Raw genomic sequence first — 47,469 nt, 5'->3', positions numbered from 1 at the left:
CCCGGCTTCCTGCATCCCCCCCGGTTTGGGGGAAAGGATGTGCGTGAGCACGCCCCCTCTCCCCCCCCCCCCCCCCCGCCCCACCCCCCCCCCCCCCCCCGCCTCGGGGGCCCGTCAGTTCTGGCGGCGGCTGCGGGCGCAGCGCGCCGCCCTGGTCGCCGCGGCCGTCGTCGCGCTGCTCGTCCTGGTCGCGCTCGCCGCGCCCCTGCTCACCGCCCTGGAGGGCCAGGACCCCACCACCTACCACCCCTCCCTGATCGACTCCGCGCGCGGAGGCGTGCCCATCGGCTCGTTCGGCGGCATCGGCGGCGACCACTGGCTGGGCGTCGAGCCGCAGACCGGACGCGACCTGTTCGCGCGCCTGGTGTACGGAGCGCGGGTCTCGCTGGGGGTCGCGCTGGGAGCGACCGCGATCCAGGTGACCCTCGGCGTGGTGGTCGGCGCCGCCTCGGCGCTCGGCAGCCGATGGGTTGATCAACTGTTGAGCAGGATCACGGACATCATCATCGCCCTGCCTTTGATGATCATGGCATTGGCGCTCCTCGCGATCGTGCCGTCGAGCTTCCCGCGCCCCGTTCTGGTCACGTTCGTGATCGGCCTGATCGCGTGGGGCAACATCGCCAAGATCACGCGCGCGCAGACACTCACCCTCAAGGGGCTCGACTACGTGTCCGCCGCACGGCTCAGCGGCTGGGGCACCTGGCGGATCGCCCGCCGCGAGCTGCTGCCCGGCCTCGCCGCACCCGTCATCACGTACGGAGCGCTGCTCGTGCCCATCAACATCTCGATCGAGGCAGCCCTGTCCTTCCTCGGCATCGGTGTGAAGCCGCCGACACCGTCCTGGGGACAGATGCTCACCGCCGCCGACGTCTGGTACCAGGCGGCGCCGCAGTACCTGCTCCTGCCCGCCGGAGCCCTCTTCGGCACCGTCGTCGCGCTGACCGTCCTCGGCGACGGTGTCCGCACCGCCCTCGACCCGCGCGCGGCCTCCCGACTGCGCGTCGGCACGGGCGGCAGGGGCGAGGGCAGGGCGGACAAGGAGGGCGCCGCATGAGCGGGTTCGGCGGCTTCGTGCTGCGCCGCGTCGCCGGCGCCCTGATCACCCTCCTCGCCATCTCGGTGATCATCTACGTCGTCTTCTACGTCACCCCCGGCAACGTCGCCCAGATCTCCTGCGGCCCGCGCTGCTCGCCGGAACAGGTGCACCAGGTCGCCCAGCAGCTGAAGCTGGACGACCCCCTGTACCTGCGCTACTGGCACTTCCTGCAGGGCATCGTCGCCGGCCAGGACTACTCGACGGGCACCTCGGTCGAGCACTGCCCGGCGCCCTGCCTCGGGCTCTCCTACCAGAGCGACCGGCAGGTGACGGACATCATCCTGACCAAGCTCCCGGTCAGCCTCTCGCTGGTGGTCGGCGCCATGGTGATCTGGCTCGTCCTCGGGGTCGGCACCGGCGTGCTCTCCGCCTGGCGGCGCGGCCGGTTCACCGAGCGCGCACTGACCGCGATCACCCTCGCGGGCACGGCCACGCCCGTCTTCGTCATCGGCCTGGTCCTCATGATCGTCGTCTGCGGCGAGCTGCGACTGCTGCCCTTCCCGCTGTACGTGAGGTTCACCGACGATCCCGAGCAGTGGGCGTGGAACCTGCTGCTGCCGTGGCTCTCCCTCGCCCTCGTCGAGGCGGCGGCCTTCGCCCGCCTGACCAGGGCGGCCATGCTGGAGACCCTCGCCGAGGACCACATACGCACCTTCCGCGCCTACGGCGTCGCCGAGCGCTCGGTCGTCGGGCGGCACGCCCTGCGCGGCGCGCTCGCGCCGGTCATCGCGCTGAACGCCAACAACTTCGGCGGCGCGGTGGGCGGCGCCGTCCTCACCGAGACCCTCTTCGGACTGCCCGGCATCGGCCAGGAACTGGTGCACGCGGTGAAGGTCGTCGACCTGCCGGTGGTCGTCGGCATGGTCCTGGTCATCGGATTCTTCGTGGTCGTGGCCAACGCCGTCGCGGACGTGCTCTACGCGGTGGCCGACCGACGGGTGGTACTCGCATGAGCCTGGTGGAAGTCACGGACCTGACAGTCGAGTTCGGCACCCTGCGGGCTGTGGACGGGCTCTCCTTCCGGCTGGCGGAGGGCGCCGCCCTCGCGCTCGTCGGCGAGTCCGGCTCCGGCAAGTCCACGGTCGCCGGCGCCCTGCTGGGCCTGCACCGGGGCACCGGAGCGCGGGTCGGCGGCGCGGTCCACGTCGCCGGCACCGACGTGCGGCGGGCCTCGGACGAGGAACTGCGGCGGCTGCGCGGCGCGAAGGCCGCCATGGTCTTCCAGGACCCGCTGTCCTCGCTCGACCCGTACTACGCCATCGGCGACCAGATCGCCGAGGTCCACCGCGTGCACGCACGCGTGTCACGCCGCGCCGCACGCGCGCGTGCCGTCGAGGTGCTGGACCGGGTGGGAATTCCGGACGCACGGCGCCGGTCCCGTTCCCGCCCGCACGAGTTCAGCGGCGGCATGCGGCAGCGCGCCCTCATCGCCATGGCGCTCGCCTGCTCGCCCGAGCTGCTGATCGCCGACGAGCCCACGACGGCCCTCGACGTCACCGTCCAGGCCCAGATCCTCGACCTGCTGCACAGGCTGCGCGAGGAGACCGGCATGGGCCTGCTGCTCGTCACCCACGACGTGGGCGTCGCCGCCGAGAGCGTGGACGAGGTACTGGTCATGCGGCGCGGCAGGGCCGTCGAACAGGGCCCGGTCGGCACGGTTCTGGGTGTGCCCGCGCAGGCGTACACCCGCGAACTCCTCGACGCCGTACCGCGCGTGGACGCCCGGCGCGCCGCCTCCGGAGCGTCCGACGAGGTCGTCCTGCAGGCCACCGGCCTGCGGCGCGAGTTCGGGCGCGGCAAGCGGGCGTTCGCGGCCGTGGACGACGTCTCGCTGACCGTCCGCCGGGGCGAGACCCTGGGCGTCGTGGGGGAGAGCGGCAGCGGCAAGACGACCCTGGGCCGCATGCTGGTCGGGCTGCTGGAGCCGACCGCCGGGGAGATCCGCCACGACGGTCGCCCGCACACCGGCGTGAACCCGGCCCTCCAGATGGTCTTCCAGGACCCCATCTCCTCCCTCAACCCCCGCCGCAGCGTGGGCGAGTCCATCGCCGACCCGCTCCGCGCGCGCGGGGAGCAGGACGAACGGCGCATCCGCGGGCGCGTGACCGAACTGCTGGAGCGCGTGGGGCTCGAAGCGGCGCACTACGACCGCTACCCGCACGAGTTCAGCGGCGGACAGCGCCAGCGCGTGGGTATCGCGCGGGCGCTCGCCGCCGACCCGCGCGTCATCGTCTGCGACGAGCCCGTCTCCGCGCTCGACGTCACGACGCAGGCCCAGGTGGTCGCACTGCTCGGCGAGCTGCAGCGGGAACTCGGCCTCGCGCTCGTGTTCATCGCGCACGACCTCGCCGTGGTCCGCCCGGTCAGCGACCGGGTCGCGGTGATGCGCGGCGGCCGGGTGGTGGAGTGCGGACCCGTCGACGAGGTGTACGACGCCCCGCGCGAGCCGTACACCAGGCAGCTGCTGGCCGCCGTACCCGCGCTCGACCCCGAGCTGGCGTCCCGGCGGCGCGCGGCCCGGCGGGAGCCGGCCGCGACGTGACGTTTCGCGTTCGAGTGATCACCGTCTGATCTCCTAGCGCGCCGGAACGCGACCCGCACGCGAAAGTTACGACCGTTCACCCCTTTTGGTGGCGCGATGGACAACCGTCCGTCGCGCCACCCCCTTGTCCGCATACGTTCGTCCCGCTGCGAGCCGCCACGACCAAGGCGGCTCCCACTCGGCGGGAGATCGGGGGTGCACACGTGCGCGTCGGACTACTTACGGAGGGTGGCTATCCGTATGTGAGCGGTGACGCCGGACTCTGGTGCGACCGGCTCGTGCGCGGGCTCGCACAGTACGAGTTCGACATCTACGCGCTCAGCCGCAGCCGCCGGCAGGAGGACGAGGGCTGGATCCCGCTTCCCGAGCAGGTCAGCCGGGTCCGTACGGCACCGCTGTGGACGGCCGAGGACGACGGTGTCGCCCACGGGAGGCGCGCGCGCCGGCGCTTCACCGAGTGCTACGGCGAACTGGTCGCGGTGGTCTGCACGGGGCCCGGCGCCGTGTCCGAGGCCGACTCCGCTCAGCTGGCGGACCGTTTCGGCAGCGCCCTGTATGGACTCGCCGAACTCGCCCGCGACGAGGGCGGACTGGTCGGTGCCCTGCGCTCCGACACCGCCGTACGCACCCTGGAGCGCGCCTGCCGCGCCCCCGGAGCGCCGCGCACGGCGCGCGAGGCGCGCGTACCCGACCTGCTCACCGTCACCGCCCACCTCGAACGCGCCCTGCGCCCGCTCTCCCTCGACTGGTACGACGACGACGGCCTAGGCGCGGCCGACCTCTGCCACGCCACCGCGGGCGGTCCGGCCGCCCTGCCCGGACTGCTCGCCCGGCACTTCTGCGAGGTACCGCTGCTGGTCACCGAGTACGGCGTGCGACTGCGCTCGCACTACCTGGCCCTCGGCCCGGACACCGCAGCCCCCGCCGTACGCGCCCTGCTCGCCGCCTTCCACGGCAGGCTGGCCACCGAGGTCTACGCGCACGCCGCGATCCTCACCCCCGGCAACGCGCACACCCGCCGCTGGCAGGAACGGTGCGGCGCCGACCGATCCCGGATCCGCACCGTCCACCCCGGCATGGAGGCCTCCCGCTTCGCCGAGGTCGGCGAGGCCCCCGACCGTGCCGACGCGGACACCCTCGTCTGGGTCGGGCGCGTCGAACCCGCCAAGGACCTGGTGTCCCTGCTGCACGCCTTCACCGAGGTGCGCAAGGAGGAGCCGAAGGCCCGCCTGCGGATCATCGGCCCGCCCGCGAGCCCCGAGGGCGAGGCCTACCTGGGCCACTGCCAGGTCCTGGCCGCCCAGCTCTTCCCCGACGAGGCGGAGGGCGTGCACGCGGTCGGCGACAACCCGGTCTCCTTCGAGGAGATCGGCGGCCCCGAGGCCCCGACGCTGCCCGACGCGTACGCCGCCGGCGCCGTCGTCGTCCTCTCCAGCGTCGTCGAGGGCTTTCCGATCAGCCTGGTCGAAGCCATGTTCTGCGGCCGCGCCACCGTCTCCACCGATGTCGGCGCGGTGGTGGAGGCCATCGGCGGCACGGGCCTCGTCGTACCCCCGCGCAATCCGCGGGCTCTCGCCGAGGCGTGCCTGGCGCTGCTGCGCGACCCCGAGCGCCGTGAGCGCCTTGGCGCCGCCGCACGCGCCCGCGCGCTCGAACTGTTCACCGTCGAGCAGAACATCGCGGCATTTCACAGCATTTACCTGGAGGTCGTCTCGCGCTGCCCGGTGCGCCGGGTCGTCCTCGACGAGGCGGGCGCACCGCTGCCCTTCGCCGCACCGGCCGAGTCCCACGTCCCCGTCGGCTGGACCGGACCCACGGCCCGCGTCGTGGCCCGGGGCCTGCCCGGCTGGGCGGCAGGCGGCCCGGTCCGCGCGAACCCCCAGACGGCTCCGGAGGGAGCACTGTGAGCGGCTCGGGTGGGCTGGAGAGAGGCCAGGGCGACAGGGACGTCCTGAGCGACCTGAGTGACCCGGACGGCCCGGGTGCACTGGGCCGTCCCGAGGTGCCGAGCGGCCCCGACGTGTGGGACCAGCGGTCGGGCGAGTGGCTGGTGGAAGGCTCCGTGGGGTTTGGAACGCCCGTGGCTTCCGCCGGGCCCGCAGGCTCGGGTGGGCAGTACGGGGCTGGGGTGGCCTCCGCCGGAACCTTCGGGCCGGGGGCGCAGTCCGGGGCAGATGTGGCCTCCAGCGGGCCCGGCGCCGAGGCGCCCTCCCTCGCGGACGGTTCCGCCGTCGCCGCTCGCCGGGCGGCGCCCGCAGCGCCCGCGCGCACCCGAGCCGATTCCGAGCCGGGCAGGAGCCGTAGAAGCCCGCCCCGGCGCGGTGCCGCCGACCCCGTGAAAGCCCTGTTGCACCGTCACCGTGACCTGTGCGAACGGGCCGTGGATCCGCTGGAGATCGCCGCCGGGCTGGAGGCACACGGAGTCACCGACCGTACCGCCGCCCGCTTCCGGCACCGCGACGTCTTCTCTCTCGCCGAGGAGCTGTACGCGCGCGTGCCCCGCGACGGCGCACCGCACCCGCAGTCCGAGCCGGTGCGGGTACCGCGGGTCCGGGCCGGCTGGGCCCTGCTGACCCTCCTGCCCGGCGCGCTCACCGCGGCCGCCGTGGCCGGACTGCGCCTCACCCACGGCCAGACCCGCCTGCTGGTGGCCCTCGGCGGGCTCCTCGCCGTCGCCCTCACCGTCCGTACGGCCCTGCGCCGGGGCCCCCTCGCCACCGAGCGCGGCACACCCTCCTGGCGGTCGGCATCCGGCACGCGCGCGTGGACCCTCTGGCTGCTCGGGTACGCCCTTCTCGGCGACGGGCTCCTGCGCGCCGTCGTATCAGGCGGCCCCGACACCCTGCCCACCGGCGCCCCGGACGGCCCCTGGCCGGTGACCACCGCCCCAGCCCTGGCGCTCACCCTGGCCTGCGCCCCGGCCGCCTGGTGCGCCCACCTCCTCACGGCCGGCGCCCGCCGCAGGCTCGCCGGCAGCCGGGGCCTGGAGGACTTCACGACCGCCGCCCGCCCGCTGCTGCTCGGCACGTTCGTCCTGTTCCTGGGCGTCCTGACCGCCCTGCTGGCCCTGTGCGGTGCCGTCCTGCACGAGGACGCCGGCTACCCGCAGGCGCTCACCCTGGGCGCCCTCCTCCTGCTCGCCCGCCTCCTCACCGTGCACCAGCACCGGCACGCCCCCGCCGTCGCCCTCGGCGCGGCGGCGGCCGTCGAGGCGGCGGCCCCCGCCCTGACCCTGGCCGGCCGGCTGCCCGGCTTGGCCTTCCTGGCGACCCCCGTCCAGACCCTGGTCGACACCTGGGGCCCGGCCGCCGTCCCGGCGCTCGCCTGCGGGGCCACGGCCCTGACGCTGCTGGCCCACGCCCTGCGCACCCTCACCCAGGCCTCGGCCCACGCGCCCACGGGAGCACCCGAGTGAATCTTCCGCCACCGGCCCGAACCCAGCCCGTAGCCACCCGCCCCGAACGCGTGGCGGCACCTGGCCGCGGGCGCCCGGCCCACCGCCGGAGGCGACCGCATCACCCCTTCGAAGGAGAAGACCAGATGACCACCTCCCGACACGGAGCGCCCACGGCGCCCGCAGAGCCTGGGGCGCCCGGAGCCTTGGGAGCCTTGGGAGCGGCCGGAGCGCACACCCCGGGAGCCGCCCGATGAGGGTCCTGCTGATCGGAGCCAACGGATACATCGGCCGCTTCGTCGCCGACCGCCTGCTCGCCGACCCCGCCGTCCAGCTCACCGCGCTCGGCCGTGGCGATGACGCCGACGTCCGCTTCGACCTCGCCACCGGCAGCCCCGGAGCGCTCACCCGCTTCCTGGACGCGGTCCACCCCGGAGTCGTCGTCAACTGCGCCGGCGCCACCCGCGGCGGCGCCCGCGAACTCACCCGGCACAACACCGTCGCCGTCGCCACCGTCTGCGAGGCCCTGCGCCGCAGCGGCTGCGGCGCCCGCCTGGTGCAGATCGGATGCGGCTCGGAGTACGGCCCCAGCCAGCCCGGCTCCTCCACGGCGGAGGACGCCGTGCCGCGCCCCGGCGGGCCCTACGGCGTCAGCAAGCTCGCCGCCACCGAACTGGTCCTCGGCTCCGGCCTCGACGCCGTCGTCCTCCGTGTCTTCTCACCCGCCGGACCCGCCACCCCGGCCGGCTCCCCGCTCGGCCGGCTCGCCGAGGCGATGCGCCGCGCCATGCAGTCCGGTGACGGCGAACTCAAGCTCGGCGGCCTCGGCGTCCAGCGCGACTTCGTCGACGTCCGCGACGTCGCCCGTGCCGTGCACGCCGCCTCCCTCTCCGCCGCCCAGGGTGTCATCAACATCGGCTCCGGCCGCGCCGTCCGGCTCCGCGACGCCGCCGCCGTCCTCGCCCGGGTCGCCGGGTACGGCGGCGCCCTGCACGAACTCGACGCCCCTCCCGGGCCGCTGCGCAGCGCCATCGGTCACCCCCGCACCGACCCCGACCACGTGGCCCCGGTCGCCTACCCGTACCCGGACGGCTGCGGAAGCTGGCAGCAGGCCGACGTCCGCACCGCCCGGGACCGGCTCGGCTGGCGGCCCCGGATCAACCTCGAAGAATCCCTCGCCGACATCTGGATGGAGGCGGCATGCCGCATCTGACCAGCACCACGACAGCGGGCACCACCGGCACCGGCGTCCGTACCGCCCTCGGCGTCCCCGGCTACGCGCACCCGCTCGTCGCCCCGGCCCAGTGGGCCGAGCTCGCCCGTCCCGGCACCCCCCTGGACTGGGTCGTGCTCAACGTCGCCGCCGGGCCCGGCACCCGGCCCGACCCGCACTGCCTGGAAGCCGCGGGCCGGCTGCGCAACGCGGGCGTCCGCGTGCTGGGCCACCTGGACCTCACCCACGGCGCCCGTGCCCTCGGCGACCTGCTCTCGGACGCGCAGCGCCACCTCGACTGGTACCGCGTCGACGGCTTCCTGCTGGAGCGCTGTCCCAGCGACCGCATCGCGCTGCCCGAGGTCCGCCGCGCGATCACACGGCTCCGGGCGCTCAGTGACACCGCGCACATCGTCCTCGGCCACGGCACCCACCCGCACCCCGGGTACGCGGAGAACGCCGACCAGCTGGTGACCTTCCGCGGCTCCTGGTCCTACTACCGCTTCTCGCAGGTCGCCGAGTGGACCGCCGACTACCCGCCCGAGCGCTTCTGCCACCTGGTGCACGGCGTGCCCCGCGGGCATCTGGAGGAGGCACTGCGCATCGCGCGCTGGCAGGGAGCGGGGACGATCTACTTCACGGACCGCACCGACCGCCGCGGCCGCGTCGACCCCTGGGAGACGATGCCCGGCTACTGGGACGAGATCGTCTCGCGTGTCGGGACGGGTGTCTCGGAATGAAAAAGGCCGTGGCAGTGTTACGGGAAGAACAACCGTACTGTTTGACCGACCAACGGAGTCCCCGTGTCGCTGCCACCCCTGGTCGAGCCAGCTTCTGAGCTCACCGTAGACGAGGTCCGCCGGTACTCCCGCCACCTGATCATCCCCGATGTCGGGATGGACGGGCAGAAGCGGCTGAAGAACGCCAAGGTGCTCTGTGTGGGCGCCGGCGGCCTGGGCTCGCCGGCGCTGATGTACCTGGCCGCCGCGGGCGTGGGCACGCTCGGCATCGTGGAGTTCGACGAGGTCGACGAGTCGAACCTGCAGCGCCAGATCATCCACAGCCAGTCCGACATCGGCCGTTCCAAGGCCGAGTCCGCGCGCGACAGCGTCAAGGGCATCAACCCGTACGTGAACGTGGTCCTTCACGAGGAGCGGCTGGAAGCCGACAACGTGATGGACATCTTCAGCCAGTACGACCTGATCGTCGACGGCACGGACAACTTCGCGACCCGCTATCTGGTCAACGACGCGTGCGTGCTGCTGAACAAGCCGTACGTGTGGGGTTCGATCTACCGCTTCGACGGCCAGGCCTCGGTCTTCTGGTCCGAGCACGGCCCCTGCTACCGCTGCCTCTACCCGGAGCCCCCGCCCCCCGGCATGGTCCCCTCCTGCGCCGAGGGCGGCGTCCTGGGCGTGCTGTGCGCGTCCATCGGCTCCATCCAGGTCAACGAGGCGATCAAGCTCCTCGCGGGCATCGGCGAGCCGCTGGTCGGCCGCCTGATGATCTACGACGCCCTGGAGATGCAGTACCGCCAGGTCAAGGTCCGCAAGGACCCGAACTGCGCGGTCTGCGGCGAGAACCCGACCGTCACCGAGCTCATCGACTACGAGGCCTTCTGCGGCGTCGTCTCCGAGGAGGCCCAGGCGGCGGCCGCCGACTCCACCATCACTCCGAAGCAGCTGAAGGAGTGGATCGACGACGGCGAGAACATCGAGATCATCGACGTCCGCGAGCCGAACGAGTACGAGATCGTCTCCATCCCGGGCGCCAGGCTGGTCCCGAAGAACGAGTTCCTCATGGGCACCGCCCTGGAGGGCCTCCCTCAGGACAAGAAGATCGTCCTGCACTGCAAGACGGGCGTCCGCAGTGCGGAAGTCCTCGCGGTCCTGAAGTCCGCGGGCTTCGCGGACGCGGTCCACGTGGGCGGCGGCGTCATCGGCTGGGTCAACCAGATCGAACCGCACAAGCCGGTCTACTGATCAGCGGTCTCGCTGACCGGCGAGGCAGAAGAAGCCCACGGCTCTGACCGGATCGGATGCCGTGGGCTTCTGTCGTTGTCGGCCGGCGGCCGGCCTGGGCCGGCCTACAGGTCGATGCGCGACTCGCTGTCGTCGCGCCGGAGAACGACGTGTGCCGGTCTGAACGGGAGACTGCGCAGAGTCGGCTCCATGACCTTGAACAGGGCATCGGCATCTCGCCCGTAGGCGTAGAGCGCAGCTCGGCCCCCTCCGAACTCGTCGCCGTCGACCTCCCCGACACCGGCCTGCTCGACCGCCGCCGCCATCACCTGCTTGGCGTCGTAGACCTGCCTTCGCTGTTCGGCGTCGCCGAAACCTTCGGTCGCAAGCCGAAAGTGGGCGATGACGGCGTGCTCCTCATCCCCGCTTTCAGGGGCGATGGGTGTCTCCATGCCGGACACACTCTCATCGGGTTCTCACCACAACACGAACCAGGTTCACGCCCCAGGTGCGCGGAACGCGACCTTCCGGCGGGTTGCCTCGTCGATCTCGTCGAGGGTGAGGAGAGGGGTGGCCCGGGTGTGGAGGGCGCCGCTCGCCTTGACGGTGAGGCTGACGGCGGCCATGGAGATCGGGTCGGGGAAGTCGACGATGAGCACGATGTCGTCCTGGCCGAAGGCGAAGTACATCGCCTCGACCGTCCCGCCGAGGCCGGTGACGACCTGGTCGACCGCGGCGCGGCGGCCAGTCGCGCCTTCCGTGAGCAGACCCTTCGTGCCCTCGGGCGTGTAGGTGGCCTGGATGAGGAACTTCGGCATGGGGACTCCCTGCCCATCGTTTGTCCGGTACGCAGAACGGCCTTCCCGCCGCCACGTCGGCAGCCACTCGCCGAGCGGCGGGATTCACTCGTTGGCAGCCGACGTCTTTCCGCCGGTCTCTCTCCGCTGAATCACGACGGAACCCGTTCGGGTGCCCAGCGTGTGCTGCGAGCCGAGCGACGGTGATGAGCTGTGGGCATGCCCGGAGACATAGCGAGACGTCGGGGAAGCCTGGCGTGCTCCGCCACGCTTCTTCTGACGTCCGTACTGGTTCCCGGCGCCGCGACCGAGCCGCGTGTCGGCCTCCGAACAGCCCCCGGCGCTTCGGCATTGACGTGGCGACCGTGCGAGGAGCCGAGGGCGCGCGGGTCCGAATGTGCCACGTTCAAGGTGCCCCTCGACTACGACCGTCCGGCGGGGCGTGCCATCGACCTTGCCGTGATCCGGTACAGAGCCACCGACCCCGCCGAGAGGATCGGCACGCTCTTCTTCAACCCCGGAGGCCCCAGCAATCCCGGCACCAGGGATCTGCCGACCGCGTACGAAAGGTTCCCGAAGGGTCTGCGAGAGCGGTTCGACATCGTCAGCTGGGACCCGCGGGGAGTGGGCCGCAGCACCGCGGTGCGCTGTTTCCGCACCGCCGCGGAAGCCGTGGCGTGGACGGAGAGGCAACCCGCGGGATTCCCGGTGAGCGAGAGCGAACGGCAGTCCTGGATCGCGGCGCGGGCGGACCTGGCCCAGCGCTGCCGGCAGCGGGCTCCGACACTGTTGCGGTACGTGTCCACCGTCGACACCGCTCGGGATCTGGACCGGCTGCGCCAGGTGGTCGGGGACGCCACGCTGAACTACTGGGGCGTCTCGTACGGCACGCTCCTCGGTGCCACGTACGCCAACCTCTTTCCCGACAAGGTACGTGCCCTCCTCCTGGACGGTAACGCCAGTCCCACGGGCTATGCCGACGGTTCCATGAGTGCCGAACCCCGGCTGAGCACCCCTCTGCGACTGGGTTCGGATCTCGGGTCGGCAGCCACCCTGGAACAGTTCCTGAACCTGTGCGGCCAGGTGTCGGCAGCCCGCTGCGCGTTCTCCGCCGGCAGCGCTCGGGCCACGCGCACCAAGTTCGCCGACCTGATGCAGCAGCTCAAGCGCCATCCGGTGGGCGACTGGACCTACAGCATCGCCGTGAGCGCCCTGCTGACGGACCTCTATCTCGTCGACCCGGGCTGGACGCATGCGGGCACGCTCCTGCAGGAGCTGTGGCTCAAACGCACCCCCCGGATCTCCGGGTCCCCTCAACCGTCCGGCTATCCCGGCTTCGAGCAGGAAGCCGCGGTGGTCTGTTCCGAGAGCCCCAACCCCCGCGACCTCGGCCGCTACCCGGAACTGGACGCCTTCAGCACCGCACGCGCAGGGGATGTCGGGCACCGCTGGGTGTGGGACTACCAGTGGTGCGCGCAGTGGCCGGCAACCGCCGCCCACCGCTACACAGGCCCGTGGAACAGGCCCACCGCCCATCCCGTCCTCGTCGTCAACGCCACCTTCGACCCTGCCACCCCCTACGAGGGCGGCCAGGCGATGGCCCGCGAGCTGGCGAACGCGCGTCTGCTGACCGTCCACGGCTACGGGCACACCACTCTGTACAACCCTCCCAGCGCCTGCCTGGATCAGCACGCCGTGCGGTACTTCACCACGGGCGCGCTCCCGGCCGCCGGGGCCTCCTGCCGGCAGGACACGCCACCCTTCACACCGGCCGGACCCGTCGGCGGCGTCGATGCCGGCGGCGGTGGGCTCGCCTCCCGGCGCGGCGGACCGGTGCCGGTACCGGGACCGGTGCCGGGACCGGTGCCGGCCGCTCGGTGAGTTGTCGGCGGTCGAGCCGAGGAGGCTTCGCGCTCCGTCGTCATGAGCAGACGGTGCCGTCCTTCGGTGCCCTCCCGTCGAGCAGATAGGTGTTCACCGCCGAGTCGACGCAGTCGCTGCCGTTGCCGTACGCCCCGTGGCCCTCGCCCTTCCAGGTGAGTTCGATCCCGACGCCCTTGCCCAGTTCGTCGGCCATCCTGCGGGCGCCCTCGTACGGTGTCGCCGGGTCCCCGGTGTTGCCGACCAGCAGGATGGGCGCCGCACCCGGCGCACTGACTTCGGGGGTGTCGTACTGGCCGGGCACCGGCCAGTCGTGGCACCAGCCGGCCGTGTCCCAGCCGAGGAAGTCCCCGAAGACCGGTGAGATCCGCTCGAACTCGGGCAGCAGTTTCTTCGTCTGTGCGAGCGTGGGCCGCTGTCTGTCGTCCAGGCAGGATATGACCCGTTGGGAGTGGCTCGTGGTGCCGTAGTGCCCCGAGGAGTCCCGCTCGTCGTACTGGTCCGCGAGCGCCAGCAGCCCCGAACCGTCCCCCTTCTCCGCCGAGTTGAGCGCGCTGGTGAGCCGCGGCCAGCCGGCCTCGCTGTACAGCGGCACGACGATGCCGGTGACCGCGAGCGTCTGGGTCAGCTTGCGGGCCGAGGACCCCGAGGACCCCGAGGACCCCGAGGACGTGGACAGTGGCTTCGCGTCGATCCGGTCGAGCAGTTGCGCGATCTTCCTTGTGCCCTGCTGTGGGTCCTGGCCGGTGGACTTGAGGTAGTCGTCCAGGGCCCGCTGGAAGCCGCGGGTCTGGTTCTCGGCGTGGCCCACCGCGTCCGCTGTCGGGTCGACCACCGCGTCGAGGATCAGCCGGCCGACGTTCTCGGGGAACAGGTGGGCGTAGACGCCGCCGAGTTCGGTGCCGTAGGAGATGCCGAAGTAGTGCATCGTCCGGTCGCCGAGGACCTGGCGCATCAGGTCCATGTCGCGCGCGGTGTCGGTCGTGGAGACGTGCGCCAGCAGCGTACCGGCGGCCTTCTGGCATCCCTTGCCGAAGTCCGCGGCGTCCTGCAGGTAGGCCTTCTCCTCGGCCGGGGTGTCCGGGGTGGCGTCCACCCGCTCGGCTCTCTCGATGTCCCGGTCGGCGCGGCAGCGTACGCCCCCGCCGGCGCCGACCCCGCGGGGTTCCCAGCTCACCAGGTCGTAGCGCTCGCGCAGCTTGGAGGCGGTGGCCGCGTAGTACGGCATCATCGACACGCCCGAGCCGCCGGGGCCGCCGAAGTTGAACAGCAGCGAGCCGATCCGGTTGCTTCCGGTAGCCCGCGCGCGGATGAGGGCCAGGCCGATCGTCGTACCGTCCGGCTTCGACCAGTCCAGGGGCACCTTGAGCGTGGCGCACCGCCAGTCGTCGCCGGGCGCGGCGGAGTCCCCGGTGGCCTTGCAGCGGTGCCAGTCGAGCCGCTGTGAGGTGAGTGAGGAGGGCAGATCCACCGCGGACGGTGACGCCGATGCGGACGCGGGGCCGGTCTCCCTGGCCGTGCCCCTCCCCTTGCCCTCGTCATGGCCTCCGTCCGACGAGCCGCCGCATCCGGCCACCAGCAGCGCTGCGGCCGCGGCGGCCGTCCACCGCAGGAATCGCGCCATGTGCACCCCCCTCGCAGGCCCTCCGCGTCGTGCCGCGTCAGGCGTTCACGCCATGGTAGGCGGAGCCGGGCCACCCCGTGACAGCCTGTGGATAACGCTCTGACCTGCGATTTTCGAGGGGCTTGTGGTGATCTATGAGCAGACCGTGCCGGCCTTCGGGACCTTCCCGTCCAGCAGATAGTCGTTCACCGCGCTCTGCACGCACTTGTTCTTGCTGTCGTACGCCCCGTGCCCCTGGCCCTTGTACGTCACCTCGACGCCGACACCCTTGCCGAGCGCTTCCACCATCTTCTTCGCGCCCGCGTACGGGGTGGCGGGGTCGCCGGTGTTGCCGACGACGAGGATGGGCGCCGATCCCGCGGCGCTGACGTCGGGATGGTCGGCGGCGCCGGGCACGGCCCAGTCGGTGCAGCCGACCATGCCCCAGGCCAGGTAGTCACCGAACACCGGGGAGGCGGACCTGAACTCGGGCAGTTTCTGCTGGACGTCGTCCGCGGTGTACCGGGGTTTCTCGTCGGAGCAGTTGATGGCGACGTTGGCCGCCGTGATGTTGCTGTACTCGCCGTTCTCGCTGCGCCCGTTCATCGAGTCGGACAGCAGCATGAGGATCTTGCCGTCGCCCTCGTACGCCTGCTGCAGGCCCTCGGTCAGGTACTCCCAGAAGTCCTTGGAGTACAGGGACTGCGCGATGCCGTTGGTCGCCGCGGTCTGGGTCAGCTGGCGGGGGAAGACACCGGGGATCGGCTTCTTCTCCAGGTCCGCGAGCAGTTTGGCGATGCGGTCCTTGACGTCCTGCGGGGTGTCGCCGATCGGGCACTCGGTCTGCTTCGACGTGCAGTCCTCGGCGAAGTTGTCGAGTGCGAGCTGGAAGCCCTCGGCCTGTCCGAGCGCGCTCTGCTCGGGGTCCTGGGTGGGGTCGACGACGGCGTCGAAGACGGCCCGGCCGACGTGCTTGGGGAACAGGTGGGCGTAGACGCCGCCGAGTTCGGTGCCGTAGGAGATGCCGAAGTAGTGCAGCTTGTCGTCGCCGAGGACCTGGCGCATCAGGTCCATGTCACGGGCCGCGTCGGTGGTGCGCACATGCGGCAGGACCTTCTTGGAGTTCTTCTCGCAGGCGTCGTTGAACTGCTTGGTCCGGTTGAGCAGTTGGGTCTGTTCGGCCTTGTCGTCGGGTGTCGCGTCCTGCTGGAAGTACTCGTCGAGCTGGGCGTCGCTCTCACATTCCACCGGTGCGCTGCGGCCGACCCCGCGCGGGTCGAAGCTCACCAGGTCGTAGCGGGTGTTGAGGGCGGCGTAGTCCTCGCCGAACGCCGGCAGGGTGGTGACGCCGCTGCCGCCGGGGCCGCCGAAGTTGAAGACGAGTGAGCCGATCCGCCGGCCCGGATCCCCGGTGGCCTTGGCGCGGATCAGGGCGATGTCGATGGTGCCGTCCTTGGGCTTGCTCCAGTCCAGGGGCGCCTTCATGGTGGCGCACTGCCACTTGGCGCCGTTGGGCAGCGGGGAGGGGGAGCTGCCGCCGCCCTGCGCCTCGGAGGGGGCCGGGCAGTCCTTCCAGTCCAGCTTCTGTGCCTTCAGGTCCCCCTCCTTGGCGCCTTCGCTGCTGCTGCATCCGGCCAGCAGAGCGGCCAGCAGCACGGCGCTGGTGGTGAGGGCGGCGGCGCACAGCCGGAACGGGTTGGCCATGCGTCCATCCTCACGCGGCCCGCGCCGGGGCGCGCGGGACGCGGGCCGTCCGAGGTACGACCCGCGGAGGCCGCCGTGAGGGCCCGGTTACAGGGCGCCCTTGCGGGTGAGCTGGTTGAAGGCGAGCCAGCCCGGCAGCACCGGGAGCCACAGCGTGAGCAGCCGGAACAGCAGGACGGCCGGGGCGGCCACTTCCTTGGGGAGGCCGACGGCGATCAGACCGAGCGTGAGGCTCGCCTCGACCGCTCCGACGCCGCCGGGGGTGGGCGCCGCGGAGCCGAGCGCGTTTCCGGCGAGGAAGACCACGGCGACGCTGGCGATGCTCAACGAGGTCGAGTTGTCGCCGAACGCGCGGATGGAGGCGTCCAGGCACATCACGAAGCAGAACGTCAGCAGCAGCATGCCGCCGATGCCCGTGACGAGCTTCTGCGGCCGCTGGAGCACGTCGAGCATGCGCGGCACGACACCGGCGAACAGCGACCTCACGCGCGTGACGACGAACTTCCTCAGGAACGGCACCGAGGTCACCACGAGCACCAGCACCGCCACGGTCAGCAGACCCGCGATGACCGTCCGGGACGGCGACAGTGATGGCGTCTTCTCGGTGCCCGTCAGGTAGCCGAAGGACAGCAGCATCAGGATGTGGCAGCCGAGCCCGAACAGCTGCGACGCGCCGACGCTGGCCACCGCCAGCCCCGGCCGCACCCCCTGGCGCTGCAGGAAGCGCGTGTTCAGAGCCACACCGCCGACCGCCGCCGGCGCCACGATCTTCACGAAGGACCCGGCGACCTGGGCCGCCGCCGTCCGCAGGAACGGCACCCGCTCCGGCACGAACCCCAGCAGTGCCATCGCCGCGGCCACATAGCTGAGCGCCGAGAACAGCACCGCTGCGATCACCCAGCCCCACTGGGCGTGGGCGACCAGGGGGCCGAACTCGATGTGGGTGAGCTGGGTCAGCAGGAAGTAGGCACCGATCGCACCGGCGATGAAGCTGATGAGCGTGCGCGGCCGTACCCGCTCCAGGCGGGCCGGCTCGACGGGCGCCTGCGGTCTGATCCGCAGTACCTGGTGCCGGATCTGTGTGAGCAGATCCTCCTCGCGGGCCTCGTCGAGGGCTTCGTCCATGGCCCGTTTCTCGGCGCGCTGCTCGGCACGGAGCGTCTTCTTGTCGCGCTTTTCGAGTACGGGCCCCGCTGTCTCGGAGTCCTCCGCGAGGCGGGCCTGCTTGGCCTGCCGGGACGCCTCCAGCACCGCCTCGCGCTCGCGCTGGGCCCGCTCCCGGGCCAGCCGTCGCAGCGTCGCGCGCGTGGAGCGCGTCAACGCGATGGGCTGCAGCATCGGGAGGCAGTCGGCGACCGCGTCCGGGCCGAGCACGCCGACGGCCGAGGCCACCGCCCGCTCGGCGCCCACCCGCAGGCCGAGGGTGGTGACCAGCTGGGCGACGTCCATGCGCAGCAGCAGGTCGCCGGCCGCGATCTCGCCGCCGCGCAGCTCGGTGAGGATCACCCTGCCGGAACGATCCACCAGAATCGCGTCACCGGCCAGCCTGCGGTGCGCGATGCGCCGGGACTGCAGCGCCCGCACCTGGTGCCAGGTGTTGTGCAGCAGCTCGTCGGTGATCTCCTCGTCGGGCAGCGTGTCCAGCGTGCGGCCGCCGGTGTGCTCGTAGACGAGCATGACCGCGTCCGGGCCGAGCTCGGAGGTGGCGATCAGCTTGGGCGCGTTGGCGCCGGCCGCGATCGCCGCGTACGCGAGCAGCGCCTCCTGCTCCAGCGCCTGGCGCAGCGACTGGAGGCTGGAGCGGGTGGCGAAGCCGCGCAGGGTCAGATTGCGCCAGGCGCGGTAGAAGAAGCCCTGGGCCTGCTGCTCCCGGTCGACGACCGTGACGTCCAGCGGCGGGCCGTCCTCCAGGGTGACGAAGTAGCGCCGTCCGCGGTCGCCGTTCTCCGACTCCACGACCTCCTCGCGGGCCGCGGTGACGGGGTGGAAACCGACGTGCCTGAGGCCCGCCATCAGGGTTCGCCCGGTGGGCCGGACGTTGGGCGAGCCGACCGCGTAGAGGGTGCCGTAGGCGACGGTCCAGCCGATCAGCACCGTCAGGATGATCGAGAACGGGGTCGTGTAGCCGGTGACCAGCATCGAGAACGCGTCGAGCAGCAGCACGATCCACAGCACCGCCCGCCACCGGGGTCTGCGGGACATGCCGACGGCCGTCATGTAGGCGATGACGGGCGCGAGATAGCCGTGCACGGGGTCGGTCAGGGCGTGGATGTCGCCCGGTGAGGGCTGGGTGAGCGCCTCCTGGATGGAGCCCGGGGCGGCGCGGGCGACCCACAGGTCGGTGGCGAGGGTCACTCCGTGCGCGAGGACGGCGGCGAGGACGCCGTCGGCGATCCGCAGCCCGTCCCGTTTGATCAGCCGTTCGATCGCGAAGGCGACCGGCACCAGGAGGATCGCGATGCTGGACGCGAGTCCCGCGATCTTGATCAGGAGGTCGGGCGCCTGTCCGGTGCCCTTGTTGATGTCCTGTTCGAGGCCCGAGGTGGTGCCGTGCGCGAACGCGGCGATCGCGAGCAGCACGACGACGGCGAGTACGCCCACGAGCAGCCGCATGAGGTCGGAGGGCCGGTGCACGCGCGCGGGGAGCAGCGGTTCGTCGCCCTCGACCTCGTCCTGGTGAGCATCGTCGTCGCCGGCGCCCGGGCCCTCGCCGGGGCGCGGACGGCGGGGGACGTGTGCACCCTCGGCGGTGCCGACGCCGGGGGTGCCGATGTCGGGGGCGCCGGTGTCGTGGTCCCGCGCACGCGTGCCGGACTCCTGCACGCCGTCGCCCTCGGGCGCGGCATCCGTGTCGTCCCGGCCCGCCCCGCCGGCCTCGTTCTCGGCCGTCGCACGGGTGTCGTCCCGGCCGGAGCGGGCGGTGTCGGGACGCGCGGCAGCGTCAGGGGTGCCCTCCGCGCCTTCGGGGTGCACGCCCTGCTGCTTCATGGTCTCTTCTTGGTCTCGTATCACCAGTCACCGCCCGCACGATGGTGGCATGCCCCACCGACACACGCGGGCATCAGGGTGTGGATGCGCGGGCGGACAGTCTGCCGGAAGCGCCGCCCGAGGGCGAGAGGGCCTTGTCCGGACAACCGCGCCGCGTTGTCGGTGGGGTGCGGCAGGATGGGGCGAATGAACGAGCAGAGTCCTGCCGAGGACACCCGGGAGGGGCACCCGGACGCGCTGCCGGAGCACGCCGAGCGGGTCCTGGAGGTCGCCGAGCGGATCCCGCCCGGGCACGTCATGACGTACGGCGATGTCGCCGAGTGGCTCGAGGGCGAGAGCGCCGAGCGCGAAGCACGTGCCGGCGAGGCCGGTGGCGGGCGACGGGTGGGGCCGCGCCAGGTCGGCCGGGTGATGGCCCTCTACGGGGGCGCGGTCCCGTGGTGGCGCGTGGTGCGCGCCGACGGGGTGCTGCTGCCCGGGCACGAACTGCGCGCGCTCGCCCACTACCGCGAGGAGGGCACCCCGCTGAAGCAGGCGGGCAGGAGCGCCGAGGGCCATCTGCCGCGGCTCGACATGAGACGCGCGCGATGGGACGGCGACACGGGCGCTGAGGGTCACACCTGACAGCTTCCGCCATCGGATGCCGACAAGGGGAACCCGTGGCCCGTACGAGCGACACGGGGGACATCCGTGGCATGACGTACGTTCGTGAGGTGAGGGACTCACGTGACGCGGGGGCCACGAGGGCCGCGAGGGAAGAATCGGAAGCCCTGCTTCCGTCCGGTGCGGCGGCGTAGCGTCGACTGCACGTGCCCCCCTCACCCCGCGGCCACCGCCTCGCACGCGTGACCGCCTGCCCACCAGCACAACCACCAGGACCGGCGAACCACGTGAGCTCCTCTTTCTCCACCAGGCGCCTGCCGCACCCCCCGGTGCGGCAGGGGACCCGTGGCGCTTACCTGCTGGTCCGTACCCCGCCGCCCGAGGTGGATCCCCCTCGTCTGGACGCCGCGCAGCGCACCGTGGTTGACCACCGGGCCGGTCCGATGCTCGTGCTCGCGGGTCCCGGCACCGGCAAGACGACCACCCTGGTGGAGTCCGTCGCCGCGCGGATCGCTCGTGGCGGGGACCCGGAACGGATCCTGGTGCTGACCTTCAGCCGCAAGGCCGCCGTCGACCTGCGCGACCGCATGGCCCAGCGCATCGGTGCGGCCCGCGCGCCCCGCGCGACCACCTTCCACTCCTACTGCTACGCCCTGGTCCGCGCCCACCAGGACAGCGACCTGTTCACGGAGCCGCTGCGCCTGCTCTCCGGCCCCGAGCAGGACGTCGCCGTCCGTGAGCTGCTCGCCGGGCAGCCCGAGCTTCAGCGGCTCGGCCTCGACCACGTGCGCTGGCCGGAGGAGCTGCGTGCCTGCCTGACCACGCGCGGCTTCGCCGACGAGGTCCGCGCCGTCCTCGCCCGCAGCCGCGAGCTGGGCCTCGGACCGGACGCCCTGGACGCCTTCGCCCACCGCATCGGCCGCCCCGACTGGCGTGCCGCCGCCGCCTTCCTCGCCGAGTACCTCGACGTGCTCGACCTCCAGGGCGTCATCGACTACGCCGAACTGGTCCACCGCGCGGTGCTGCTCGCCCGGCGCCCCGAGGTCGCGGCGCGGCTCGCCGCCCAGTACGACGCCGTGTACGTCGACGAGTACCAGGACACCGATCCCGCCCAGGTACGGCTCCTGCACGCCCTGGCCGGCGGCGGGCGCACCCTGGTCGCCTTCGGCGACCCCGACCAGTCGATCTACACGTTCCGGGGCGCCGACGTGAACGGCATCCTCGAGTTCCCGGTGGCCTTCCCGCGCGGGGACGGGCGGCCGACCCCCGTCGAGGTGCTGCGCACCTCCCGCCGCTCCGGCGCCGCCCTGCTGGCCGCGACCCGCCTGATCACCCAGCGCATGCCGCTGCCCCGGCTGCCCGCCGAGAAGGTCCGTGTCCACCGCGAGCCGACGGCCGTACGGGACGGCGGCCGCGTCGAGCTCTACACGTACCCGACGGCCGGCACGGAACTGGACAACATCGCCGACATCCTGCGCCGTGCGCACCTGGAGGACGGCGTTCCCTGGAGCGACATGGCCGTCCTCGTGCGTGCCGGCTCCCGCACCATCCCGACGCTCCGCCGCACCCTCACCGCGGCCGGCGTCCCCCTGGACATCGACGGCGACGACCTGCCCCTGCGCCACGAACCGTCCGTGGCGCCGCTGCTGACGGCACTCAGGGCCGTGGCCATGGCGGAAGCCGTTCCGCGGCCGGGTGGGGACGGGGTCCGCGGCGTGGAGGGTCCACCGGCGGGGGACGCCGAGCGACCGGCCGACGCCGGGGGGACGTCGGCGGAGGTCGTCCAGCGGCCGGACGAGGCATCTCCTGCTGACGCCGAGCAGCCCTCGGCTGCCGATGCCGGCTCCGAGGCACCCTTCGCCGAGCAGTCCTCCGCTGCCGACGACGCCCCGGAGGCACTCGCCGACGGGCAGCCCTCGGCTGCCGAAGCCGGCCCCGACGAACCCGCCGACGAGCAGCCCTCGGTCGCCGAATCCGCCGCACCCGCAGACGAGCGGGCCGCTGAAGCGCAGTGGCTCGACGCCGAGACCGCCCTCACCCTGCTCGCCTCCCCCCTCGCGGGCATGGACACCGCCGACCTGCGCCGCCTCGGGCGCGCCCTGCGCGAGGAGGAGCGGGCCGCCGGGAACCCGCTGCCACCGCCATCCGACGAACTGCTCGCCCGGGCACTCGCCGAACCCGAGCGCCTGGTGGCGCACGACCCGGCGTACGCGCGCGGGGCGCAGCGCCTGGGCGCGCTGCTCCGCAAGGCCCGCGAGTGCCTCGCCGGCGGCGGTACGGCGGAGGAGGCCCTGTGGGACCTGTGGGAGGGCACGCCCTGGCCCGCGCGGCTGGAACGGGCCGCCCGGCGTGGCGGCGCGGCCGGCCGCAACGCCGACCGCGACCTGGACGCGGTGTGCGCGCTGTTCGCCACGGCCGCACGCGCGGAGGAGCGCACCGGAGGCCGCGGCGCCCTGAACTTCCTGGAGCAGATCGAGGCCGAGGACATCGCCGCCGACACCCTCACCCGTCGAGCCGTACGCCCCGACGCGGTCCGTCTGATGACCGCGCACCGCGCCAAGGGCCTGGAGTGGCGGCTCGTCGTCGTCGCCGGCGTCCAGGAGGGCCTGTGGCCCGACCTGCGCCGCCGCGGCTCCCTGCTGGAGGCCGACCGCATCGGCCGTGACGGACTCGCCGAACCGCTCACCCCGGGCGCACTGCTCGCCGAGGAACGCCGCCTGTTCTACGTGGCCGCCACGCGCGCGCGTGACCGTCTCGTCGTCACCGCCGTGAGGGCACCGGCCGACGACGGCGACCAGCCCTCCCGCTTCCTGACCGAACTGGGCGTCGAACCCCGGGACGTCACCGGCCGCCCCCGCCGCCCGTTGTCCGTGGCCGCACTCGTCGCCGAGCTGCGGGCCACCACCGTCGACCCGCGCGCCTCGGACGGTCTGCGCCAGGCCGCCGCCCGCCGCCTGGCGAGGCTCGCCGCGCTCGCCGACGAGGACGGCCGCCCCCTGGTGCCGTCCGCGCACCCCTACCGCTGGTGGGGCATGTTCGAGCCGACCGAGAGCAAGGTGCCGCTGCGCCACCGAGACCAGCCCGTCGTGCTCTCCGGCAGCGCCCTCGACCAGCTCGCCAACACGTGCGCCCTGCAGTGGTTCCTGGGCCGCGAGGTGAAGGCCGACGCGCCCGCCACCGCCGCCCAGGGCTTCGGCAACGTCGTCCACGTCCTCGCCGACGAGGTCGCCTCCGGCCGTACCCCCGCCGACCTCGACGTACTGATGGAACGCCTGGACTCGGTGTGGAACGCGCTCGCCTTCGACGCGCCCTGGAAGTCGGCGCAGGAGAAGGACAACGCGCGCGTGGCACTCGAACGCTTCCTGAACTGGCACGTCCTGGACCGCACCGGCCGCACTCCGGTGACGAGCGAACAGGACTTCGACATCACCCTCGGCGCGGGCGACTACCAGGTCCGCATCCGGGGCCAGATGGACCGTGTCGAGACGGACGGTGAGGGCCGCGCCTACGTCGTGGACTTCAAGACCGGCAAGCAGGCGCCCAGCGCCGTCGAGGTGGCCCGCCATCCGCAGCTCGCGGTGTACCAGCTCGCCGTCCGCGAGGGCGCCGTCGACACGGCCTTCGAGGGCGTACGACCCGAGCCCGGCGGCGCCGAACTGGTGCACCTCAGGCAGGGCGCGGCCAAGCGGGACGGCGGCGAGACCCTGCCCAAGGTGCAGGCCCAGGAGCCCGTGGCGGGGGAGTGGGTGGGCGACCTGCTGGCCACCGCCGCGGGGAAGGTCCTCGACGAGCGGTTCACCCCGTCCGCCGGGCAGCACTGCACCCATTGCGCGTTCAGGGCCTCGTGCAGCGCCCGGCCGGAGGGACGCCACGTCGTCGAGTGACACCCGGTGACGCAGCGGGTGACGCATCGCACCACCCGCGCCGACCTGCGCTTCTTCCGGCCCGGCCGGCCCATGCGTCCTCGATTGTCAGTGCTCGCCGCTAGCCTCTTTCGACATGCCCGCCCGTATCACCGACCCCGAGCAGCTCAAGGAGCTCCTCGGCATCCCGTTCACCCCGGAGCAGACGGCCTGCATCACCGCGCCGCCCGCCCCGCAGGTCATCGTGGCCGGTGCCGGGTCGGGCAAGACCACCGTGATGGCGGCCCGCGTGGTCTGGCTGGTCGGCACCGGCCAGGTCGCCCCCGAACAGGTCCTCGGCCTGACCTTCACCAACAAGGCCGCGGGCGAGCTCGCCGAACGCGTCCGCAAGGCACTGATCAAGGCCGGCGTCACCGACCCGGACGCCTTCGACCCGGACAACCCGCCCGGCGAACCGGTCATCTCGACGTACCACGCCTTCGCGGGCCGCCTGCTGACCGACCACGGCCTGCGCATCGGCCTCGAACCCACCTCCCGGCTGCTGGCCGACGCCACCCGCTACCAGCTCGCCGCCCGTGTCCTGCGCGAGGCCCCCGGCCCCTACCCGGCGCTGACCCGCTCCTTCGCCGACCTCGTCAGCGACCTGCTCGTCCTCGATTCCGAGCTCGCCGAACACCTCGTGGACCCCGCCGAGCTGCGCACCTGGGACGCGGGCCTCCTGCGCACCCTCGCGGGCGCCAAGCTCACCAACGCCGACCTGCGCAAGGTCCCCGACACCGCCACCGCCCGCCGCGAACTCGCCGACCTGGTCATGCGCTACCGGGCCGCCAAACGCGAACGCGACCTGCTCGACTTCGGCGACCAGATCGCCCTGTCCGCCCGCCTCTCCGGCCTCCCCGAAGTGGGCCGGCTGATGCGCGAGGAGTTCCGCGTGGTGCTCCTCGACGAGTACCAGGACACCTCCGTCGCCCAGCGCGTCCTGCTGTCGGGCCTGTTCGGCGGCGGCACGGGCCACCCGGTGACCGCCGTCGGCGACCCCTGCCAGGCCATCTACGGCTGGCGCGGCGCCTCCGTCGCCAACCTGGACGACTTTCCCGAACACTTCGCCCACGCCGGCGGCCGCCCCGCCACCCGCCAGGCACTCAGCGAGAACCGCCGCAGCGGCGGCCGCCTCCTCGACCTCGCCAACGGCCTCGCCGAGCCGCTGCGCGCCATGCACGCGGGCGTGCAGGCCCTCCGCCCGGCACCCGGCGCCGAACGCGACGGCACCGTCCACTGCGCCCTGCTGCCCACCCACGCCGAGGAGATCGACTGGATCGCCGACTCCCTCGCCCACCTCGTCCGCACCGGCAAGGCACCCGGAGAGATCGCCGTACTGTGCCGCACGGCGACCGACTTCGCCGAGATCCAGGGCGCGCTCGTCGCCCGCGACATCCCCGTGGAGGTCGTCGGCCTCTCCGGGCTGCTGCACCTGCCCGAGATCGCCGACCTCGTCGCCGTCTGCGAAGTCCTCCAGGACCCCGGAGCCAACGCCTCCCTGGTCCGCCTGCTGACCGGCCCACGCTGGCGCATCGGCCCCCGCGACCTCGCCCTCCTCGGCCGCCGCGCCCGCCTGCTCGTCACCCACGCGCGCGTCGACGACCCCGACGGCCCCGACGACCCCGACCGCCGCCTCGCCGAAGCCGTCGAAGGAGTCGACCCGGCCGAGGTGATATCCCTCGCGGACGCCCTGGACACCTTCCTGGAATCACCCCTGAACGAGAGCGAAGGGGACGACGACGGGCTGCCGTTCTCCCCGGACGCGCGCGTGCGCTTCGCCCGCCTGGCCGCCGAACTGCGCGACCTGCGCCGCTCCCTGTCCGACCCGCTCATGGACGTCCTGCACCGCGTCCTCGCGGTCACCGGCCTGGAGGTGGAGCTGTCGGCGTCCCCGCACGCGCTCGCCGCCCGCCGCCGCGAGACCCTGTCCAACTTCCTGGACGTCGCCGCCTCCTTCGCGGCCGGCGACGCCGAGGCCACCCTGCTGGCCTTCCTCGGCTTCCTGCGCACCGCCGCCCAGTACGAAAAGGGCCTGGACAACGCCCTGCCCGGCGGCGAGAACACCGTCAAGGTGCTCACCGCGCACAAGTCCAAGGGCCTGGAATGGGACGTCGTCGCCGTACCCGGCCTGGTCAACGGCACCTTCCCCAGCGCCCAGGGCCGCGAGAAGTGGACCGCGCAGGCAAAGGTGCTGCCGCACGCCCTGCGCGGCGACACCGACACCCTGCCCGACATCGACTCCTGGGACTCCCGGGGCCTGAAGGCCTTCCACGAGGCCATGAAGGAGCACCAGCACACCGAGGAACTCCGCCTCGGCTACGTCACCTTCACCCGACCCCGCTCCCTCCTCCTCGGCTCCGGCCACTGGTGGGGCCCCAGCCAGAAGAAGCCACGCGGCCCCTCCGACTTCCTGCAGGCCCTCTACGACCACTGCGCCGCCGGGTACGGCGAGATCGAGGCGTGGGCCGACGAACCCGCCGAGGACGAGGAGAACCCGGCCCTGCACACGGCCACCGCCGACCAGGTGTGGCCCCTGCCCCTGGACGACGCGGCCCTCGCCCGCCGCCGCGCCGCCGCCGAGACCGTCCTCACCCACCTGGACACCCTGGCCGCCCCGCCGGACGGCCGGCCGCCCGCCACCCACGACCCCGCCGCCTTCGACGACCCCGACTGGCCCGCCCCGCCGGACGACGAGGACCACGACCGGTCCGCCCCGACGGACAGCGAGGACCCGTACGGCGAAGAGTTCCCGGACGGCGAAGAGATCCCGTACGACGACCCGTACGAGGAGGACTTCCCGTACGACGACGCCGCGCACCCGCAGGAGCCCGCCGACCGGGACTCCTGGCCCGCACAGCGGCCGACCGTCCCCCACCAGGCACCCGCCCCGGCCGAACGCGCCCTCCGCCCGGTAATGGAGCCGACCTCGCCCCTCACCCCCGAGGAGGCCCGCACCGTCGCCTCCTGGGACCGCGACCTCGACGCACTCACCGGTGAACTGCTGCGCACCCGGCAGAGCGTCACCGAGGTCCCCCTGCCGGCCACGCTGACCGCCTCCCAGCTGCTGCGTCTCGCCGAGGACCCGGACGGGCTCGCACAGGAACTCGCACGCCCCATGCCACGCCCCCCGCAACCCGCCGCGCGCCGGGGCACCCGCTTCCACGCCTGGGTCGAAGCACGCTTCGAGGCACTGACCCTGCCCCTCCTGGAACCCGACGAGCTGCCCGGCAGCGACGCCGAGATCGCCGACGAACGCGACCTCGAAGCCCTCAAGGAGGCCTTCGAACGCACCGAGTACGCCCACCGCACCCCGTACCGGATCGAGGCCGCCTTCCAGCTCACCCTCGCCGGCCGGGTCGTACGCGGCCGTATCGACGCCGTCTACAAGAACGGTGACGGCCATGCGACGACCTACGAGATCGTCGACTGGAAGACCAGCCGCACCCGCACCGCCGACCCCCTCCAGCTGGCCGTGTACCGGCTGGCCTGGGCCGAGCAGCAGGGCGTGCCGCCCGAATCCGTCACGGCCGCCTTCCTCTACGTCCGCAGCGGCGAGGTCGTACGCCCCACCGGCCTGCCGGACCGCGCCGCCCTGGAACGACTCCTCACGGGCGATCCCCCCGGCGCCACGGAAACGGCACCCGAGCAATCCGCAGTGTGACGAACAGCCCGCCGAGGATGTCGGTGCGGGCCGATAGGCTCGTGAGCATGAGCCAGACCCCGGACAGCGCCGTCCGCACGTACATCGAGCAGCACCGCGCCGCCTTCCTCGACGACCTCGCCGCATGGCTGCGCATCCCCTCCGTGTCGGCCCAGCCCGACCACGCGCCCGACGTACGCGACAGCGCCGACTGGCTCGCCGCCGCACTCAAGGAGACCGGCTTCCCCACCGCCGAGGTCTGGCCGACCCCCGGCGCCCCCGCCGTCTTCGCCGAATGGCCCTCGGGCGACCCCGAGGCACCCACCGTCCTCGTCTACGGCCACCACGACGTGCAGCCCGCCGCCCGCGAGGACGGCTGGGACAGCGAGCCCTTCGAGCCCGTCGTCCGCGACAACCGCCTCTACGCACGCGGGGCCGCCGACGACAAGGGCCAGGTGTTCTTCCACACACTCGGCGTCCGCGCCCACCTCGCCGCCACCGGCCGCACCGCCCCCGCCGTCAACCTGAAGCTGCTGATCGAGGGCGAGGAGGAGTCAGGCTCCCCGCACTTCCGCGCCCTCGTCGAAGAACGCGCCGGCCGGCTCGCCGCCGACGCCGTCATCGTCTCCGACACCGGCATGTGGTCCGAGAACACCCCGACCGTCTGCACCGGCATGCGCGGCCTCGCCGAGTGCGAGATCCGGCTCCACGGCCCCGACCAGGACATCCACTCCGGTTCCTTCGGCGGCGCCGTCCCCAACCCGGCCACCGCCGCCGCCCGCCTGGTGGCCGCCCTGCACGACGAGCACGCGCGCGTGGCCGTCCCCGGCTTCTACGACGGCATCGTGGAACTGACCGACCGCGAACGCGCACTGCTCGCCGAGCTGCCCTTCGACGAAGAACAGTGGCTGCGCACCGCCAAGTCGTACGCCACCCACGGCGAGGCCGGGCACACCACCCTGGAGCGCATCTGGGCCCGCCCGACCGCCGAGGTCAACGGCATCGGCGGCGGCTACCAGGGCCCCGGCAGCAAGACGATCATCCCCTCCACGGCCACGGTCAAGCTGTCCTTCCGGCTCGTCGCGGGCCAGGACCCCGACCACATCGAGAAGGCCGTCCGCGCCTGGGCCGCCGAACAGCTGCCCGCCGGCATCAGGCACGAGATCAGCTTCGGCTCCGCCACCCGCCCATGCCTCACCCCGCTCGACCACCCCGCACTGCAGTCCGTGGTCCGCGCCATGGGCCGCGCCTTCCAGAGCCCGATCCGCTTCACCCGCGAGGGCGGCTCCGGCCCCGCCGCCGACCTCCAGGAAGTCCTCGGCGCCCCCGTCCTCTTCCTCGGCATCTCCGTCCCCTCCGACGGCTGGCACGCCCCCAACGAGAAAGTCGAACTCGACCTCCTCCTCAAAGGCGTCGAAACCAGCGCCTACCTGTGGGGCGACCTCGCCGAGAACTGGCACCACGCACCCTGACCCGCAGACGCCGTACGGGACGGCACCGCGCGCCGGGCACACTGGAAGAACCGCCCGCACGCCCCGCCCACACCGGCCCGCTGCCCTCCGCCCCACGTCCCGCCGAACCGCCCGCCCAAACGAACCGTTCCACTGGGGGAGTTGGAAGCACCCGTGACCACCTGGACCGACCACACCGCCGACCGACCCATCTCGCTGACCGCCCCGAGCGGCATCGACCGCGCCGCCCACCACCGGCTCGACGAGGCCTGGCTCGCGGCGGCGTGGAGCCACCCCACGACCCGCTGCTTCGTGGTCTCCGGCGGTCAGGTGCTCATCGACGAGACATCCGACGGCCGCACCGAACTCGTCATGACCCCCTCCTTCGAGGCACCGCTCACCGAGGCCCACCGCTACTTCCTCGGCATCGACGAGGACGGCGTCAGCTACTTCGCGCTCCAGAAGGACTCACTGCCCGGCCGCATCGACCAGTCCGCACGCCCCGCCGGCCTGCGCGAGGCCGGACTGCTGCTCTCCCCGCGCGACGCCGGCCTCATGGTGCACGCCGTCGGCCTCGAGAACTGGCAGCGCACCCACCGCTTCTGCTCCCGCTGCGGCGAGCGCACCGTCATCGCCGCCGCCGGCCACATCCGCCGCTGCCCCGCCTGCGGCGCCGAACACTACCCGCGCACCGACCCCGCCGTGATCATGGCCGTCACCGACGAGGACGACCGCATCCTGCTCGGCCGCCAGGTCCACTGGCCCGAAGGCCGCTTCTCCACCCTCGCCGGCTTCGTCGAACCCGGAGAGTCCATCGAGCAGTCGGTGCGCCGCGAAGTCTTCGAGGAGGTCGGCGTCACCGTCGGACCGGTCGAGTACGTGGCCAGCCAGCCCTGGCCCTTCCCGTCCAGCCTCATGCTGGGCTTCATGGCCCGCGCCACCACCACCGAGATCAACGTCGACGGCGACGAGATCCACGAGGCCCGCTGGTTCTCCCGCGAGGAACTGCACGCCGCCTTCGAATCCGGCGAGGTCCTGCCCCCGTACGGCATCTCCATCGCCGCCCGCCTGATCGAGATGTGGTACGGCAAGCCGCTGCCGACGAGGAGCTTCGTCTGAGACGGCACGGGTGACACCCGACCCGGCACGGGCCACCCCCGACCCCTACTGGAACCACAACGTCCACTACCACCGGGCCGTGCTCGCCGGCGTACCCCACGGCTGCCGCACAGCCCTGGACGTCGGCTGCGGCGACGGCCTGCTCACCCGCAAGCTCGCCACCAGAGCACAGCGGGTGACAGGCGTCGACCGCTCCCCGGAAATGATCCGGCTGGCCCGCGAGCAGCGCCCCGCAAACGTCACCTACCTCGAAGCCGACTACCTCCGTACGCCCTCGCTCACCGCGGGAACGTACGACTTCGTCAGCGCTGTCGCCGTCGTCCACCACAGCCCCTTCGAGGACGCCGTGGACCGCCTCACCCGACTGGTCGCCCCGGGCGGCCGCCTCATGATCGTCGGCCTGGCGTACAACCACACCCTCCTGGACTGGGTGATCAGCGGCTGCGGCCTGCCCGCGAGCCGACTGCACGCGCTCCTGAACGGCGGCAAGCGCACCCCCGCCGGCATGCCGATCCAGGACTCGGCCATGCACTGGGGCCAGGTCCGCGCCGCCGCCCGCACCCACCTGCCCGGATCCCGCTTCCGCCGCCGCCTCCTGTGGCGCTACACGCTGGCGTGGGACAAGACACAGGAAAGCGGCCCCTGAGGCCCACAGCCTCAGAAGCCGCCCTTCCCGCAAGCTCCGGCCGACCCGCTACGCGGCCAGCTTCTGCTTCACCTGGGCCAGCGACGGGTTCGTCAGCGTGGAACCGTCGGCGAAGAGCACAGTCGGGACCGTCTGGTTTCCGCCATTCGCCTTCTCCACGAAAGCGGCGGAATCCGGGTCCTGCTCGATGTTGATCTCGGTGTACGCAATGCCCTCACGGTCCAGCTGGCTCTTCAGCCGACGGCAGTAGCCACACCAAGTCGTGCTGTACATCGTCACAGTGCCCTGCATGTCTCTCGCGCTCCTCAGGCAGCTCGGGGAAGTCGTTCAGGAGCACAACACAAGCAGGCCCGCCCCGCATTCCCGCCCCGGGGTGTCCGACCCCCGCTGTGACACCCGCCGCATTGGTACGACCGCAAGGGCCCGCCTGTGGACAACCGGCACAGCAGCCCCGGACGACCTGGCAGCATGGCCGTGTGACAGCAGCAACGCACTCCACCCTCTTCCCGCAGGTACCCGGCTCGGCCGACGCGGTGCTCGAAGGGCTCGACCCCGAGCAGCGCGAAGTGGCCACCGCCCTGCACGGACCGGTGTGCGTACTCGCCGGAGCCGGCACCGGAAAGACCCGGGCGATCACCCACCGCATCGCCTACGGAGTCCGCGCCGGAATCCTCCAGCCCTCCAGCGTGCTCGCCGTCACCTTCACCAACCGCGCCGCAGGAGAGATGCGAGGCCGCCTGCGGCAGCTCGGCGCCCACGGCGTACAAGCCCGCACCTTCCATTCCGCCGCACTCCGCCAGCTCCAGTACTTCTGGCCGAAAGCAGTCGGCGGCTCCATGCCACGGCTCATCGACCGCAAGGTCCAACTCGTCGCCGACGCCGCCGCCACCTGCAACCTCCGCCTCGACCGCAGCGAGCTGCGCGACGCCACCGCCGAAATCGAATGGTCCAAGGTCACCCAGACCGTCCCCGCCGACTACCCGTACGCGGCTGCGAAGGCCGGCCGCGAGGCCCCACGCAACCCCGCCGAGATCGCCCACCTCTACGCCGCCTACGAAGACCTCAAGCGCGACCGCGCCGTCATCGACTTCGAAGACGTCCTGCTGCTCACCGTCGCCGTCCTCCAGGACCGACACGACATCGCCGAACAGGTCCGCACCCAGTACCAGCACTTCGTCGTCGACGAGTACCAGGACGTCAGCCCCCTCCAGCAGCGGCTCCTCGAACTGTGGCTCGGCGACCGCGACAACCTGTGCGTCGTCGGCGACGCCAGCCAGACCATCTACTCGTTCACCGGAGCAACGCCCGACCACCTCCTCGACTTCCGCCTCCGCCACCCCGGAGCCACCGTCGTCAAACTCGTCCGCGACTACCGCTCCACCCCGCAGGTCGTCCACCTCGCCAACGGCCTGCTCGCCCAAGCCAGCGGCCGCGCCGCCGACCACCGGCTGGAACTCGTCTCCCAACGCCCCTCGGGCCCCGAGCCCCACCACACCGAATACACCGACGAACCCGCCGAGGCCGAAGGCGCCGCCCGCCGCATCCGCGAACTGATCGACGCCGGCACCCCCGCCGCCGAGATCGCCATCCTCTTCCGCACCAACTCCCAGTCCGAGACCTACGAACAGGCCCTCGCCGACGCCGGAGTCCCCTACCAGCTGCGCGGCGCCGAACGCTTCTTCGACCGCCCCGAAGTCCGCAAGGCAGGCATCGCCCTGCGCGGCGCAGCCCGCTTCGGCGGCAACGACTCCCTCCTCGACGACGCCGTCGACCTCCCCTCACAGGTACGCGCAGTGCTCTCCGGAGAAGGCTGGACCAGCGAACCCCCCGCCGGCTCCGGCGCCGCCAGAGAACGCTGGGAATCACTGGCAGCCCTGGTCAACCTCGCCCACGACTTCGCCGCCGCGCACCCCCGCGCCACCCTCGGCGACCTCGTGGCAGAACTCGACGAACGAGCCAATGCCCAGCACGCCCCGACCGTCCAAGGCGTCACCCTCGCCTCCCTGCACGCCGCCAAGGGCCTCGAATGGGACGTCGTCTTCCTGGTCGGCATCGCCGAGGGCATGGTGCCCATCACCTACGCCAAGACCGACGAACAGATCGAAGAAGAACGCCGCCTCCTCTACGTCGGCGTGACCCGCGCCAGAGAACGGCTCCACCTCTCCTGGTCCCTGTCCCGCGCACCCGGCGGCCGCCCCAACCGCAAGCCCAGCCACTTCCTCGACGGCCTGCGCCCCGGCTCGACCGCCACCGTCGGCCGCGCGGGCCCCGCAACCGCCGCAGGCATCGAGCGCGGCACCCTCGCGGACACCCCCGCCGCCCCCCGCCGCATCCAGCGCACCCCCGCCCGCTGCCGCGTCTGCGGCCGCACCCTCACCGACGCCGGCGAGATGAAACTGATGCGCTGTGAGGACTGCCCCTCCGACATGGACGAAGGCCTCTACGAGCGGCTGCGTGCATGGCGCGCCGTCCAGGCCGAACGCAGCGGACAACCGGACTTCTGCGTCTTCACCGACCGGACCCTGATGGCCATCGCCGAAGCCCAGCCCGACACCCCGGCCGAGCTGTCCCGCATCCCTGGTGTCCTCAGCCGCAAGCTGCAACGCTACGGAGCCGACGTTCTGGCCATCTGCGCAGGCCAAGAAGCCGGACTGGACGGCGAGGACGACTGATACGAACTCGTCGAAAAAATAGTTTGCGCATGCCCCGGCAATCCCCATAGGTTCTAGGCACGGAAACAGCGGCCTTCTCGAAGGCGCCGATTCCGTGTTGTACTTGCATATCCGAACGGACTGGCTCACCCCAGTCCCCAAGACGCCGAGAGGAGGCGAGTCCAGTGATCAGCATCAACACCAGCACCATCAGCACGGCCAAACTGACCGATCGCTCGACCGTCTCCACGTGCATGCTCGGCGCCTCCACCCAGGGCACCGGTCTGTCCGGCATTCGTGCCGACCGTCCGGCCTCCGCCCTGTCCCTCGCGGGCCTTCCCGTCCGTGAGCGCAATGAGCGACCGACGAAGGCACTGGAAGCGGTAGAGGCAAAGGCACATGCCTATGCCTTTGCGGCGGCCGGTGCCGGATTCCGGAAGCAGACGAAGCAGCACCACCTGATGTGGGCCTTCCGTGGGCCAGAACCCTGGAGTGATCCAGCCTGATCGCCGATCAGGCCGGCGCCTTCAGGGCCGCGGAACCCCATCCGGGATCCGCGGCCCTTCTGTTTGCCCCGAACGGGGCGACAGGGCGAAGGGGCCTCGGGACAAGAAAAGAACCCGGTACCAAGCCGACACCGGTCAACCGGCCGGACCGACCAGACGAGGAAGACACCCCGTGCAACTCGAAGCGCACGCCCCGTCCGTACCGCCTTCACAAACGATCCCCCCGCCCGGCCTCACGGAGGACTCCACCTTGATCCCCCTCACCGCGCTCACCGCGCTCGACGACGCCATCGAGAACCTCGGCGTACCCGTCCCCTGCCGCTCCTACGACCCGGAGGTCTTCTTCGCCGAGTCGCCGGCCGACGTCGAGTACGCCAAGTCCCTCTGCCGCACCTGCCCGCTGATGGAGGCCTGCCTCGCCGGCGCCAAGGAGCGGCGTGAGCCCTGGGGCGTCTGGGGTGGCGAGCTGTTCGTCCAGGGTGTCGTCGTCGCCCGGAAGCGGCCCCGCGGCCGTCCGCGCAAGAACCCGGTCACGGCATGAACACCGCAGGAACGATCGACCGCCCCCTCACGCACGACCCCAAGAAGCAGGCCCCGATGAAGCCGTCCACCAACGAGCCCACAGGCTCCGCGACCCCAGACTTCACCACCAGTGGCGCGACCGGCTCGCGTCAGAACAGGACCCGAGAGATGCAACTCATCCCAGAAGCCCTGGCCCGTGCGCATATGCACGAGCGCCTGCATGAGGCCGAGCAGGAACGCCGGGCCATGCGCCTGGCGACCGCCCGGCGGATGCAGCGTCGGGCGGAGCGCGCCTCGCTCCGCGCCCGTCGCGCGCTCGCGATGGCCGTCATGCAGTAACGATCACACCTGAGAAGCGGTGGCCTCCCGGACGAGGGAGGCGAAGACTCCCCGCGGGGGCCGGTCCTACCGAACGGACCGGTCCCCGCGGTGCGTTGTGCACGGCCATCCACCGGCCCGAGAGTTATCGTCGGCGGGTGACGAGTCTTCCCCGAGGAAGTGATCAGGGCGGCTCCACCAGGGAGCCCCGCCCCCTCGTGTGCGCCCGCTGCGGCACCTTTGCAGGCGGCTCCCAGCCGGTCACCTGGACCTGCTCCGTGGAGAACGGCGTCCGCCAGTACTTCTGCGACGTCTGCTCCCGGGAGAACCTGAGGGCCATCGAGGGGCGGCTGGACTCGGCCTGGTGGTGAGAAAGCCTTCTCGGGGGCCCTCCCCTCCCCCCTCCCACCCCGCCCCGCCCCCGCCCCTCACCACTTCACGGCAGCCCGGATCACGCCTCCGCCGCCGGTTCCTCCTCGGTCAGCTCGTCGTCGCTCACCTCGTCGTCGGGCAGCCCGTTCTCGGAAACGAGGCTCGGCTCGTCGTCCGGCACGAGACCCAGCTCGCACTCGGCCACGAATCCGGGCAGCCATTCCTCCAGCTCCTCGCGCAGCCGCACCGTGGCACCCAGCTGGCACAGCACGCCGATCGTGCTGAGTGTCACCCGGTGTATCAGCAGATAGGCCGGCGGCAGGTTGAGCTGCTTGCCCAGCTGGTACGCGGGGGAGCGCGGGTCGGCGATGCGGGCGGCCTGGCTGCGCATCCAGGAGCGGGTGAAGGTGAACGCCTCGACCCGGGCCGGCTCGATGATCGGCAGCAGGTAGTCGAGGACGGCGTCGGGGTCCAGCTCTATGGACTCCTTGACGAAACCCTCCGCGCACAGCAGCTCGTAGACCGTCTCCGCCGCGCCGTCCAGGGTCATCCGCAGCGAGACGCCGATCGGTGTCGGCAGGCCGCCCGGGAGCCGGTCGACCGTGCCGAAGTCCAGGACGCCCAGCCGCCAGTCGTCGTCGCCCTCCGGGCCGCCGGGCAGGAGACGGAAGTTGCCCGGATGCGGATCGGCGTGCAGCAGGCCGGTGCGGGCCGGTCCGGAGAAGAGGAAGCGGGCCAGGAGCTGTCCGGCGCGGTCGCGCTGCTCCTGGGTGCCGTCGGTGATGATCTCGGACAGCGGGATCCCGTCGATCCAGTCCGTGACCAGGACCTGATCGCACTGGTGCACCACCGCCGGGACCACCACGTCCGGGTCGTCCTCGAACTCCTCCGCGTGTGCGGCCTGGGCTTGGGCCTCCAGCGCGTAGTCCAGCTCCTCGGAGACGCGGTCCCGCATCTCCGCGATCAGCGGCTTGATGTCCATGCCGGGAATGAGCGGCCCCAACAGCCGGGCGAAGCGGCTGAGTTGGTTCAGGTCGGACAGCAGGGCCTCGCCCGCGCCCGGGTACTGGACCTTGACCGCGACCTCGCGGCCGTCGTGCCACACCGCGCGGTGTACCTGGCCGATGGAGGCAGCGGCCGCCGGCTTGTCCTCGAACTCCAGGAACAGATCCCGCCAGCCTTCTCCCAGCCGCTCCTCGAGCACCGCGTGCACGGTGCGGGTCGGCATCGGCGGCGCCGCGTCCTGGAGCTTGGTCAGCGCCGCGCGATAGGGGCCGGCGACCTCCTCGGGCAGGGCGGACTCGAAGACGGACAGGGCCTGCCCGAACTTCATGGCCCCGCCCTTCAGCTCGCCGAGGACCTTGAAGAGCTGTTCCGCCGTCCGCTGCTGCAGTTCCCGGCCGACGATCTCCGCGGACTCGCCCACGATCCGCTTGCCCAGCCCCCAGGTCGCCCGGCCGGCGAAGCCGAGCGGGAGCGCGGCGAGCTTGGCGGTACGGGTGACCGCCTTCCGGGGAAGATCAGACATGCGCCCTCCAAGTCCCAGTCGGCCGCGTCGCGCCTGTCTCGCGTCGTCGCTCGGTTCGCGGCCGTTGCACCGCCATTGTCTCGCGCGGCTCCCCGTTGGTTGAGGAGTGCTCCCCATTACCTCTCTCCGCGGCCCCGCAGGAGCATGCCAGGTGTGGCCATACGGGTCGGGAATGCCAGTTCAGACCGGGTAGGGACGCCTCCCAGCGGGCGTCGGCACTGGACGGCGACTCGCCGTCGAGGAAGGCCAGGGCGTGCGCGGCGGCCAGTCCCGCGACCGTCGTGGCGAGCGCGAGGTCGCAGGCCCCGACGCGGCGGGCCCTGCCGGAGCGCCACTGGGCGACCAGGCGGGGCCAGGCGGGGTCCCGGTCCGTTCGCTGCTGGTGCAGGCAGCCGGCGCAGCTGGTCTCGCCGGGCAGGACGAGGGGCCCGACGACGCCGGTTCCCTCGACGACGCCCGCGTACAGGTGGGGGGTTCCCGAGGCCATGAGTGGTTCGGCGGCGAAGGGGTCCGGTGTGTGCACGGCGACGTCGTCACGGGGGGTGAGGATCACCAGGGAGAGTCCGGGCTCTTCCGGGGCCGGGCCTGTGGTGCGGCTGGGGTCATTGGTGCTGGAGTTGTTCGTGGTGCGGGCGCGGCGCCGTGGGCGGTCGGGGGACGCACGGCGGACGGCTGCTCGTGCCGCCTCGTCGCGGCGCTCGTGGAGCGACTCGGCGGGCAGCCCGCCCGGGGCCACGTCCCACGGCTCGACGCGTCCCACGTCGCGCACGTCGACCTCGCCGACGCCCGCGCCGGAGAGCACCGAGGCCAGGACGGCCCCGACCCGTCCCGCGCCTCGTACCTGGACGCGCAGGGAGCGGCGGGCCGCGAGCCGGGCGAGGGCGTCGCCGGGCCCGGAAGCCGTCAGGGACAGTGAGGCGAGGTCGGGGCGCAGTCGCTCCAGGACGTCCGTTCTTTCGCGCAGTGCGTCCGCGGCTGGTCCGCCGCCGCGTGTGTCGTCGAGCAGGCCGGCGTGGGCCAGTCGCTCCACCAGGGCGTCGACGTGGTCGTCGGGCAGGTCCATGCGCCGGCCCTCCTCGCGCAGCAGTGGCAGTCCTCGGGTGCCGTTGAGGAGGTCCAGGAAGCTGCCCGTGGCCGTGTCCATGGGGCCCAGTGTCATCGCGTGCGCGGGTGTCATGCCGAACTGCACGGTGTTGAGGTCGCGCCAGCCGCGCCGCAGCGCGGGCTTCACCATCGGATGCATGTCGGGCCCCCGTGTGTCTTGAATTGCCCTGGAAAGTCTGTTGAGTGACTGCATGGGTGATGTCGGCGGAGTCGGTCGTGCTCCGTCGACGCCTGCCAGGATGCCGGGTCGAGGTGGGGGCCGGCGGGAGTTGTCCACAGGCGGGGGGTGATCGTCATATGAACCGGTCGGGCCAGTCGGGCATATCGGTCGTACAAATCAAACGCATGGTGGGGCATCGGGATCCAACCGTTCCGGAGCCGGGACTTCGGCCCTGTTCAGCGGGTAACGTCGGGGCGTGCCCGCCGACCCCCTGCACCGCGCCGGAAAGTCACAGCGCAGCACGACGAGCCAGCCGCCGAGCGGCTCGGGGGCGAGCGCGATCGAGGTCCGCAGGAGTACTCGGCGCCGCCGTACCGTCTCCGCGTACCGCGAGGGCGATCGCACCGTCGTGCTGATCCCCGCCCGGATGTCCGAGGCGGAGGAACAGCGCTGGGTGACCGTCATGCTCGACAAACTCGCCGCCCAGGAGAGCAAACGGGTGCTGGGCGACGCCGAGCTGACGGAGCGTGCCGAGCGGCTGTCGGCCCAGTACTTCGGCGGCCGGGCCCGGCCCGCGTCGGTGCGCTGGGTCACCAACCAGAACACCCGCTGGGGTTCGTGCACTCCGGCCGAGGGCAGCATCCGCCTCTCGCACCGGCTGCAGGGGATGCCGGAGTACGTGGTCGACTACGTCCTGTGCCACGAGCTGGCCCATCTGCTGGTGCCCGGTCACGGGCCGGACTTCTGGCGGCTGCTGGAGTCCTACCCGCGCACCGAGCGGGCCCGCGGCTACCTCGAGGGCGTGGTGGCCGCCGAGCGGCTGCCGCATCTGCCCGGTGTCCGCGGAGAGTGAGCAGGGCTCCGTAGATCCGTCCCCGGACGCGGTTGTGTACCGGGTCTGTACCGGCTGCGTCCGTTGTCGGGGTTTGCCGTTAGCCTGGCGCGACGCACTCACATTCGGGATGGGGGACGGTCGTAACGCATGGCCAGGGAATTCCAACGCGGCCACAAGGCCAGGATCAGTGACCTTACGGCGGGCACGGATCTGTACGTAGGCGTGCAGATCTCCGCCCCCGGACTGACCTTCGACATCAGCTGCTTCGGTCTGGACGCCGACGAGCGCCTCTCGGACGACCGGTACTTCGTCTTCTTCAACCAGCCGAAGTCCCCGGAGGAGTCCATCCAGCTGCTGGGGAACCAGTCGGGCGACACCGAGTCGTTCCGGGTGACGCTGGACCGGGTTCCCTCCCACATCCGCAAGTTGTCCTTCACGGCGACCCTCGACGGCGCCGGGCAGATGTCGCAGATCAACCCCGGATATCTGCGCATCGTGGCCGGCGGTGAGGAGGTCGCGCGGTACTCCTTCGACGGCTCGGAGTTCTCCACCGAGCGGGCCGTGATGCTCGGTGACTTCTACTTCAAGGACGTGTGGCGGTTCGCCGCGGTCGGACAGGGCTTCGACGGCGGTCTGGAGGCGCTGCTGAAGAACTTCGGCGGCGAGGTGCTGGAGGAGGAGGCGCCCGCCGCCCCGCAGCAGCCGCAGCCCGGCGCCGCGCCCGGCTTCGCCGCGCCCGCGCAGTCCAGTGCGCCGCCCGCGTTCGGCGTCCCCGCCGCGCCCGCGCCCGCTCCCGCGCCGGCCCCGGCGCCCGCTCCGCAGGGCTTCGCCCCGCCCGGCGCCACGCCGCCCCCGCCCCCGGCCCCGGCGCCCGCCCCGAACGTGCACGGCGCGCCCACGGTCATCGCCCCGCTGACCGGCGGCACGGTCCCGCCCCCGGCACCGGCGCCCGCGCCCTACGGGCAGCCGCCGCAGCCGTCGTACGGTGGCCAGCCGAGCGCGCCGATGCCTCCCGGCTACGGCCAGCAGCCGCCCTCCTACGGCGGCCAGCCCGGCGCCCCCATGCCCCCGGGCTACGGCCAGCAGCCCCCCTACGGCCAGGTCCCCGGCCAGCAGACCACTCCCTACGGAGTGCCGCAGGGCGCACCCCAGGGCGGTGCCGGGGTGTCGGCGGCGCTCCAGAAGTTCAAGGAGACGCCGACCGGGCAGCGCTGGACTTCGCAGAACAGCAAGCTGATCCGCGTCGACCTCGGCATCGGCGGGCAGCCCGTGCTGGCCCGGCAGGGCAGCATGGTGCTCTACCAGGGCAAGGTCGACTTCAGCTACAAGGGCGCCGGGTTCGCCGGGCGGCTCGTGGGCAGCGCGACCGGCCAGGAGATGCAGCTGATGCGCTGCACCGGCCAGGGCCAGGTGTTCCTCGCCGAGAACTCCACCCATCTGCACCCCGTCGAGCTGCAGGGCGACGCGATCTGCGTCTCCGCCGAGAACGTCCTCGCCTTCGACGAGAGCCTGCAGTACGAGGTCCGCCGCATCGAGGGACACGGCATCCCCGGTGGCGCGCTGTTCACGATGCAGTTCCAGGGCACCGGAACGATCGTCGTCAAGACGCACGGCACGCCCGTCGTGCTGCCCGTGACGCCCACGACCTTCGCCGACTGCAACGCGGTGGTCGCCTGGTCGGCCGCCTCCCAGGTGATCGTCTCCAGCCAGGTCCGGATGCGCCGCAACGCCTACCCGGGCGACACCGGGGAGAGCGTGAACCTCCAGTTCCGGGGCGCGCCCGGCAACTTCATCGTCGTCCAGCCCTACGAGGTCTAAGGGGAGCCCGTCATGAACCAGCCGCTCGCGGGCTTTGCCCCCGCACCCGTCACGGCCCGCATGGAGAACCACGGCAACCACATGCTGAAGGTCGCCATGCAGACAGGAAACGACCTCCTCGCGCGCGTGGGGTCGATGGTCGCCTACGAAGGCTTCGTCCAGTACGAGCCCAACCCGCCGGCCGTCCGCCAGATCGCCCGGGACTGGATCACCGGCGAGGGCGCCCCGCTGATGAAGTGCTCCGGCGACGGACTGCTCTACCTCGCCGACTACGGCGCCGACGTCGTCGTGATCAACCTCAACGGCGACGGCATCTCCGTCAACGCCACCAACCTGCTCGCCTTCGACGCCCACCTCACCTGGGGCGTGGAACGCGTCAAGGGGCTCGCCAAGTTCGCCGGGCAGGGCCTGTGGAACACGAAGATCTCCGGGCAGGGCTGGGTGGCGCTGACCTCCCGTGGCAAGCCGATCGTCGTCGACTGCGGCGGTGGCGAGGACGAGACCTACGTCGACCCCGACGCGCTCGTCGCCTGGTCGCCGAACCTGAAGGTGAAGGGCAAGCGCAGCTTCAAGGCGCAGTCGCTGATCGGCCGGGGCAGCGGTGAGGCCTACCAGATGGCCTTCTCCGGTCAGGGCATCGTCGTCGTCCAGCCCAGCGAGGACAGCACCGACCGCCTTCGGTTCCGGGGCTGAGGGGGAGTCAGAACATCATGCAGAGCCCGCTTTTCGCCCACAACGACTCGCAGACACAGGAGCGTTGGAGCCTGCAGAACAAGCAGATGCTCCGCGTCGCCCTGGAGGGTCACGACGACATCCTCGCCCGCAAGGGCACCATGGTCGCCTACCAGGGACTCGTCGAGTTCGACGCCGAGTACCGCAGCAACAGCCAGGCACGCGCGCGTGCGTACACAGGTGAGGGGCTGGACCTGATGCGCTGCCACGGGCAGGGCACGGTCTACCTCGCCAACCTCGCCCAGCGCGTGCACGTCATGGACGTCGAGCAGGACGGGCTGACGGTGGACAGCAGCTACGTCCTCGCCATGGACTCGTCGCTGCACCACGAGGTCATCGCGGTCGACAGCCTCTACGGCATCTCAGGGTCCGGGAAGTACCAGCTCAACATCACCGGACGCGGCAAGGTGGCCCTGATGACCTCGGGTGCGCCGCTGCTGATGCAGGTCACGCCCGACAAGTACGTCAACTGCGACGCCGACGCGATCGTCGCCTGGTCCACGGGGCTGCGCGTGCAGATGCAGGCCCAGACGCACTCCTCGGGCGTGTGGCGGCGGCGCGGCAACACGGGTGAGGGCTGGGAGCTGAGCTTCATGGGCTCCGGGTTCGCGCTGGTGCAGCCCAGCGAGCTGCTGCCGCCGCAGAACGCCGCGATCGGGCAGGGCCTCGCCGCGCAGTTCGGCATGGGGCAGCAGGGGGCGCGCGGCCAGAACCAGGGGAACGTCTGGAGCTGAGCGCAGGTGAACGCAGAAGGGGTGACCGCGCCGGCGGTCACCCCTTCTGCGTTCAGAGCCTGGCGCGGGTCGCCTCCACGAGGCGTACGACGGACTCGTCGGCCACACCGGCCACCTCGTCGTAGGCGAACCACCGCAGGTCGAGGGATTCGTCGCTGATCGCCTCCACGGCGCCGGCCGACGCGATGGCGGCGTACTGAACGTCCAGGTGCCAGGCGCAGGGCGTGTGGTGACGGTCCAGGCGCACCGGGCCGCCGTCCAGCAGGCGCAGGGAGGAGATGCCCGACTCCTCCGTGGCCTCCCGCAGGGCCGCTCCGGCGAGTGTGGTGTCGGTCAGCTCGCAGTGGCCGCCCATCTGCAGCCACATCCGCAGCTTCCGGTGCAGCGTGAGCAGCACCCGGCCCCGCTCCGGGTCGATCACCAGAGCGCTGGCCGTGATGTGCCCGTCCTTGCAGGCCTTCCACATGCCGTCCGGGTGGGCCGTCAGGTGGTCCAGGTAGACCTGGCGCAGCTCTTCCCGGCCCTCGTACCCCTTGAGTACGAGGACCGTGTCGTCACGCAGGCTCACTCGGTGTCGTCGCCCTCGGTCTCGTCGTCCTTCTTGCGCAGGTCGGGCCTGTCCGCGGAGCCGCCCGCCGCCTCGCCGAGCATCTTGTCCAGCTCGGAGAAGTCCAGCTGCTCGCGGTGCACGAAACCGTCCGGGTCGTCCAGGTCGCCGGCCGTCGGCAGCATGTCCGGGTGGTGCCACAGGGCGTCCCGGCCGTCGACACCGCGCGCGTCCGTGAGCGAGGCCCACAGACGGGAGGCGTCGCGCAGCCTGCGCGGGCGCAGCTCCAGGCCGATCAGCGTGGCGAACGTCTGCTCCGCCGGGCCGCCCGTGGCGCGGCGGCGGCGCAGGGTCTCGCGCAGCGCGTCGGCCGACGACAGACGCGGCTTCGCGGCCGCGTGGACCACCGCGTCCACCCAGCCCTCGACGAGCGCCAGAGCGGTCTCCAGACGCGCCAGGGCCGCCTTCTGCTCGGGCGTGTCCTCGGGCTGGAACATGCCCTGCTGAAGGGCGTCCTGCAGCTGCTCGGGGTTCTGCGGGTCGAACTGGCCGACCACGTCCTCCAGCTTGGCCGTGTCGACCTTGATCCCGCGCGCGTACCCGTCGACCGCGCCGAACAGGTGCGAGCGCAGCCACGGCACGTGCGCGAAGAGACGCTGGTGGGCGGCCTCACGCAGGGCCAGGTAGAGCCGCACCTCCTCCTGCGGCACGCCGAGGTCCTTGCCGAAGGCCTCCACGTTGGCCGGGAGCAGCGCGGCCTTGCCGGCCGGGCTCAGCGGCAGGCCGATGTCGGTCGAGCCGACGACCTCGCCCGCGAGCACGCCCACGGCCTGCCCGATCTGCGTGCCGAACATGGCACCGCCCATCGAGCGCATCATGCCGATCAGCGGGCCCGCCATGGCCTGCATCTCCTCCGGCAGGACGTCGCCCATGGCCGCGCCGACCCGCTCGGCGACCGGGTCGACCAGCTCCTGCCAGGCGGGCAGGGTCGCCTCGACCCACTCCGCGCGGGACCAGGCGACCGCCGACGCGGCACCCGACGGCAGGGACGTCGCGTCGTCCAGCCACAGGTCGGCCAGGCGAACGGCCTCCTGGACCGCGGAGCGCTCCGCGGGGCCGACACTCGCGTCCTTCACGCCGTCCGGGGTGCCCTGGGAGACCGTCTGGCGGGCGATCTGCTTGGCCATGTCCCAGTTCACCGGACCGCCCTCGTAGGAGAGCATCTGGCCCAGCTGCTGGAACGCGGCGCCCAGGTCGGTGGGGTTCAGGGAGCCGAACATCGCTGCGAGCGGATTGTCGGCGCCGGGGCCGCCAAAGCCTCCGGCTCCGGGCATCCCGAAACCGAACGGGTTGGCCGGTCCCTGCCCACCACCGCTCTGCTGGTCCTTCTTCTTGCCCTCGTCGCCGTCCTCCGGCTCCTCCGGCGGAAGGCCGAATCCGAATGGGGTGTCACTCACGGGGTTCCTCGGCTGGTAAGGCCACCGGTCTCTCTCCGGCGGCGCGGCTGCCCGACAACACCACCCAGCGTAGACACCCGGACCCGATCGGGCCTCGGTGCTTCGTCCTCGGAAGGCCTGCGGCAGGATGGATGCACCTGGTACGTACGCGTCACTCGCGCTCGTACTGAAGACAACCGCTGGAGACGCCCGGTGAGTTCCCCAGATCCGCAGGTTCGCGCAGCGCGAAACCCGTCAACCCCTCCCGCCGTGCGCGGGCCCGTCGTCGCGGTCACCGGCGCCGCCCACGGGGTGGGCGCCCTGCTCACCGAGCGGCTCGCCGCCTCCGAGGAGATCAAGCAGGTCATCGCCATCGACGAGCGGCGCGGGGAGTGCGCGTCCGCGCAGTGGCACATCCTCGACGTGCGCGACCCCGCGATCGCGGACAAGCTGCGGGGCGCGGACGTGGTGGTGCATCTGGCGCTCGACCTGGACCTCGGCAGCGACACGGCCGCGCGTACCGCTTACAACGTCCGGGGGACGCAGACCGTGCTGACCGCCGCCGCGGCCGCCGGGGTGCACCGAGTGGTGCTGTGCACGTCCGCGATGGTCTACGGGGCGCTGCCGGACAACGAGCTGCCGCTGTCGGAGGACGCGGAGCTGCGGGCCACGGCCGAGGCCACCGGGGTGGGGGACCTGCTGGAGATCGAGCGGCTCGGGCGGCGCGCTCCGCGGGCGCATCCGGGGCTGAACGTCACCGTGGTGCGGCCCGCCGTGTTGGTCGGGGGCACGGACACCGCGCTGACCCGGTACTTCGAGTCGCCTCGACTGCTCGTCGTCGCCGGGTCGCGGCCCGCATGGCAGTTCTGTCACGTCGAGGACCTGTGCAGCGCCCTGGAGTACGCCGTTCTCGAGAAGGTCGACGGGGAACTGTCCGTCGGCTGTGACGGCTGGCTGGAGCAGGAGGAGGTCGAGGAGCTGAGCGGGATCCGGCGGATGGAGCTGCCGTCGGCGGTCGCGCTCGGCGCTGCCGCCCGGCTGCACCGGATCGGGCTCACGCCGTCTCCGGCGGGGGATCTGGCGTACACGATGTACCCCTGGGTGGTGAGCGGGAGCCGGCTGCACGATGCCGGGTGGCGGCCGCGGTGGACCAACGAGGAGGTGCTCGCGGAGCTGCTGGAGGAGGTTTCCGGGCGGCATACGGTCGCCGGGCGTCGGCTGGGGCGGAAGGACGCGACGGCCGCGGGTGCGGCTGGGGCGACGGTGGCTCTGCTGGGCGCCGCCGCTGTGGTTCGGCGGGCTCGGAAGGCTCGGCGGCGTTGAGGCAAGGGGCTCCGCCCCTCGAACCCCACCAGGGGCTCCCGCCCCCTGGACCCCGCCTGTGCCACTCACCACCCGACTCGTTGGGCCGAGAAGTGACCCTGGCCCGGCTCGGTGGGCTGGGAAGTGACCTGGCACCGGCCCCAGGTCCCCCCCGCTCGCCGTCCCGCGAAGCGGCTCCCTGTAGGAGGCTCCAAACGCTCACGCGCGCGTGCATGGTGAAAGTTGTATTCCGGGGGGTCGGGGGCATGCGGCACGATGGACGGTATGGCAGCTACGAACGATCACCCCGGTGAGCAGGCGGCTCAGGATCCCATCAAGCTGATCGGCATCCGGGAGACCGCGCTGTCCGTGGACGAGGTGTTCCGGGCCGTCGGGGACGACGCCGCCGGCGGTATCGCGCTGTTCGTGGGCACCGTGCGCAACCACGACGGGGGAGCCGACGTCGACACGCTCGGGTACTCCTGCCACCCCAGCGCCGAGGCCGAGATGCGGCGGATCGCCGAGAAGGTCGTCGCCGAGTATCCGGTGCGGGCGCTGGCCGCGGTCCACCGGGTGGGAGACCTCGCGGTCGGGGATCTCGCCGTCGTCGTCGGCGTGTCCTGCCCGCACCGGGGCGAGGCCTTCGAGGCCTGTCGCAAGCTGATCGACGACCTCAAGCACGAGGTGCCCATCTGGAAGCACCAGAAGTTCTCGGACGGGACCGAGGAGTGGGTCGGCGCCTGCTGACCTCGTTCGCACCCCTGTTCACGTTCGGCCCACAGCCACCTCCGGTTGCGTAACCGCCCCCCTCCCGTGAGCGTTGTCAGTGCAGATGGTTAATCTGTTGATCACTCACTTGCGGACGCTCATGGGGTAGGGAGGTCGGCATGGCGGCTCTTGCCTGGTTGCTGATTCCGTTCGTGGCCGCGGTCGGTGCCGGTCTGTGGGGCAGCTGGGCCAACCGGACACGCAAGGCCCGCGGCGACGGGCCCGAACTGGACGGGTACGCCCGGTTCCGCGAGGCCATGGAGAGGTCCCACACGGGCCCGCGCGGTGCCTGACAGAGGTGCCCTGACGGTGCGCTGACAGAGGCGTCCCGTACTGTCGTGGCATGCCACGCCGCACCGCGACGATGCTCGCCTCCACCCTGATGCTGATCGCGCTCCTGTGCGCGGGAGTGCTCATCCCCGTGCCGTACGCGGAGATGTCCCCCGGGCCGACCGTGAACACGCTCGGGCAGCACGAGGGCGAACCGGTGCTGCAGATCGCGGGGCACAAGACCTACGCGGCGGACGGAAACCTGAACATGACCACCGTCCGGGTCACCAGCGCCGACTTCCGGATGAACCTGGTGGAGGCCGTCTACGGCTGGCTGGCGCACGACAGCAAGATCGTGCCCCACGACACCCTCTACCCGGACGGCAAGACCGAGGAGCAGTCCACCCAGGAGAACGCCGAGGAGTTCAGCCAGTCCCAGGAGAGCGCCAAGGTCGCCGCGCTCAAGGAACTGGGCGTCCCGGTGAAGTCCTGGGTGATCGTCTCCACCGTCGTCAAGGACTCCCCGGCCCAGGGCAGGCTGCACGCCGGTGACGTGATCAAGGCCGTGGACGGGACGGCGGTCAAGCAGCCGTCCGACGTCGCCAAGCTCGTCACCAAGCACAAGGCCGGGCAGAACGTCGTCTTCACCGTCGTCCCCACCAAGGAGCAGGCCGCCGCCGAGAAGCAGCACGCGACGGCGACGAAGACCCAGAACGTCACCATCACCACGACGACCTCCCACGACAGCGGCGCCAAGCGGGCCATCGTCGGGATCTCCGCCGGAACCGACCACACCTTCCCCTTCAGCATCGACATCAAGCTCGCCGACGTCGGCGGCCCCAGCGCCGGACTGATGTTCGCGCTCGGCATCTACGACAAGCTCACCCCCGGCAGCCTCACCGGCGGCAAGTTCGTGGCCGGCACCGGGACCATCGACGACAACGGCACGGTCGGGCCGATCGGTGGCATCGAGATGAAGACCGTCGGGGCGCGCAACAAGGGCGCCCAGTACTTCCTGACGCCGGCCGACAACTGCGCGGCCGCGGCCAAGGACACCCCGGGCGGGCTCACCCTGGTCAAGGTCAAGACCATCGCAGACGCCCTCGACTCGCTGAAGGACATCCGCAGCGGAGACACCGCCGCTCTGCCGAAGTGCACCACCAAGGGCTGACCGGCGGGCGCGGGCCCCGGTGCGCGGCTGGGGGGGGGGCCCCCCCCCGGGGGGGGGCCCACGACCACCCCGGGGGGAGAAGAGAGGAAAAAGGGCCCCGAAGAGGGGGGCGCCCAGGGGAGAGAGCCCCGTCCTACGTAGCCTTCCTACCCGGC

General features: G+C 72.2%; 38 protein-coding genes. 28 read left to right on the top strand and 10 right to left on the bottom strand.

Annotated elements, in window-relative coordinates:
• The first annotated feature begins 43 nt into the window (after window positions 1-43).
• The 8 genes from AC07CM_RS12215 (at window position 44) to moeZ (ending at window position 10,227) form a co-directional block, all read left to right on the top strand.
• On the top strand, window positions 44-1,054 hold the full coding sequence (locus AC07CM_RS12215; RefSeq protein WP_478876278.1) for an ABC transporter permease: 1,011 nt from the start codon (window positions 44-46) through the stop codon (window positions 1,052-1,054).
• The gene (locus AC07CM_RS12210; RefSeq protein ID WP_478876277.1) at window positions 1,051-2,049 is read left to right on the top strand and encodes an ABC transporter permease; all 999 of its coding nucleotides are present in this window, start codon (window positions 1,051-1,053) and stop codon (window positions 2,047-2,049) included. The genes AC07CM_RS12215 and AC07CM_RS12210 overlap by 4 nt, the downstream gene beginning before the upstream one ends.
• Window positions 2,046-3,638 carry a dipeptide ABC transporter ATP-binding protein gene (locus AC07CM_RS12205; protein WP_478876276.1) on the top strand — a complete coding sequence of 531 codons (1,593 nt, stop codon included), beginning with the start codon at window positions 2,046-2,048 and terminating at the stop codon, window positions 3,636-3,638. Before AC07CM_RS12210 ends, AC07CM_RS12205 begins: the two co-directional genes overlap by 4 nt.
• Window positions 3,639-3,880: 242 nt before the next feature.
• On the top strand, window positions 3,881-5,545 hold the full coding sequence (locus AC07CM_RS12200) for a glycosyltransferase (protein WP_478876275.1): 1,665 nt from the start codon (window positions 3,881-3,883) through the stop codon (window positions 5,543-5,545).
• 269 nt (window positions 5,546-5,814) lie between these two features.
• Window positions 5,815-7,053, top strand: coding sequence for a hypothetical protein (locus AC07CM_RS12195; protein ID WP_478876441.1), 1,239 nt, complete (start codon window positions 5,815-5,817; stop codon window positions 7,051-7,053).
• Between the two features lie 232 nt (window positions 7,054-7,285).
• On the top strand, window positions 7,286-8,245 hold the full coding sequence (locus AC07CM_RS12190; RefSeq protein ID WP_478876274.1) for an NAD-dependent epimerase/dehydratase family protein: 960 nt from the start codon (window positions 7,286-7,288) through the stop codon (window positions 8,243-8,245).
• Complete coding sequence (locus AC07CM_RS12185; RefSeq protein WP_478876273.1) at window positions 8,233-8,985, top strand: spherulation-specific family 4 protein; 753 nt, start codon at window positions 8,233-8,235, stop codon at window positions 8,983-8,985. Before AC07CM_RS12190 ends, AC07CM_RS12185 begins: the two co-directional genes overlap by 13 nt.
• Before the next feature lie 63 nt (window positions 8,986-9,048).
• Window positions 9,049-10,227: an adenylyltransferase/sulfurtransferase MoeZ gene (gene moeZ / locus AC07CM_RS12180; RefSeq protein WP_478876272.1), complete on the top strand. Its 1,179-nt coding sequence runs from the start codon at window positions 9,049-9,051 to the stop codon at window positions 10,225-10,227.
• Between the two features lie 104 nt (window positions 10,228-10,331).
• On the opposite strand, the gene AC07CM_RS12175 is transcribed toward moeZ, so the two are convergent.
• Together AC07CM_RS12175 and AC07CM_RS12170 are read right to left on the bottom strand one after the other, a co-directional pair.
• Window positions 10,332-10,658, bottom strand: coding sequence for a hypothetical protein (locus AC07CM_RS12175; protein ID WP_478876271.1), 327 nt, complete (start codon window positions 10,656-10,658; stop codon window positions 10,332-10,334).
• Window positions 10,659-10,703: 45 nt separating this feature from the next.
• Window positions 10,704-11,024 carry a GYD domain-containing protein gene (locus tag AC07CM_RS12170; protein ID WP_478876270.1) on the bottom strand — a complete coding sequence of 107 codons (321 nt, stop codon included), beginning with the start codon at window positions 11,022-11,024 and terminating at the stop codon, window positions 10,704-10,706.
• Window positions 11,025-11,414: 390 nt separating this feature from the next.
• On the opposite strand from AC07CM_RS12170, the gene AC07CM_RS12165 reads away from it, so the two are divergent.
• On the top strand, window positions 11,415-12,884 hold the full coding sequence (locus AC07CM_RS12165; RefSeq protein ID WP_478876269.1) for an alpha/beta hydrolase: 1,470 nt from the start codon (window positions 11,415-11,417) through the stop codon (window positions 12,882-12,884).
• 40 nt (window positions 12,885-12,924) lie between these two features.
• On the opposite strand, the gene AC07CM_RS12160 is transcribed toward AC07CM_RS12165, so the two are convergent.
• From AC07CM_RS12160 to AC07CM_RS12150, 3 genes are all read right to left on the bottom strand, one after another.
• Window positions 12,925-14,508, bottom strand: coding sequence for an alpha/beta hydrolase (locus AC07CM_RS12160; protein WP_478876268.1), 1,584 nt, complete (start codon window positions 14,506-14,508; stop codon window positions 12,925-12,927).
• 132 nt (window positions 14,509-14,640) lie between these two features.
• Window positions 14,641-16,191 (bottom strand): alpha/beta hydrolase, encoded by a 1,551-nt coding sequence (locus AC07CM_RS12155; RefSeq protein WP_478876267.1) that lies wholly within the window; start codon window positions 16,189-16,191, stop codon window positions 14,641-14,643.
• A gap of 87 nt (window positions 16,192-16,278) precedes the next feature.
• Window positions 16,279-19,179 (bottom strand): lysylphosphatidylglycerol synthase domain-containing protein, encoded by a 2,901-nt coding sequence (locus AC07CM_RS12150; protein WP_478876266.1) that lies wholly within the window; start codon window positions 19,177-19,179, stop codon window positions 16,279-16,281.
• Between the two features lie 186 nt (window positions 19,180-19,365).
• Between AC07CM_RS12150 and AC07CM_RS12145 the strand changes: the two genes are divergently transcribed.
• From AC07CM_RS12145 to AC07CM_RS12120, 6 genes are all read left to right on the top strand, one after another.
• A complete protein-coding gene (locus AC07CM_RS12145) occupies window positions 19,366-19,803 on the top strand; it encodes an MGMT family protein (protein ID WP_478876265.1) in 438 nt (145 codons plus the stop codon).
• Between the two features lie 266 nt (window positions 19,804-20,069).
• Window positions 20,070-23,666, top strand: a complete 3,597-nt coding sequence (locus AC07CM_RS12140) for an ATP-dependent helicase (protein ID WP_478876264.1) — start codon at window positions 20,070-20,072, stop codon at window positions 23,664-23,666.
• Between the two features lie 115 nt (window positions 23,667-23,781).
• A complete protein-coding gene (locus AC07CM_RS12135; protein ID WP_478876263.1) occupies window positions 23,782-27,345 on the top strand; it encodes a UvrD-helicase domain-containing protein in 3,564 nt (1,187 codons plus the stop codon).
• Between the two features lie 47 nt (window positions 27,346-27,392).
• A complete protein-coding gene (locus AC07CM_RS12130) occupies window positions 27,393-28,796 on the top strand; it encodes a dipeptidase (protein ID WP_478876262.1) in 1,404 nt (467 codons plus the stop codon).
• A gap of 153 nt (window positions 28,797-28,949) precedes the next feature.
• Window positions 28,950-29,894, top strand: a complete 945-nt coding sequence (gene nudC / locus AC07CM_RS12125; RefSeq protein ID WP_478876261.1) for an NAD(+) diphosphatase — start codon at window positions 28,950-28,952, stop codon at window positions 29,892-29,894.
• Window positions 29,895-29,904: 10 nt separating this feature from the next.
• Window positions 29,905-30,540: a class I SAM-dependent methyltransferase gene (locus AC07CM_RS12120; RefSeq protein ID WP_478876260.1), complete on the top strand. Its 636-nt coding sequence runs from the start codon at window positions 29,905-29,907 to the stop codon at window positions 30,538-30,540.
• Window positions 30,541-30,588: 48 nt separating this feature from the next.
• On the opposite strand, the gene AC07CM_RS12115 is transcribed toward AC07CM_RS12120, so the two are convergent.
• Window positions 30,589-30,831 (bottom strand): mycoredoxin, encoded by a 243-nt coding sequence (locus tag AC07CM_RS12115; RefSeq protein WP_014674855.1) that lies wholly within the window; start codon window positions 30,829-30,831, stop codon window positions 30,589-30,591.
• Window positions 30,832-31,016: 185 nt separating this feature from the next.
• Between AC07CM_RS12115 and AC07CM_RS12110 the strand changes: the two genes are divergently transcribed.
• The 5 genes from AC07CM_RS12110 (at window position 31,017) to AC07CM_RS12090 (ending at window position 34,908) form a co-directional block, all read left to right on the top strand.
• Entirely contained in the window at window positions 31,017-33,212 is a 2,196-nt protein-coding gene (locus AC07CM_RS12110; protein WP_478876259.1) for an ATP-dependent DNA helicase UvrD2, read from the top strand.
• Between the two features lie 164 nt (window positions 33,213-33,376).
• Entirely contained in the window at window positions 33,377-33,697 is a 321-nt protein-coding gene (locus tag AC07CM_RS12105; protein ID WP_478876258.1) for a hypothetical protein, read from the top strand.
• A 172-nt stretch (window positions 33,698-33,869) separates the two neighbouring features.
• Window positions 33,870-34,238, top strand: a complete 369-nt coding sequence (locus AC07CM_RS12100; protein ID WP_037660091.1) for a WhiB family transcriptional regulator — start codon at window positions 33,870-33,872, stop codon at window positions 34,236-34,238.
• A complete protein-coding gene (locus AC07CM_RS12095; protein WP_478876257.1) occupies window positions 34,235-34,558 on the top strand; it encodes a hypothetical protein in 324 nt (107 codons plus the stop codon). The genes AC07CM_RS12100 and AC07CM_RS12095 overlap by 4 nt, the downstream gene beginning before the upstream one ends.
• Window positions 34,559-34,695: 137 nt before the next feature.
• A complete protein-coding gene (locus tag AC07CM_RS12090; RefSeq protein WP_478876256.1) occupies window positions 34,696-34,908 on the top strand; it encodes a hypothetical protein in 213 nt (70 codons plus the stop codon).
• An 80-nt stretch (window positions 34,909-34,988) separates the two neighbouring features.
• Here the strand turns inward: AC07CM_RS12090 and AC07CM_RS12085 are convergent, their stop codons facing one another.
• Both AC07CM_RS12085 and AC07CM_RS12080 read right to left on the bottom strand, forming a co-directional pair.
• A complete protein-coding gene (locus tag AC07CM_RS12085; RefSeq protein WP_478876255.1) occupies window positions 34,989-36,437 on the bottom strand; it encodes an ABC1 kinase family protein in 1,449 nt (482 codons plus the stop codon).
• Complete coding sequence (locus AC07CM_RS12080) at window positions 36,430-37,680, bottom strand: TOMM precursor leader peptide-binding protein (RefSeq protein ID WP_478876254.1); 1,251 nt, start codon at window positions 37,678-37,680, stop codon at window positions 36,430-36,432. The genes AC07CM_RS12085 and AC07CM_RS12080 overlap by 8 nt, the downstream gene beginning before the upstream one ends.
• Before the next feature lie 277 nt (window positions 37,681-37,957).
• Here AC07CM_RS12080 and AC07CM_RS12075 point away from each other — a divergent pair, with 277 nt between their 5' ends.
• The 4 genes from AC07CM_RS12075 (at window position 37,958) to AC07CM_RS12060 (ending at window position 41,820) form a co-directional block, all read left to right on the top strand.
• Window positions 37,958-38,554 (top strand): M48 metallopeptidase family protein, encoded by a 597-nt coding sequence (locus AC07CM_RS12075; protein WP_478876253.1) that lies wholly within the window; start codon window positions 37,958-37,960, stop codon window positions 38,552-38,554.
• 129 nt (window positions 38,555-38,683) lie between these two features.
• On the top strand, window positions 38,684-40,354 hold the full coding sequence (locus AC07CM_RS12070) for a TerD family protein (protein ID WP_478876252.1): 1,671 nt from the start codon (window positions 38,684-38,686) through the stop codon (window positions 40,352-40,354).
• Between the two features lie 12 nt (window positions 40,355-40,366).
• Window positions 40,367-41,047, top strand: coding sequence for an AIM24 family protein (locus AC07CM_RS12065; protein WP_478876251.1), 681 nt, complete (start codon window positions 40,367-40,369; stop codon window positions 41,045-41,047).
• Window positions 41,048-41,064: 17 nt separating this feature from the next.
• Complete coding sequence (locus AC07CM_RS12060; RefSeq protein WP_478876250.1) at window positions 41,065-41,820, top strand: AIM24 family protein; 756 nt, start codon at window positions 41,065-41,067, stop codon at window positions 41,818-41,820.
• 52 nt (window positions 41,821-41,872) lie between these two features.
• Here AC07CM_RS12060 and AC07CM_RS12055 read toward each other — a convergent pair whose 3' ends face one another.
• The gene (locus AC07CM_RS12055) at window positions 41,873-42,388 is read right to left on the bottom strand and encodes an NUDIX hydrolase (RefSeq protein WP_478876249.1); all 516 of its coding nucleotides are present in this window, start codon (window positions 42,386-42,388) and stop codon (window positions 41,873-41,875) included.
• On the bottom strand, window positions 42,385-43,824 hold the full coding sequence (locus AC07CM_RS12050) for a zinc-dependent metalloprotease (protein ID WP_478876248.1): 1,440 nt from the start codon (window positions 43,822-43,824) through the stop codon (window positions 42,385-42,387). The genes AC07CM_RS12055 and AC07CM_RS12050 overlap by 4 nt, the downstream gene beginning before the upstream one ends.
• Window positions 43,825-44,016: 192 nt before the next feature.
• On the opposite strand from AC07CM_RS12050, the gene AC07CM_RS12045 reads away from it, so the two are divergent.
• The 4 genes from AC07CM_RS12045 (at window position 44,017) to AC07CM_RS12030 (ending at window position 47,314) form a co-directional block, all read left to right on the top strand.
• Window positions 44,017-45,126 (top strand): SDR family oxidoreductase, encoded by a 1,110-nt coding sequence (locus AC07CM_RS12045; protein WP_478876247.1) that lies wholly within the window; start codon window positions 44,017-44,019, stop codon window positions 45,124-45,126.
• Between the two features lie 264 nt (window positions 45,127-45,390).
• The gene (locus AC07CM_RS12040) at window positions 45,391-45,852 is read left to right on the top strand and encodes a molybdenum cofactor biosynthesis protein MoaE (protein WP_478876246.1); all 462 of its coding nucleotides are present in this window, start codon (window positions 45,391-45,393) and stop codon (window positions 45,850-45,852) included.
• Between the two features lie 140 nt (window positions 45,853-45,992).
• On the top strand, window positions 45,993-46,166 hold the full coding sequence (locus AC07CM_RS12035) for a hypothetical protein (RefSeq protein ID WP_478876245.1): 174 nt from the start codon (window positions 45,993-45,995) through the stop codon (window positions 46,164-46,166).
• Between the two features lie 50 nt (window positions 46,167-46,216).
• Window positions 46,217-47,314, top strand: a complete 1,098-nt coding sequence (locus AC07CM_RS12030; protein WP_478876244.1) for a YlbL family protein — start codon at window positions 46,217-46,219, stop codon at window positions 47,312-47,314.
• Window positions 47,315-47,469 lie beyond the last annotated feature (155 nt).

The sequence above is a fragment of the Streptomyces sp. NPDC044061 genome (assembly GCF_056434305.1).
Note: the sequence above shows the minus strand (reverse complement) of the source record. Positions and strands in the feature narration are given on the sequence as shown.

Coding starts and splice junctions, on each gene's coding strand:
- AC07CM_RS12175 (WP_478876271.1), bottom strand. CDS start 10,658: ATGGAGACACCCATCGCCCCTGAAAGCGGGGATGAGGAGCACGCCGTC.
- AC07CM_RS12160 (WP_478876268.1), bottom strand. CDS start 14,508: ATGGCGCGATTCCTGCGGTGGACGGCCGCCGCGGCCGCAGCGCTGCTG.
- AC07CM_RS12030 (WP_478876244.1), top strand. CDS start 46,217: ATGCCACGCCGCACCGCGACGATGCTCGCCTCCACCCTGATGCTGATC.
- AC07CM_RS12145 (WP_478876265.1), top strand. CDS start 19,366: ATGAACGAGCAGAGTCCTGCCGAGGACACCCGGGAGGGGCACCCGGAC.
- AC07CM_RS12205 (WP_478876276.1), top strand. CDS start 2,046: ATGAGCCTGGTGGAAGTCACGGACCTGACAGTCGAGTTCGGCACCCTG.
- AC07CM_RS12130 (WP_478876262.1), top strand. CDS start 27,393: ATGAGCCAGACCCCGGACAGCGCCGTCCGCACGTACATCGAGCAGCAC.
- AC07CM_RS12060 (WP_478876250.1), top strand. CDS start 41,065: ATGCAGAGCCCGCTTTTCGCCCACAACGACTCGCAGACACAGGAGCGT.
- AC07CM_RS12035 (WP_478876245.1), top strand. CDS start 45,993: ATGGCGGCTCTTGCCTGGTTGCTGATTCCGTTCGTGGCCGCGGTCGGT.
- AC07CM_RS12155 (WP_478876267.1), bottom strand. CDS start 16,191: ATGGCCAACCCGTTCCGGCTGTGCGCCGCCGCCCTCACCACCAGCGCC.
- AC07CM_RS12040 (WP_478876246.1), top strand. CDS start 45,391: ATGGCAGCTACGAACGATCACCCCGGTGAGCAGGCGGCTCAGGATCCC.
- AC07CM_RS12210 (WP_478876277.1), top strand. CDS start 1,051: ATGAGCGGGTTCGGCGGCTTCGTGCTGCGCCGCGTCGCCGGCGCCCTG.
- AC07CM_RS12190 (WP_478876274.1), top strand. CDS start 7,286: ATGAGGGTCCTGCTGATCGGAGCCAACGGATACATCGGCCGCTTCGTC.
- AC07CM_RS12095 (WP_478876257.1), top strand. CDS start 34,235: ATGAACACCGCAGGAACGATCGACCGCCCCCTCACGCACGACCCCAAG.
- AC07CM_RS12085 (WP_478876255.1), bottom strand. CDS start 36,437: ATGTCTGATCTTCCCCGGAAGGCGGTCACCCGTACCGCCAAGCTCGCC.
- AC07CM_RS12170 (WP_478876270.1), bottom strand. CDS start 11,024: ATGCCGAAGTTCCTCATCCAGGCCACCTACACGCCCGAGGGCACGAAG.
- AC07CM_RS12150 (WP_478876266.1), bottom strand. CDS start 19,179: ATGAAGCAGCAGGGCGTGCACCCCGAAGGCGCGGAGGGCACCCCTGAC.
- AC07CM_RS12065 (WP_478876251.1), top strand. CDS start 40,367: ATGAACCAGCCGCTCGCGGGCTTTGCCCCCGCACCCGTCACGGCCCGC.
- AC07CM_RS12070 (WP_478876252.1), top strand. CDS start 38,684: ATGGCCAGGGAATTCCAACGCGGCCACAAGGCCAGGATCAGTGACCTT.
- AC07CM_RS12135 (WP_478876263.1), top strand. CDS start 23,782: ATGCCCGCCCGTATCACCGACCCCGAGCAGCTCAAGGAGCTCCTCGGC.
- AC07CM_RS12115 (WP_014674855.1), bottom strand. CDS start 30,831: ATGCAGGGCACTGTGACGATGTACAGCACGACTTGGTGTGGCTACTGC.
- AC07CM_RS12185 (WP_478876273.1), top strand. CDS start 8,233: ATGCCGCATCTGACCAGCACCACGACAGCGGGCACCACCGGCACCGGC.
- AC07CM_RS12080 (WP_478876254.1), bottom strand. CDS start 37,680: ATGCATCCGATGGTGAAGCCCGCGCTGCGGCGCGGCTGGCGCGACCTC.